Origin of the sequence: Niveibacterium sp. 24ML (assembly GCF_026586805.1) — a bacterium.
Taxonomy (GTDB): domain Bacteria; phylum Pseudomonadota; class Gammaproteobacteria; order Burkholderiales; family Rhodocyclaceae; genus Niveibacterium.
Genome location: NZ_JAPFHA010000015.1, coordinates 57,154 through 112,191, shown reverse-complemented (window position 1 = coordinate 112,191; position 55,038 = coordinate 57,154). Strand labels below are relative to the sequence as shown.

Sequence of the window (55,038 nt, the reverse complement as noted above, 5' to 3'; positions counted from 1 at the left end):
TGACTGACCATGCAATTCACCATACCGAAGTCGATGACCTTCTGATTGACTCTTACACCACGCGGCGGGACGCGATCCCTCCTTGAGTTCCGCTGACTCAATCGTGACGCGCCATACGGTCGGCCGCTGCGCGCCGGACTCCAGGCGCACACGCATCTGCAAAGTCGTCTCCACCAAGTTCTCGGTCCCGGTCTGCCACGCAAGCGCAGCACCGGGCGCAAGCTCAACCTCGAACAAGGACGTATAGCGCGCCGGCTTGCCAAGGAACGTCAGCCGCCGGAACAGAGCGCTCAGAACCTTGCGAACCTGCTCGCACGGCAGCGTGCCATCCAGCAGCCGGTCGATGACGCCGGCCATGTCCACGGTCAGCTGCCGCTGGATGTCGGCGGTGCGCACCGGCGCCTCGGTGCGTTCGGCAACGCTCAGGGCTTGGCGCGCCTGGTCGAGTTGTGCACGCGAGGCGCGATATGCGTCCGCGGCGAGGTCGTCCGACTCGTCACTCTGAACGAGACGTAGCAGGCGCTTCGCCTCGCGCTCTTTGCGTTCGACCGTTTCTCGCAGCCGCGTCAGCTCCTGCCCCGGCCCGGCAGCCAGCCGCGCCTGAAGGCGAGCTCGAATTTCGGAGAGCACCGCATCCCCCAAGGCATGCAGCAGGCAAGCCTTGATGACGCGAAGCAGACCCTCGGTCGCCACCGACGGCACCTGAGCCAACGCGTCGGCCGCGGCCACTGCGTGCGCCTGACGGCATGCGCCACACTCCATCCGACTGCCGCCGTTCTGGCTGCACAGGTGATTGCCACAGGTGCCGCAGCGTATACAACCGGACAGCATCGAGCGCCCGCCGCCGTAGGCAGCACGTTCACGTTCGCTGCGCTTGCCCTGAGCTTCGAACCACACGTCGTCACTCACGATGCGCGCGTCCGGTCGCGGAAATTCCACGCGCGGATCCCCCTCCCCGCGGCGACGGGCCTCGGCGAGCACGTGCGCGCTGCAGTGGAGCGTGAAGACGCCTCGGTAAATCGTATTGGCTACGACCTGCCTCACGGCGGCGCTGCGCCAGTGCGTCCCGCGCCGTCGGGATGGGGTTCCGGTTTCGTTGAGCCAGGCGGCGATTTGCGCGTACGACTGGCCTCGACAGCGCCGTTCGAAGACGTCGCACACCAAAACCGCCTCGGACTCCTCAATGTCCCAGACCGTTCCGCCCGTGCGGGCGCCAGGCTCTACGACTTCTCGCGCCGTGTAGCCCCACGCCGGTGGCGCAATCATATAGCCGCGCTCGAGTTGGCCCCGCAGGCCGCGCTTCACCCGAAAGGCCGTGAGCTTGCTCTCTTCCTGCGCCAGCAGTCCATAAAGCCCAAACAAGAACGCGCCATTTGGCCCAGTACTGTCGAGACCGTTTCCGGTGATCACGCGCACGCCACCTTCCATGAGCTCGAGCACTTCAAGCTGCTGTCGCCGATTTCGGGCGAGTCGGCTGAACTCATCAACGATGAGCACGCAACGCCCGAGTGTGCGCAGGCGTGCAAGGAGTGCGGCAAAACCCGGGCGCTTTGATGCCTCCGCGGCCTTGAATCCGGACATTTCTTCGTCGGTGAAGTGCACGGCGGACTCGGGGTCGAATCCGTGCTGCGCGGCAATGGCTGCGCATCGGCGCAACTGGTCTTCAATCGAAGTGGGCGACTGGCCGTCATCGGAATAGCGACCGTAGAACAGCAGCGCGAGAGATGCATTCGTCTTCATTTTTCTTCTTCTTTTTCTGTCTTGGTTTGCGGTCGCCCCCCAACGCCCGCCCGCAACTCTGCCAGCAGGCCATCGACGCAGAGTTCGATGAAACGGTCGATCTCGACACGATGGCTCGGGGTTTGCCCGGGGGGATTCCCGGCCGACTCGGAACGTATAGCAACCGGCTCCCTTTCGCCCTGACCGCCCCGAGAACCCCGTGTTTTCAGCGTTCGCATGCGCTCTCCCCGCGGATATAAATCTCAGTACCTGTACTTCTTCGCTGACACCATCCCTTTGCCGCGCGCCTTGGTGGCGCCGGTGTCAGTGCGGCAGGACAGGCAGTTGGTGTGACAGAGACGATTCAGAACGTCACGATGGACAGCAAAACGCGGGGCCGTTACGTTTTCCAGATGCGCATCCCTTCGTCGCTGCGCACACACTTCAGCGGGCGCGCGAGCGTGCGCAAGGTGCTTGGCCGCATTTCCGCGAGTGAAGCCCGCGAGCGCGGTGCCGCCCTGGCGACGGAATGGCGCGCACGATTTGCAAAGCTCAAGGCACGCATCGCTCCCCTGGTCGCGAGCGGGCCGCGCGTCGTACTTGAGCTCTCGGACGCCCCTGAGCGTGCACGCCTTGTCGCAACCTGTCGCGCGCTCAAAGTGGAGGTCCTGCATGTGCACCTGGCCGCGCTGCGCGCCTCCCCTGATACGAACTGGACGCAGGAAGAAGAACTGGCGCAATCTGCGCTCGCCGACTGCCGCAAGGCTGCACGCAGCGGCAGTCGCGTGGCAGCGATGCCGCTGCTCGACGAAATCGAGGCGCGCTACTCGGTCATCATCGATGCACAGACGCGTGAGTTGCCGGCACTCATCGATGCCGTGAATGCCGATGCCGTCCTTCTGGCCGAAGCCTGGTTCGACGTGCTGCAGGGTCGGCGTGCGCTCGCGACGCTCGCGGTACATCCGCAAGAGATGCTCGCGCTGACGCGCATCGCCGGTACACGCGCCAGCGCACTGCTGGATCTGCATGAGGCGCGGCTGGCTGCCGTCGGCAAGAGTCTCTTGCGTGACACCCGGCAGAAGTACGTCGCGCTCACGACTGCGCTCGGGACAATCCTCGGCGAGCGGCCGGTCGAACATCTCGCGAAGCGCCATGTGAGTGCGCTGCTCGCGCACTGGCGCGAGTGCGGCAACGGCACCAAGACGATTCTCGACAAGATGGGCGCCCTGGCGATGCTGGTGTCGCTGGTCAGCGAAAGGGCCGCGGCCGTCGTGCGCGCGGCGCGCCCCCAGACCGCGGCGGCAAGCACCCCGCGCGACCCGATGCCGCGCTCCACCCTCAGGGCATTGCGCAACCGGCTCATTGCGCATGGCGGCTACTCGGATGACGTGGCGCTGGTGGACCTGATGTCGCTCACCGGCGCACGTCTGGGTGAAATCCTGCAGTTGCAGGCGCACCAGGTGGTGCTCAACGGTGTGCAAGCGGTCGTGGTCTTCGATGGTCCCCGGATGAAGACGTCGGCGTCTCGCCGGCAGATCCCTGTGCTGCTGGAAGGTCTGCCCGCGTTGCAGGCATGGCTTGCTGAGCGGCTTGCACAAGGCGGCGCGCTCTTCCCCGCTGCACGGCCCGACGCGCGCGGGCGACTCGGAAATGCGGAGAGCAAGCGCATCAACCGCGCGCTGCGCGCACTGTGTCCCGACCGGCACATCGTGCTCGAGAGCACGCGCAACGCGGCCGCCCGCACGCTGCGGCGCGGCGGCGTCGACCCGAGGGTCCGCCGCCGCGCCTTGGGACATCGGGACGTTGACGTCCACGAACAGCATTACGACCCCGCGGCTCGACTCGACGACGAGGACCTCGCCAGTGCCGCACCGGTGCTCAATGCCGCGCTACGGGCGGCGTGCGAATCGAGACACGAAAGCGCAAACCCCGCGGTGCTCACGGCGCCTCCTCCTGACGCTGCACGAGATGCCCCTGCAACCAGTCCAGCGCCGTGTGCAGGGCCCGGTTGAACGGGACCACGCCACCGGGGCAGTCCAGCAAGCCGGCGTCGAGGTGCAGGGTGCGTGTCGCGAGATCCACCCCAGGGCACGCGTCATCCGGTGCATCACGAACCAGCATGAGCCGCCAGCGGATGCGCGGGATCGTGAGCAGCGCAGAGCCGTCCGACTCGTAGCTCAACACCAACGGCACACCGCCCTGCTCCGCCTCGACAGCCAGTAGCGCGGCAGCAACCCTCCGCGGATCATCGAGCGCAGCCGTCGGAGGCAAGTGGCCCCGGCGCTGCAGTTCGAGTGCGAGCAGCAGGCCGTCCGGCCTCAGCTCCTGCACCCCGACACTCGCAAACACGCGCGTCAGCACATCCGCTCGGCGCAGTTCCGCACACAGTTGCGGTACGAGTCGCCAGAGCGATGGCGCGCGGTCGCACCCGAGGCGCAGCAGGGCTTCGACGGCGGCCGCCTCGCCGCCGCGCTGAAACACGGAGCCCGCGAGTTCGGCGTGCCACCCCAGCGCTGCGCAGACTTGCGCACGCAGGCGCGGCCGGGTGGCCAGCGATTTCCAGAGCACCGGATGCCGTGTCGCCATCTCGGTGAAGCTTGCGATCTGGACGAGTTCGATCTGGTCCATCGCCGCCAGCAGCCGGCGGTCCGCACCTGAGAAGACCGCGTCGTAGAGCTCATCCATGACGCACCTCTTCCTGTCCGATGCGCGGCAGCGCGACCGGCAGCTCGATGCGGGCAATGGCATCGACGAGCGGCCCGAGGGGCATCTCGCCGTAGGTGCGACCCACGGTGCCGGACACATGCCCAGTGAGCGCGTCGTGGATCTCTTCTTTCAGCTCGGCCGCGCGGCAGAGCGTCTTGAAGCCATGACGGAACGAATGGAACACGACCTTGGGTTCCTCGATCTGGGCGCCGGACTTCGAGCGGATCGCGCGCATGAACCACTTGCCGAAGTTCGCGCCCCGTCGCCCGTCGTGATCGGGTTCGAGCGCCGGAAACAGCCACTCGTGGCCGGCCTCGCGGACCGCGTCCCAATACTCGAGCAGCCCTGCCGCCACCAGATCCCCATGTAGCGGGATCCGGCGGCGCGAGCCTTCCGTCTTCAGGCGCTGCTCGCCGTGGGTATCCCGGATATGGAGAATCGGTCCGAACGTAGGATCGATTTCGATGTCTTCGACGCGAAGCTGCGCAAGTTCTTCGAGCCGGGCGCCGGTGGCGAGCGCCAGCATCGGAATCCAGATGCAGGCTTCGCCGCCGCCGGCTGCGGGGCGCCGCGCGCCGCGGAACACCGGCATCGAGAAAACGCGCGTGAGTTCAGCGCTGGTGAAGCCCCGACGCATCAGGGTCGGCACTTCGGCTTTCGGAATCCGCAGACCGCGCGCGACGTTAGCGGCGAGCATCCCCGCGTCGACCCCGACCTGAAGCAAGGTGGGCAACATGCCAACGCGCTTGGCGACCGTGCCACGGGCAGCGCCGCGCTTGAGGAGATGATTCCGGTACGCCGAGATCTCGACGCGAGTGAGTTGCTCAAACGGCGTTCGACAGGTGCGGCGAAATTCGCGCACAACGGACTCCATGTCCCGCACGGTGGTGCTCGCCCGATCCGGATCGAGCTGGCGCCAGGCGCGGAGGAGTTCAGCGTCGCCCCACGCGCTGGGTTTCGCACGCTTGCCGCCAGCAACGGTGGCTGGTACGTCCAACGTGGCGCTGGCGAGTTCCCCCGTCGTGACAGGGGGCGGATGCATCACAGACTGATGCGGCGGGGTGAGTGCGGGTGCCGCGAGAGCCGGCGCAGGCACGCCGCTCAGCGCTTCCGCGCGTGCAGCATCAAAGCGGGAGAGCCACTCCGACGCCAGCCGCAGAGCCATCGGCTTGGCAAAGGCGTGGTCGGTCGTTTGGAGATTGACGCGGACAACGGGGCCAAAGCGCCCCTGAAGTGAGACCGGCACGCGGATCGAAAACCAGAACGTGCCGTGGTGCTGAACAAGGTATGCCATGAAGCGTCTCCTGATGTGTCGAAGGAACGCTTCCGGTGCCGTGTAACACCACTTTGTAACACCAAAGCAAAAGAGCCGCTAAGCGGCTCCCTTGTTTGCCAAGCCCGACGAGGGATTGACAGGTATATGGCGGAGAGGGTGGGATTCGAACCCACGGTACGCTTGCACGTACGCCTGATTTCGAGTCAGGTACAATCGACCACTCTGCCACCTCTCCGCGGTCTCGAAATCTAGCCCGCTATTATACAGCCGTTTTTTGTTTTGGCTAGTCTTGGCGCAAATCAGTTTGCCGGCACAAGTCTCTCGACACCGCCCATGTAGGGCTGCAGTGCTTTGGGTATCCTGATGGAGCCGTCGGCTTGCTGGTTGTTTTCGAGAACGGCCACGAGCGTGCGGCCGACCGCCAGGCCGGACCCGTTGAGGGTGTGGACGAGTTCGTTCTTGCCCTGCTCGTTCTTGAAGCGCGCCTGCATGCGGCGGGCCTGGAAGGCTTCACAGTTCGAGCAGCTGGATATTTCCCGATAGGTGTTCTGCGCTGGCAGCCAGACTTCCAGATCGTAGGTCTTGGCAGCCGAGAAACCCATATCTCCCGAGCAAAGCGCGACGACACGGTACGGCAGTTCAAGGCGCTGAAGGATCTTCTCGGCATGGCCAACCATTTCTTCCAGCGCAGCATAGGACTGGTCGGGATGCGCGATCTGCACCATTTCAACCTTGTCGAACTGATGCTGACGGATCATGCCGCGCACATCACGGCCACCCGAGCCCGCCTCGGAGCGAAAGCACGGCGAATGCGCGGTGAGCTTGATCGGCAGCTCTTCAGTTTTGAGCACGGATTCGCGCACGGTGTTGGTCAGAGAAATCTCTGAGGTCGAGATCAGATACTGCGTCACCACGTTGTCAGCGCCGCCCTTCTCGACCCGGAACATGTCTTCGGCGAATTTGGGAAGCTGGCCGGTGCCGTAAAGCACATTGGGATTGACGATGTACGGCGTGTAGCACTCGGTGTAGCCGTGCTCGGTTGTGTGCGTATCGATCATGAACTGAGCGAGCGCGCGGTGCAGGCGGGCGATTTGCCCCTTGAGCAAGGTGAAGCGGGCGCCGGACAGCTTGGCGCCGGTTTCGAAATCAAGCCCGAGCGGAGCACCCAGGTCCACATGGTCGCGCACTTCAAAATCGTAAGTGGCGGGCGCGCCCCAACGGCGCACTTCGACGTTATCCGACTCGTCCTTGCCTGCGGGGACGGACTCGTGCGGCAGATTCGGAATCCGCATCAGGAAGTCGTTCAATCGCTCCTGCAGCGCAGCAAGCGAAGCCTCGTTCGCCTTGAGCTCATCGCCCAGACCCGCAACTTCCGCCATCACCGGCGCGGCGTCTTCCCCTTTGCCTTTGAGGATTCCGATCTGCTTGGAGAGGCTGTTGCGCTTTGCCTGCAGCTCTTGAGTCCGGGTCTGCAGTTGCTTGCGCTCATCTTCCATCGCCTGAAACGTGGCGCTATCGAAGACAACACCACGGGCGGCGAGGCGCTGGGTGACGGTATCAAGCTGCGTGCGCAGGAGTTGAATATCGAGCATGTTTGATCCTGGATTTCTTTTCGTATCAGCGAATTATGCCTCGAAGCTGGCGTTGGCCCGCAGCTTCCGCGCCCAAACGCATGATCGCTATGGGTTATCGGGAAAACGGCAAAGTTTGATGCAACGCACTATTTCATTTTTGCTTTCAATGACTTACACGCACTTGATAGCGAAAGATGAATTGCTTTGGCGCACAGGCCACCTAGCCTTAATCATGGTTCAGGCCGCGCCAAGACGGCCTAACTCACCCACAGAGGAGCAGACATGCTTTCATTGCGCGACTGCCTGGACTACTGCGATCTGACGCAGGACGACATCGATCTGCTTGCCGAACACGAACATCTGCCGCGCGACGTGGCAGCGCACATCGCGTGCGGGCTGGTTCAGACCCCGGCGGGCGTGCTGATGATCGATCATCTGATGGAAGACACGATCGAGCGGGCGCGCAGTTGCGGCCAGCACGACAAGGCAGAACACGTTTCAAACGTGTACGCGCGGTTTCGCGCCGCGCACCCACTCGCTCATTGATCCTCTGCCTCTCGTGCATTGCGGTCTAGCCCCTTCAGGTAAGCGAGTTTCTGGGCGATCTTCGCCTCCAACCCGCGATCAGTCGGCTGATACCAACTGATCGCGGGCATCCCGTCCGGCAGGTAGTCCTCACCCGCCGCGTAGGCTCCGGGCTCGTCATGGGCGTAGCGATACGCCTTGCCGTGGCCCAGTTCCTTCATGAGCTTGGTCGGCGCATTGCGCAAATGCACCGGCACCGGCCGGCTGACATCCTCCTGCACGAATCTACGTGCCGCGTTGTAGGCCATGTAGACCGCGTTGGACTTGGCTGCGCAGGCGAGATAGATCGTGGCCTGAGCGAGCGCCAGCTCGCCTTCCGGCGACCCCAGCCGCTCATACGTCTGGCATGCCTCAAGGCAGAGGGTCAGCGCCCGCGGATCGGCCAGGCCAATATCTTCGGCCGCCATACGTACCAGGCGGCGGCCGAGATAGAGCGCATCCGCGCCACCATCGAGCATGCGCACCAGCCAGTACAAGGCCGCGTCGGGATTGGAGCCCCGCACCGACTTGTGCAGCGCGGATATCTGATCGTAGAACGCATCCCCGCCCTTGTCGAAGCGGCGCAGGTTCTGCGCAAGCGTGTCCTGAACGAATGCCGCATCGAGCCGATCCACGCCAGCCGCATCGGCCGCGGTACGCAGCGTTTCGAGCACGTTGAGAAAGCGCCGGGCGTCCCCATCAGCCCACGCAACCAGGCGCTCGAGCGCGTCGGCATCAACCACCAGCTCGGCAAACGCAAGCCGCTGGGCACGTACGAAGAGCGACTGCAGGTCTTCGGCCGTCAGGCTCTGGAGCACATACACCGCCGCGCGGGAGAGCAACGCAGAGTTGACCTCGAACGAGGGATTTTCGGTGGTGGCGCCGATGAAGGTAAACAGCCCGGATTCCACGAAGGGCAGGAACGCATCCTGTTGTGACTTGTTGAAGCGATGCACTTCATCCACGAAGAGGATGGTGCGCCGCCCTTGCGCGCGATGCATCTCGGCCCGCTGCACCGCCTCACGGATCTCCTTCACGCCCGAGAACACGGCGGAGAGGGCAATGAACTCGGCATCGAAGTGCGTCGCCATCAGTCGCGCCAGGGTTGTCTTTCCAACACCGGGCGGCCCCCACAGAATCATCGAGTGCGGGCGGCGCGATTCAATCGCGAGCCGCAACGGCTTGCCGGCGCCAAGCAGGTGCCGTTGCCCCACCACCTCATCCAGCGTCTTGGGACGCAAACGCTCGGCCAGCGGCACGCTTTCAGGCACCGGGCTTGAAAAGAGGTCGGCGCTCATCGGGTGACTCCGGGGTCGATCAAGTCCTTGACCATGCGGAAGCGCTCAAAACTCAAGCCTTGGTGCAAGGAGGTCTGCACCGCCAGCAGCGACCACCCTGCCCGCTCGAAAAGCGGCCGCGAAACCGGGCTCGCGTCGGTGTCCAGGCGCGTCTGCCCGGCCTCCGATGCAGTCTGTTCAAGGTGTGCAAGCAAACGCGCCGCGAAGCCTCGGCGCATGAAGTCTGGATGCGTGTAAAGCAGGCGAACATGGTCGTTCGGCGATAACTGGGCGAACGCCGCGATGCGCCCTTGCACCTCGATCAACACGCACTCACCGGCCAGCACTTCAGCCGCGAAGGCCGGTGCGTCTGCATAGGCGGCCCAAGCGGCCACATGCGGCGCACTGTACGCCGCACGACCCGCGGCCTGCACGGCAGCGCGGTAGACCTCGGCGAGCGCCGGCGTGTCCGACGGCACCGCTGCGCACAGACGGCCAAGCGACTCAGTCACCGACAACATCCGCGCCCTTGGGCGGCGTGAAACGGAACTCTGCCGGATCAAGCCGAGGATTCGCTTCGAAGGCGGAGAACTGAATCAGCGTAGTCTGGCCAAAGTTGTCGCGCACCTCCATGGCGCGCAATTGGCCCGCGCCAAAGCCAATCCGCACACGATCGAACCCACTTTCTTGCTGCTTGGGGCTCGCCTCGACCCATGCAAGCCCATCGGATTCGCCCGCGTCCTTCAGATCGAAGTTGCGTTCAAGCTGGCCGTCGCCGGTCAGCAAAGCGGCCGGCGTGGCACCCAGTGCCTGGGTCATCGGCTTGACGGTGACCTGGTTGAGATCCTTATCCCAGGTCCAGAGCTTCTGGCCGTCTCCGACAATGACCTGCGCGTAGGGTTGCTCGTACACAAACCGGAACTTGCCCGGCCGCTGGAACGCAAAGGTTCCGCCCGCTTTCTGCGTGAGCTTGCCGTTGCGCCCAAGCACCATCTGGGTGAACTTCGATTTTGCCGACTTGGTCTGAGCAAGAAAGTGCCTCAGATCGTCCATACCCGCCGCGGCAAGCGGCCCGGAAAAGGCAAACGCCGCGACAAGCGCGGCGACTCTGGAGAAACGCATCAATCGTCCTTTGGCAAATCCGGGCCATGCCGTACATGGCCCCGGTCAGATCATTCTTCGCGCTGCTGGTTCGGTGCAATGACTTCGCGACCACCCGAAGGCCCCATGGCCGAGACGAGCCCCGCCTTTTCCATCTGCTCGATCAAGCGGGCCGCGCGGTTGTAGCCAATGCGAAGATGACGCTGAACCAGCGAGATCGACGGCCGCCGCGTCTTGAGCACCACGTCAACCGCCTGGTCGTACATCGGATCCGCTTCGGCATCGCCCTCACCGCCACTGGCATCGCCCACAAGATCGCCACCACTCTCGTCCGCACCAGTGAGAATGCCCTCGATGTAATCCGGCGCGCCGGTCTGCTTGAGGTATTCAACCACCTTGTGCACTTCTTCGTCAGCCACATAGGCGCCGTGCACCCGCGTCGGGAAGCCGGTACCCGGCGCGAGGTAGAGCATGTCACCCATGCCCAGCAGCGCCTCGGCCCCCATCTGATCGAGAATGGTCCGCGAATCGATCTTGCTGGAAACCTGGAAGGCGATCCGGGTCGGGATGTTGGCCTTGATCAGGCCGGTAATCACATCGACCGACGGGCGCTGTGTCGCCAGAATCAAGTGAATCCCCGCCGCACGCGCCTTCTGCGCCAGCCGGGCAATCAGTTCCTCGATCTTCTTGCCGACGACCATCATCAGGTCTGCCAGTTCGTCGATGACGACCACGATGGCGGGCATCGTCGCAAGCGGCTCCGGACTCTCCGGCGTAATCGAGAAGGGATTGGTCAGTGGCGTGCCGGCCTTTTGCGCATCGGCCACCTGCTTGTTAAAGCCCGCGAGGTTGCGCACGCCAAGCGCCGACATCAGCTTGTAGCGCCGCTCCATCTCACCCACACACCAGTTGAGTGCGTGCGCGGCGTGCCGCATGTCGGTCACCACCGGAGCGAGCAGATGCGGAATGCCCTCGTAGATCGAAAGCTCCAGCATCTTCGGGTCGACCATGATCAGCCGGACCTTATCGGGCTCAGACTTGTAGAGCAGCGACAGGATCATCGCATTGACGCCCACCGACTTGCCCGACCCGGTGGTGCCCGCCACCAGTAGATGCGGCATCTTCGCGAGGTCAGCCACCACCGGGTTGCCCCCGATATCCTTGCCAAGGCCAACCGTCAGCGACGAATGCATGTTGTGATAGGCGGCCGAACCAAGAATCTCGGACAAGCGCACGGTTTGCCGCTTCGGATTCGGCAGCTCAAGCCCCATGCAGGTCTTGCCCGGAATCGTCTCCACCACGCGAATGCTCATCACCGACAAGGCCCGCGCAAGATCCTTCACCAGATTCAGAATCTGGCTCCCCTTCACGCCCACAGCCGGTTCGATCTCATACCGCGTGATCACCGGCCCCGGATAGGCCGCAATAATCTTGACCTCGACACCGAAGTCCGCGAGCTTGCGTTCGATCAAGCGCGAGGTGTACTCCAGCGCCTCAACCGAAGGCGGCTCCACGTCGTGCGACGGTTGGTCCAGCAGCGACAAGGCCGGCAAACCGCTGGTTGCCGGATCGGCAAACAGCACCTGCTGGCGCTCCTTCTCCACGCGCTCGGAACGCACCACTTCCACCACAGCGGGTTCGATGCGGATCTGAACCGGCGGCGCTTCTTCACGCTTCTTGCGTTCGCGCTTGACCTTCTCTTCCCGCTTCACCGCAACCTGCTGACCCGCACGGCGGTCTTGCCACGCCTGCAAACGCGCAGAAGCGGTCGCCGCCAGGCTCTCGACCCAGAAACCGAGGCGCTCGAGCGCATCCATCCAGGAGAACCCGAAGAACAGGCTCGCGCCGGTAGCCCACATCGCAATCAGGAACAGCGTGCCACCGGTGAAGCCCAGATAATTGGTGACCACCCGCCCCAACTCGATGCCGATCACGCCGCCGGGCTCGCCTGGCAGCATGGCCGAATGGCCGTAGAAGCGCACGGCCTCAAGCGCCGCGCTGGTCAGCAAAACCACGAGGAAGCCGGCAATCACAAGAAAAGCCGAACGACGGCTACCGGCAAGCTCCTGACGCCAGCGACGCAGGCCCGCGACGATGCCCCACACCATCAGCCCCACCAGCCACCATGCCGACGAACCAAACAGCGACAGCAGCAGATCGGAGCTCCAGGCGCCAAAACGCCCACCCGGATTGAGCACGCGCTCGACACGTACCGCGTGCGACCAGCCCGGATCAGATTTCTGATACCCGAACAGGATCATGGCGAGGTAAAGGCCGATCGCGCCAAAGAAAAGCCAACGCGCCTCACGTACCAAACCCGCCATGCGTTCAGGCAAGGGTTGGGACGGGGCGCGCATCGAACCGGAGAACAGCATCAGAAACCGCTAACTTGGAATGAAGGTGAAACCGGCGGCGATTGCGTCACGCGCCGCGAGACCTCACAGGTCGTCAATACGATCGCACAGCACGATGCCGTCGTCGGTTTCCTGGATGAGCCCCTGCACCTGCAAGTCCTTCATCACCCGACTGACCATCTCGCGCGAGGCGCCAATCATCTTGGCGATGTCCTGCTTCGAGATCTTTCGCTTGACCACGCGATCGCTGCCGTCTTCGGCCGCCATGTCCAGCAGCAGTCGTGCAACGCGTCCGTACACATCCATCAACGCAAGGCTCTCGATCTTGCGATCCGCCACGCGCAAACGGCGCGCCAGGTTGCGCATGAGATGCAGCGACACTTCGAAGTTCTCTTGCAGGATGCGCCGGAAGTCCGTTTTCGAGATCGTCACCAGATCGGCCGGGGTCACCGCGATCACGGTGGCTGACCGCGGCTCTTCGTCCACCATGCCCATTTCGCCGAACAACTCGCCCTGCCCGATCATGGTCAGGATCACTTCGCGACCATCTTCGTCACTGACGAGAACTTTCAGGCTGCCCGTCAGTACAAAGTAGATGTAATCGGTGCGATCGCCCGCGCTCACTACGGTGGAGCCGCGCGGCGCACGGCGCATGATCGCGCATCGAGCAATCGGCTGCAGCTTCTCGTCGGTGAGCCCCTGAAACATCGGAAACGTCTTCAGGGCGGTGACTGAAACGGGTTGAGTAGTGCTCATGACGGTCTCCGGATCGCAACGCTGGGCATGCCGCTCCTCCGCCTTCCGGCAGACTGATGCAGCGCGCGGATTATCGCACAAGGAATATGCCAATCGGACGATGCCGTGGAGGCTTGCCCGCTCGGCTATAATTTTTCGCTATCGGACAGGGAGACACCGCAATGAGCACGACTACTCGCCACACCAGCCTGATCATCCTGGGCTCAGGCCCCGCCGGCTACACCGCCGCAGTGTATGCCGCGCGCGCAAATCTCAAACCGGTGCTGATCACCGGCATGGCACAAGGCGGGCAGCTGATGACCACGACCGATGTGGACAACTGGCCAGCCGATGCCGACGGCGTGATGGGACCCGATCTGATGGCGCGCTTTGAAAAGCATGCCGCACGGTTCAACACCGAAATGATCTTCGACCACATCCACACCGCCAAACTCGATGCAAGGCCCTTCACCTTGATTGGCGACTCGGGCACCTACACCTGCGATGCCCTCATCATTGCAACCGGCGCGACCGCAAAGTACCTCGGCCTCCCGTCAGAAGAAGCCTTCGCCGGCCGTGGCGTCTCGGCGTGCGCCACCTGTGACGGCTTCTTCTACCGCAACCAGGAAGTGGCCGTTGTGGGCGGCGGCAACACAGCGGTTGAAGAGGCACTCTATCTGGCCAACATCGCCAGCAAGGTGACCCTGGTGCACCGTCGCGACAAGTTCCGCGCCGAAGCGATCATGATCGACAAGCTTTACGAGAAGGTTGCTGCCGGCAAGATCGTGCTTGAGACCGACGCAACGCTCGACGAGGTGCTCGGCGACAAGACCGGCGTGACCGGCATGCGGATCAAGAACGTGAAGACCGGCGCCAGCAAGGACATCAGCCTCAAAGGGGTCTTCATTGCGATCGGTCACAAGCCGAACACCGACATTTTCAAGGGCCAGCTGGAAATGGACGAGACGGGCTACCTGATCACCGAAGGCGGTCGCAACGGTAACGCGACCCAGACCTCGGTGAAGGGCGTTTTTGCTGCCGGCGATGTTCAGGACCACGTCTACCGCCAGGCGGTCACCAGCGCCGGTACCGGTTGCATGGCTGCGTTGGACGCCGAGCGCTTCCTCGACAGCCACGGCAAGACCGCCTGAGCCCCGAGGCCCCGGCCACGCGCCGGGGCGCCATGCAATGCCAAACAAGAAAGCCGCTCCGCCGGCCGCGAAGCACTTTGACGCGCTCAAGGCGCTGCGCGGTCAGGTGCCGACTGCGCAGCGCTCTGTCGCTCGCAAACCGCAGCCGACCTCGACGGCGACGCCCGAGCTGAGTCTCTCTGAAGCCATGCGGGGTGTGGCACCCATTGCAGCGCCCAATCGGGCCGAGATCGACGCCCCAAAACCGGCTCCAACGCCCCGCCCCAAGCCCCCCGAAGCGGACGAGCCGCCAAAATCCAAGACCGGCCCCCAGACTGACGGATACAACAGCTTTCACGACGCGGTGCGTGATGTCATTGCCCTGCAGCCAAACGGGCAAATCGACCCGGAAAAGCTGGGCGTAAGGCGGCCGAGCATCGGCGCGCTTCAGGCAGAAGCGGCGGGCACAACGCTATCGGCCTGGCTGGATCAAGCCGCGCATCCGCACGACCCCGCTGCACTGTTCAGACACGCCGTGGGCCCGGCCGCGCCAATCAAGGATGCCGGCCGGCTTCACCTGACGCCGCCGGCGCCGCCACCGCAGCCGCGCCAGCGCGAGGCGGACGAGCAACAGGTGCTTGCCGACAGCATCGTCGCCCCGCTGAGTTTTGAAGACCGACTCGATATCGGCGACGAGGCCGCATTCCAGCGCCCCGGCATTCCTCGCCGGGTGCTGACCGACCTGCGCCGCGGCCGTTGGGTAGTGCAAGCCGAGCTGGATCTGCACGGCCTGGATCGAGAAGAAGCCCGCTCGGCGCTGTCACGCTTTCTTGCCGTCCGCCTCACGCGCGGCGAACGCTGCGTGCGCATCATCCATGGCAAGGGACTCGGCTCCCCGGGGCGCATCGGTGTCCTGAAGCAGCTTTCGCGCAACTGGCTCGCGCAGCGCGAGGAGATCCTCGCGTTCTGTCAGGCGAAACCGCACGACGGAGGTGAAGGCGCGCTCCTGGTCTTGCTGCGCGCGCCCCGCCCGACAGCCTGAGCCCCGCCGAGAGGTGGGCTGCCGCAGACAAACAAAAACGCCACCCGAGGGTGGCGCTTCTGCATGATCGAGACTCGTCAAATGCGGCTCAGATTGCAGCTTCGTCAGTCTCGCCGGTGCGGATCCGGACGATCTGTTCGACCGTCGTCACGAAGATCTTGCCATCGCCGATCTTGCCAGTCCGCGCGGCCTTGATGATGCCTTCGATTGCCTGATCCACCACGCCATCGGCCACCACCACCTCGACCTTGATCTTCGGCAGGAAGTCGACAACGTATTCAGCACCACGGTAGAGCTCGGTGTGGCCCTTCTGGCGGCCAAAACCCTTCACTTCGGTAACGGTCAATCCGGTAATTCCAACCTCTGACAGGGCTTCACGCACCTCGTCGAGCTTGAAAGGCTTGATGATCGCTTCGATTTTTTTCATCTGCTCTCTCCTCCTGAGTTCTGCTCAAAATTCGTCTTGATAACGTGCCGTGATCGGATAGCGCCAATCTTTGCCAAAGCCGCGGCTCGTCACGCGAATGCCCACCGGCGACTGGCGGCGCTTGTACTCGTTCCGCTTGAGCATGCTCACGACGCGCCGCACATCGGCTTCCCCATAACCCGCCGCGATGATCTCACGGGGGCTCTCGTCGCGCTCCATGTAGGCCTCGATGATCGCATCAAGCACCTCGTAGGCCGGCAGAGTGTCCTGATCGGTCTGGTCGGGCTTGAGTTCAGCAGACGGCGCGCGCGTGATGATGTTCTCGGGGATCACCTCGCCATTGCGATTGCGCCACGCGGCCAACCGGTAGACAAAGGTCTTGAAGATGTCTTTGATCACCGCAAAACCGCCGGCCATGTCGCCATACAGCGTAGCGTAACCGACGGCCATTTCCGACTTGTTGCCGGTCGTCAGAACCAGCGAACCCGTCTTGTTCGACAAGGCCATCAAAAGCATGCCGCGGATTCGTGCCTGCAGGTTCTCTTCCGTGGTGTCGGCGGCGGTTCCAGCGAACATAGGCGCCAGCATGGCTTCGAAGGTCCCCATCGCCGGGGCAATCGCAAGTTCGTCATAGCGGACGCCCAGACGCTTCACTAGAAGGCGTGAGTCATCCAGACTCATCTGCGCGGTGTAGGGCGAAGGCATCATCACCGCTCTGACGCGATCCGCCCCCAGGGCATCGACGGCAACACAAAGCGTCAAGGCCGAGTCGATGCCGCCCGACAAGCCGAGCAATACGCCGGGAAAACGGTTCTTGCCGATGTAGTCGCGCACGCCCGTGACCAAGGCATCCCAAACATCCGCTTCGATCTCGCGCGGAGGGGTCATCCGCCCCTCCTGCAGATCGCCGTCGACATAGCTCACGCAGTCGAGCGACTGGGCAAATGATGGGCCTTGGTAGCAGAGGCGGCCTGCGCGACTCAGCGCGAAGGACGCACCATCAAAGACCAGTTCGTCCTGCCCACCAACAAGATTGCAGTAAACCACCGGGATACCGGTGTCACCAACGCGGTCCCGCAAGACCTCGTGGCGCACCTGCAGCTTGTCCATGTGATAGGGCGAGGCATTGATCGCCACGAGGAGTTCAGCGCCTGCCGCGCGCGACGCCTCGGCGGCCCCGGCCTCCCAGACGTCGGCACAGATATTCAGACCGACGCGTACGCCTTCATGCTCAAAGACACACGCGTTCGAGCCGGCGTCGAAGTAGCGCTGCTCATCGAAAACCTCGTAATTGGGCAAGCGCAGCTTCCGGTAGGTCGCCACCACATTGCCGCCACGCAGAACCGAAGCAGCATTGAAGTGGCGTTCCCCTTCCTGCAGGGGATGACCAACAATGATGGCGAGCGAGTCGCTTTCACTGGCCAGCGTCGCGATCGCGCGATCGCAGCTACGGTAAAAGTCTGGCCGGAGCAAAAGGTCTTCGGGCGGATAGCCGCAAAGGCTCAGTTCGGGTGTGACCAGCATGTGCGCGCCCACTTCGCGGGCGCGGCGCACCGCCTGCCGGATCAGATCGAGGTTTCCGTCAATGTCGCCAACAACGCAGTTAAGTTGCGCGACTGCGATTTTCAGGGTGTTCTTTGCCATAGCCCGAACTATACCGCGAGCAGATGTGCGCACCGATCAAACGAAAACGGGAACACCGGCGCGCCCGTGTTCCCGTTTGTGTCACCACCTTCGGCGACCGAGGAGTAACCGCATCCTTGTCACTGGGCGAGGTAGATCACCCACAAACCCGCCAAGGTTGCCGCACCGTCTTTGCCCGAAACGCTCTTCATCGCCTGCGTCGCCTTGGCTTTTTTGCCGGCCAGGTAGTAGGCGTAGCCAAGCCGAAGCTTTTCGTCGTCGGGACGCTTGAGACCGCCCTTTGCAATCCCCGCCTCCATCATCGCAAGGCCCTTGTCTGCCTGGCCATGAAGGACGTAGTTGAAGCCGATGCTGACTTGGGCTGAACCATCTTTGGCTGCCACGGCCTGGGCATCTTGGGAACCGAGGGTCTTCTTGTCTTCAGCCAGTTGCTTGGCGGTCATGTCTGCCAGGCGACGGTGACGATCCGCTTCAGCGCCCTGCCCCAGCACCTTGGCTGCAGTGCCTTCATCGATCACCGTTTTTGCCTCGATCGGGTAACCCTGCTGCAAAGCCAGCGCAATCGCGTCTTCATACTCAGCCGCGCTCTTGATCGTGCCGGTTGCGCGCTGCAGACGTGACAGATCAAGTGCGAGCCTGTCGCCCAAGCCACCCCGTTGCTTGGCGTCATAAATCACCGACTGCCAGTACTCCTTCTTTGGGTAGCTCGTAAGGAGCTTTTCAACGGTCTTCGCGTAGCCAGCCTGGTCGTTCAGCTTCAGGTAGGCCTGCGCCAGCATTTGCAGCGACTCTTCGCTCGGCCTGCCCTTACCCTGCACCTCAGGCGCCAGGGCCTTCACTGTGCCGGCGTAATCCGCCGAGAGATACAGCGACTGCACGTAGATCGTGCGCATGGCCGGGTCGGTGTTGCCATCCTTGATGGCGCGGCTGGCAAGCGCAGAAGCTTTGGAATAATCACGCGCACCGTAGTACTGCCCTGCAGCAGCGGTCATCATGGTGCCGCGCTCAGTCGCCGGCGCACCGGCCATCCCCGCCGCCGCTTCGAACGAGCGCGCAGCGGCCTGCGAATCGCCCGACGCCGCATAAACCTGCCCCTTGACGCGTTCGGTCAGATAGGCCTCATACGGAGTCTTATCCTTCACGGCTTCGGCATCGCGCACCTTTGCGAGCGCCTCCTTGCCCTTCTTCGATTTGATCAGATCAAGCGCCGCCTGAATCGGTTTGCCCACTTCCGCGCGCACGGCGTTGGACTTGCCGCCCTCTTCCGCGTGAGCGGCAGGGGCCAAGCCGGTACAGGCCAGCGCTACGACAACCGCGGTCGTCAGAAATCGATTGAACATTCGCATCCCTACCGAAAACCAAAATAGAAAAGCGCGGCGGGATTACTCCCGCCGCGCCACCAGCCAATTACATGAACTGCTCGGCGCCAACCAGGCCGATTTTCTTAACGCCCAAACGCTGAGCTTCCGCCATCACCATCGCAACCTTGTCATATTTCACAAGCTTGTGCGGGCGCAGATGAACCTCAGGCTGAACCGGCATCTTGGCGATGACATCAAACTTCTGCTCAAGAGCATCGCGATCCGGCACGACCTCACCGTTCAACAGAATGGTACCGTCGAAATCGACATCGATGCGGTAGATCACCGGCGGCTCCGCATTCACCGGCGGTGGTGCATTCACCGGCATGTTGAGCTTCGTTGCGTGCGTCTGGATCGGGATCGTGATGATCAGCATGATCAGAAGCACCAACATCACGTCGATCAGCGGCGTGGTGTTGACGTCTACGATCACCTCAGGATCACCGGATCCGCCACCTGTTCCTACATTCATTCCCATGTCGCGATCCTTTCAATCAGCGCGCGACGGCGCCGGCCGGCGGCTCGGTAATGAAACCGACCTTGACGATGCCAGCGCGCTGACATGCAACCACAACCTTGCCAACGAACTCATAACGAGCGCCGCCATCACCGCGGATGTGAACTTCCGGCTGAGGGTCGAGTACCGAAACGGTCTTCAACTTCTCGACCAGCGCATTGTTATCAGGCACCAGCTGCATGTTCCAGAACGTATCGCCATCCTTGTTGACGGAGATGACAATGTTCTCCGGCTTCGTTTGAGTGGGAAGGTTCTTTTCTTTCGGCAGATCGAGCTGGATCGACTGGGTGACAACCGGAATCGTGATCAGGAAGATGATCAGCAACACCAGCATCACATCGACGAGTGGTGTCGTATTGATTGCCGACACCACTTCATCTTCGTCGCCGCCCGACGAGGGGACGGACATTCCCATTTCTTAGCCCTTCTTGCCGCCGAGCAGCACCATGTGCAGCTCGCCGCTGAAATGGCGCACGTGATCGACAGCAGCCTTGTTGCGACGCACCAGCCAGTTGTAGCCAAGCACCGCCGGAACAGCAACAGCAAGGCCGATAGCCGTCATGATCAGCGCCTCACCCACAGGGCCGGCAACCTTGTCGATCGACGCCTGGCCAGCGATACCGATTGCGGTCAGTGCATGCAGGATGCCCCACACCGTGCCGAAGAGGCCAACGAACGGAGCGGTGGAACCAACTGTCGCCAGGAACGCCAAGCCACCCTGCAGACGGCCGTGAATCGTGTCGGTTGCGCGTTGCAACGACATGCCGATCCAGGAGTTCAGATCAACCGAAGCGGTCATCGTATTGCCGTGGTGATGGGCGGCCTTGTGGCCCTCTTCTGCGATGTAACGGAAGGCACTGTCCTCATTGAGCAGCTTGATGCCCGCCTCAACCGACGGAGCGTTCCAGAACTTCTCTTGCGCTTCCTTGGCCTGCTTGAACAGCTTGCCTTGCTCGATCAGTTTGACAACAGCAATGTACCAAGTGCCCATCGACATGATCACCAGGATCACGAGGGTGCTCTTCGCCACCAGGTCGCCCTGCGCCCACAGCGCCGAGAGGCCGTAGGGGTTTTCGACCGAAACCTTCTCGCCTTGCGCGAGCGCATCGGTAGCCAGGAAGGCCATCGACATAAGTCCGCCAGCAAGTGCAACGGCAGCACGGTGGATTTTGTTCAGAAAAGTCATTTTTTGATTCCAGTCCTAATGATTGTCAATGCTTCAACGACGCGCGGGGCAGCGTCATCAATCAAGTTTCCATTCGTACTCGAGGCGACCCCACGATTGCGCAGGCTGCCCGTTTGCCGTTGCCGGCTTGAAACGACAAAGCATCAATGCCTTGCGCGCTGCTTCATCCAGGCGGCGATAACCACTGGACTTTTCGATCTTGCCCTCCAACGGGCGTCCGTCTACATCGATGAGGAAGAGCAGACCGGTCGTACCCTGCTCCTCGGCGCTCAATGAAGCGCGGGGATACTCAGGCAACGAACAGTTCTTCGAAGCATCGATCACAGCGTTTGTACTCTGCGGCGCGACAACCGGAGCAGGCTTTGCAATCGGCGCCACTTCGGCAGGCTTGTTCTGCGTCACGGTCGTGATTGTCGCTTCTGCAGGTGCGGTAGCCGTGGAGACGCGAACCTCTGGCGGCGGCACAAAAGCCGGTGGAGGCGGCGCAAGCTTCGGCGGTGGAGGCGGCGGCGGCTTGTCCTCAGGCGGCTTGATCTCCTCGATGATCTTGGTCTCAAGCGGCGCCTTCACGACCTCTACAACCTTGCGGGCAAGGCCAGAGACCAGTGCATAGAAAAGCAACGCATGGAACAAAACCACTACGACAAGACCCACCGATCTGCGGCCAGCTGCAGCGGGTTGGGTATAACTCATCAGCGTACCTCAAGAAAAAACGGGCTAGGGCCCACCTTTGGATCTACGAGAAACCAACAATTGGGCGGCGATCATCGGGGCGACCTCCCCTCAAACACCCACGGTAACGTATCACCAAGGAGGGAAGGAGAGCCGCAATGGCCGGTCGGCTAAAGCATCAGTTGGGCACCCGAACGTCGAATGGCGTAATCGTACTCACTCGAGGCTAAGTTTCTGTTGCGGCGGCCAATCGAGCTTACGTTGAGGCGACGGACGCTATCAAAAACACGCCAGTCGAAATGTAACCAAAGGGCCGTTAGGATAAGCGAGGGGGCCTCACGGCCCCCTCACCATTCTAGCTATCAACAGCTGTGCAGCTTAGAACTTCAACTCGCCACTCAGGTAGTAGGTGCGGCCATACGAGTCGGTGTAGCGAGGATCATAGCCCACTTGGTGACCTGCGCCGCTCGTCCGAAGAGACAGGGGAGGTGCATCGTCAAACAAGTTGGTGATACCAAACCGCACGGTAGCCTTCTTGCTATAGGCATAGGCCAACTGCCAATCAGTCGTGCTGTACGACGGGATCGACAACTGCACCTCAGCACAATCACCCAAAGCATCAACAACCGAGACTGCACAATCGTCTGCACTTTGCAGTTGATCGTCGTAGCCTGAACGGTACTTGTAGGTAATCGTGTTAGTGAAGTCACCCGTAGTCAGACCAAACGCCCACGTAAACACGTTCTGGAAAGACACGCTGTCGTTTTCGCCAAACACACCGAGACTGGTTGTCCAGTCATCAGAGGTGCCCGGCCTCGTGTATTTGCTCTCCAGCAAGTACGTACCGTTCAACTGGGTATTGAAACGGCCAAAGGACAAGGGCAGCGAATAACCAAAGGTGTAGTCAAGACCGCGATTGACGGTTTGGCCAACGTTGATGCTCTTTTGCAGGATGGCAAGCTCATCCAGCCCGGTTGCGTTGTTGCGCTTGGGAATGAAAAGATCGTAATACTTGGACGCGTCACCAAAGATCTGCGCTTCGCTCAGCGAAGTGACAGCGTCTTTGATTTTAACTTCCCACATATCCAAGCTGACATTCATGCCGCGCACAGGCTCAAACACAAAGCCGATTGTCCATTGGGTCGAAGTCTCGGGCTTCAACTCCGAATTTCCTTCGAGGTAGACGTTGTACTGGCTCTTGTCAGTCTCAGGATCACCAATACACCACGCACGCTTGGGGTCGAGCGGACCAAACGGGCACGAGTAGTTGTTGCTCGTCACACCAAATTCAGCGCGAGGACGCCCGATGTCGAGCATCGAAGGTGCCTTAAAGCCGGTGCCATAAGAACCACGGATCAGCAGGCTGCTGATCGGGGTATAACGGCCAGAGAGCTTGTACGTCATCGCGCTCTCATCCTTACCCAGCGAAGCACCATTACTCGTCGTTGCACCAATCGTGTCATAGCGCAAGGCACCGCTGACTTCCAAGCCCTTGGTGATCGGCATCAGCATTTCGCCGAACAAGCCATACGAACTGCGGTCAAGTGAGTACGGATCGTCCTTGCTCAGGAAGAGCAATTCCTCATTCGCGTTGGCGTCTGCCACGGTGCGCTTGTAATCATAGGTCCGATAGTCAAAACCAAGACCCAGAAGCGCATCGCCACCACCCATCGAGAAGATTGGCCGAGAAGCGCGCGTTTCAAACGCATTCATCGTGGTCTTCTGATTATCCCAGGGACCATGGTATGTCGCAGAAGCCAGAACAGCCTTGTCGGAATCGGTCAAATCTGACGGCAGCCCAAACACATTCAGACCACCGCTGTAAGCCTTAGTCGCAAAGTCCGCCAGCAACCAACCATCCGGGTAGTCCTGCTGGGTTTCGTTGGTGGAGTATGTGTAGGACGCAGCACCATCCCAACCCCACGCACTACCCTCAAGACCAACAGTCATTTGATTCGCGGTAGTGTCGTACTCAGTGACACGATTTCCGGCCGGCAGGGCCCTCCAGCGGGCCGAAACCGAGGTCAGCCCAGCCAACTGCGCTGGCGTAAGGTAGGGCTTGACGTAGGTCGCCACCAATGCTGAATTCGGATCCAGCGGGAAGAAGCCGGTCGGATACGGCGCAATCCGCGACGTCATTTGGAAATTCGTGTATGCCAGATCAGCAAACGCAGTCAGGTTTTCTGTGATCTTGAAGCGACCCGTTGCAAAAACGCTATCACGTTCAGTGGCCGGCTGAATCTCGATTGTCGACGTATAGTCAAAGAAACAGTTATTGCCGATCTGCGAGTTATTGTCCGCACACTCCCCGTTTGCGAGCAGATACGGATTGAACGTACGCGACCTTGTCTTCGGCTTACCGGTCACCGGATCGATGTCAGCTGGATTCGGAACCCAGGTAACGCTCGCGCCACCAGGTATGGCGTTGCCCGATCCATTGAAGAAGTAAAGCGGGCCGGTATAAGGTGCGCCGTTTACCTGACCGCTTCCATGAAATCCGATCATCCCCGTCTTGGCGAATTTGCGGTCTTTGGCAGCAAGCTGCTGCTGCGAGTCGTGCTGATATGACATCAGCACGCTGTAGCGATCTTCATCGAGATTGCCAAAGCCTGCCGTAAAACCAGCACTCCAGCTATCGCCGCCAGCCTGCTCCGGGGCGCGGTACTGACCATTCAACGCGAAGCCTTGATACTCCTTCTTCATGATGAAGTTAACAACACCGGCAATCGCGTCGGAACCGTAGATTGCAGAGGCACCGTCTGTCAGCACTTCGACGCGCTCGATCGCAGCCATCGGGATCGAGTTCAGGTCGATGACGCTACCAGACCCGCTCGGCGCAACGCGGCGACCGTTCAAGAGCACAAGCGTGTACTGCTCGCCGATGTCATGAATCGAGGCCGTCTGAACACCGCCGCCGCCACCGCCAACTGAATCCGCCGAGGTCGTGAAACCCTGCATGACCGGGAGTTGCTGCAGCAACTCAGATGCGGTCGTCGCACCGGTCTTGGCAATCGCATCCTGCGTCAAAGTCTGGACGGGCAAGGCCCCTTCCTTCGCGATGCGCTTAATCGATGAACCAGTGACCTGGATTTTCTGAACCTTATCGGTTTGCTCTTGCGCCACCGCAGGTTGCAGCAGCATGCCGAACGCGACCGTAGTTCCGAAGGCTTGGAGCAGAGCCCGGTATGCGGGTCTCAGTGCAAGTGCCATAAGTGCCTCTCCTAGTATTTGTATCAAACCCTCACCGGGATCTCCGGCAAGAAAACTCAACGATGTGCGGGCTTATCCCGCAGCACCTGAACAAGTTGTCTGTCCCTCACAAGGCACTATTTGTAACTTTTGTATGCCACCCTCCTTAGAGGGCGTCGCATTGTCACGGGGTGCGATTCTGAGTGTCAATCGACCGACCTCTCACGTTGCAAGACCCGCAAAGCCACACACTGCAGTACCAAGAGGGGAAAAACAATGCCCGCCAGGATCGCTGACTTTTGGTGCATCGCAAGACTTGTGCCATGCAGTTCAGGCTGAAAAGCTTGTGTTAGTGAAGGATTGCAAGGTGTTTCTGCACATTTCTGGTGCGGCGCATCACCAAGCTGACCCACAGGGCCGAAACGGCTGAACTGTTAGTTTTGAGAAATTCGGTGCTTGTAGCGTCGGATCCGTGACGCGTAGACGCCAGAACATGTCGCTGATTCGTAATTTATGAATCAGCAAAACTTGCGCGCAAAACCTGCCTTGGACTAGAATGCGCGGCTTCGCTGCTGTAGCTCAGTCGGTAGAGCAACTGATTCGTAATCAGTAGGTCACCAGTTCGATTCCGGTCAGCAGCACCAATTCAGCGTTCCAAGTCGTACCACGCGAACCCGTCAGCCACTTGAATAGAGGGCTGGCGGGTTTTTTGTTGTTCCGCACCGTACCGCCCCGTCCGTAGCCATCCACACCCAATCCGGGTAGAAGAACCGGTAAAGGGGCCGAAACGGGTAATTCTGCCCGCCGCCCCGAGAAACCTATCCGGAGTGTGAATGCGGCGACAGATTGCACGCCTGCGTGACTTGGACACAAGCAGGCGAAGCCAGACAACACGGCAAGACGGGCACCAAAAACCCAGAGGGGCCCGATACGTCTGGCCCCTCGTTCGTTTCGCCCCCCTGCAAACTCCCGAACCCTCGATCAACTTCAGAAAGGCAGTTTGTGTCGTCGTACTGGTACATGACACAAATCCGACAAACACTGTCCGGGTCGGCCACCTAGAATCAGTTCCCCCCAACCCGTTGTTCTGCCTTTTACGCCATAGCGCGCCCCGGAGTCGGCCAACCATGCTCAAAGTGATCACGGGCACGCCACAAGCGCGTCGAAATTGGGTGATTGGCGGAACGATGCTGCTGCTCGCAACCGGCGGTGCCGTCTATGCGCTGTCGTCAAAAAAGGAAGTCGGCCCGAAGGCAGATACCGCCGTCACGCTGATGGAGCTCGGCAGTGGCGACACGCTGGAGGCAAAGCGGGTCTCGCATCAGCCCACGGTGTTGCTGGCGGGTACCCTCACCCCCTTGACGCAGATCCATTTGATTGCGCCGTTCGAAGGTCGCGTCGCTGAAGTCAGTGCACGACCGGGTGACAAGGTCACTGCGGGCCAGGTGCTCGCGCGGTTTGACGAATCGGATCTGCGTGCGCGGCTGGCAGAGCGTGCTGCCGCCTTGGCTAGTGCCGAAGAGCAGATGCGGGTGGCGGAGCGCAATCGAACGTCAAGCCGCGCCTTGCTCGAACAAAACTACATTTCGAAGAACGCTTTCGACAACACGATGGGCGGATTCGCCGAGCGCCAGGCAGCACTGGACGCCCAGCGTGCACAGCTTGCAATCGTGCAGCGCGCGGTGAAGGACGCCCGCGTGATCGCCCCCTTCTCGGGCACCGTTTCGTACCGGCAAGTGGAACCCGGCCAGTGGGTGGAGCCCAACCGCAAGCTGTTTTCGATCGTCGATCTGCGCAAGCTCGAGGCCGAAGCCTCGATCCCCAGCCAATACATCGCCAAACTCGCGCCCGGCCAGCAGGTACGACTGAAAGCGGAAGGCTTTGGCGATGAAACCTTTGCCGGCACTCTGACGCGGATCAACCCGATCACTCAGGCCGGCACCCGCAATGTGCTGGCTTATGTATCGGTGGATAACCCGGATGAACGGCTGCGCGCCGGTCTGTATGTGAGCGGCGAAATCGCTACCGGCGCCGCCGAGGCGCAGATCCTCCTGCCAATCACTACGATACAGACATCGCCGAAGGGGCGCGGCGTATGGGTTCTCGCCGACGGCAAACTGAAGTGGCAAGCCGTTGAATATGAGCGCCTGAGCGCCGAGCAGGTCCGCGTCACCAAGGGCCTTCTGGGGGGCGAACGCGTGGTCGCGGTCGGCCTTAAGGGCGCGACCGAAAACCTGGCAGTCCGCGTCAAGCCCGCAGCCTGAGTGCATAAGGATCCCCGACCATGTGGCTGACCCGAATCTCGGTGCAGAACCCCGTCTTCGCGACGATGCTGATGCTCTGCCTTGCGGTGCTGGGGCTGTTTGCCTACCAGCGCCTGACGGTTGAGGCGATGCCCGACGTCACCTTCCCTGCCGTAGCGATTGAAACGCCCTACCCCGGCGCAACGCCAGAGGTGGTGGAAGCGGAAGTCTCGCGAAAGATTGAAGAGGCGATGAATACCCTCGCCGGCGTCAAGCGGGTGACCTCGCGTTCATACCAGGACTTCTCGCTGGTTTTCGTCGAGTTCGAACTCTCGGTCGATGCGAACAAAGCCATTGCCGACGCGCGCGACAAACTGGCGCAGGTTCGCCCGACGATCCGTGAGGAGGTCAAACCATCAACGATTTCGAGTTTCGGCGAGAACGATCAACCGATCATGTCGATCAGCCTCACCTCTGATCGCCATACCTCGCGCGAGCTCACGGAGCGCGCCGAGAAGATCATCCTCAAACGGATCCAGACGGTGAAGGGCGTCGGCCGCGCACAGCTCGTGGGTGGCATCAAGCGCGAGATCCAGATCAAGCTCGACCCCTTCCGCATGCGCGCGCTGAACGTGGGCGTGGAACAGATCACCGAATCGCTACGGCGCGAGAACCAGATGCTGCCGGCCGGCGCACTGAAGAACCAGCGCCAGGAAATGCAGGTGCAAGTGCAAGGGCGTCTGAAGGAACCCAAGGCGTTCGAGGACATCGTCATCGTGCAGCGCGGCGATGCGGTCGTGCGGCTGCGCGATGTCGCCACCGTGATTGACGGCGAGGCCGAGCCGAGCTCTCACGCACTCATCAACGGCAAACCAGCGCTATCGATCGAAGTATTCAAGGTATCGAAAGCGAACACGGTCGAGGTGGCCGACGGAGTGCGCGCGACGATCAAGGAACTGAACACGACCCTGCCCGACGGCATGCTGCTGGACGCGGTGTTCGACGGTTCCGACGATATCCGCAACTCGCTCGCCGACGTGAAGAAGACGCTGCTCGAAGGCGCGCTGCTGACGATCCTGATCGTCTTCGTCTTTTTGGGCTCCTGGCGCAGCACGGTGATCACGGGCCTGACATTGCCGCTTGCGTTGCTTGGATCTGTTTTCGTGATCCAGGCCCTGGGCTTCTCGCTCAACATGATGACGCTGCTGGCGCTGTCCCTGTGCATCGGCCTGCTGATCGACGACGCCATTGTCGTGCGCGAGAACATCGTTCGGCACGCCCTGAAGGGGAAGAACCCACACGATGCGGCACTGGACGGCACCAAGGAGATCGGGCTCGCGGTACTCGCCACCACGCTCACCATTGTTGCCGTGTTTCTGCCTGTCGGCTTCATGGGCGGCATCATCGGGCGATACTTCTACCAGTTCGGCCTGACCGTGGCGGCGGCGGTCATGCTGTCAATGTTTGTCAGCTTCACGCTCGACCCGATGCTCTCGTCTGTCTGGCCGGATCCTCACGCACATGGCGGCAATCGCAAGGGCTTGCTCGGCCGTTGGCTGGACGCCTTCGAGCGCTTTCAAGACCTCCTCGCCAACCGATATGGCCGGCTGATCGAATGGTCACTCGGCCACCGCATCTGGGTCATCGTGCTCGCTGCGGTAGCCTTCCTCGGCAGTTTCCCCTTGCTCAAGTTCATCGGGTCCGAGTTCGTCCCGAAGGGCGATTTCGGCCAGTTGGGTGGGCGCATGATGACGCCCACCGGATCGAGCCTGAGCTACTCGCTTGAGAAAGCCAAGCAGATTGATGCCGCTCTGCGTGAGTTCCCCGAAGTCAAACGCAGCTACCTCACCGTCAACTCAGGTTGGCAAGCACAAGGGCCTGAGCAGATCGGGCTCAACATCAAGCTGGTACCGAAGCGCGAACGCACGGAAACCCAGGAGCAAGTGCTGGAGCGGCTGCGCGCGCGGCTCAAGCAAATCGGCGGCGTAGAACTCAAGTCGCTCCGCGTGGGCGAAGGCGGCGGCGGCGACAACCCCATCGCACTGAGCCTGCAGGGTGAAGACCTCGCGGTCCTGACCAAACTCTCGCAAGACCTGGCGGCACGCATCCGCGCGATCCCCAATACTGTGGACGTGCAAACAACCGCCGAAGACACCCGCCCGATGCTTGAAATCGTGGTCGACCGCGCAGTTGCGTCCGATCTGGGGATTTCGGTCGAGCGCATTGGCAGCACGCTGCGCCCGTTCATCGAGGGCCAGGCAGCCACAACCTGGCAGGCACCCGACGGGGAAGCCTACGATGTGAAGGTTCGTTTGCCTGCTGAATTGCGGCGCACCGGCAGCGATCTGGACCTCCTCTGGGTCGCCAGCAACCGCAACGATCCAGCCACTGGCTTGCCCTACATGATCGCGCTCTCGCAGGTTGCAAAGGTGGTGCCCTCAACCGCCCCTACGCGCATCAATCGCAAGAGCCTCATGCGCGATATCTGGGTCTTCTCGGGCGTCTCCGGCCGCTCCGCCGGCGAAGTCGGCAAAGACGTCGAAAAAGTACTCAAGGACTTCAGGCTCCCTGAGGGCTACCGCATCGTCGAAGACGGCGAGAACAAGGAGATGCAAGAATCCTTCGGCTACGCTGTCGCCGCCCTGGCGCTTGCGGTGATCTTCATCTACATGATCCTCGCCTCGCAATTCGGCAGTTTCCTGCATCCGCTGGCGATCATGACCTCATTGCCGCTATCGCTGATTGGCGTCTTCCTCGGCCTCATGATCGGGCAAAGCACGCTGAGCATTTTCTCGATCATCGGCATCATCATGCTGATGGGCCTGGTCACGAAGAATGCGATCCTGCTGGTGGACTTCGTTGAACAAGCGCAGAAGCGCGGCATTCCCCGAAGACAAGCAATCATTGATGCCGGCCGCACACGCCTGCGCCCGATCCTCATGACCACCTTCGCGATGGTCTTCGGCATGCTGCCAGTGGCCCTCGCACTGGGCGAAGGCGCGGAACAGCGTGCGCCAATGGCCCACGCCGTGATCGGCGGCGTCATCGCATCGACCATGCTCACGCTGATCGTGGTGCCCGTCGTGTACACCTACCTCGACGACTTCGGCGCCTGGCTCAAACGCAAGTTCGGCGCAAAGCCCGACACCGCAAACCAGCCCACCTAAACGCTACGCGACCAGACGCGGTGCGCCCCGGCTGGTCACTCCCCGCCGCCAAGGCGTTGAGACCATTGATCAGAGCGGAACTCCGTTCAATGCGCCGCCGCACACACGACAACACGGCATGCATCTCAACAACAAAAAACCCACAAAGCCTTTGGCTGTGCGGGTTTCCGTGGAATTCCTGGCGGAGAGGGCGGGATTCGAACCCGCGTTAGGTTATTCACCTAAACACGCTTTCCAGGCGTGCGACTTAAACCACTCATCCACCTCTCCGGGGTGAGCCAAAAATTATATCAGGGAGTCAGCCGTTTTTCCAAACTTACCGCGTCTTCGGCGGCGACCTGGCTGGCGTTACGCGGCGTTCGGACGAACATCACGACCGAGCGTGCCTCTGCGCTGGGTTTCGGAGTTGCGAGGCTGACCACGACGGTAATCGCGAAGCCGGCCATGACACCGAAGACGCCGCTGGCGATTGGCTGGATACCCCACCAGGCGTGAGCCATCGATCCGCCAAAGAACGGGTGGGTCATGACGGCGTAGGAGAGCGTCATCGCGAGCCCGCCTGCCATGCCGCAGACGGCGCCCCATTTGTTCGCGCGTGCCCAGAAGATCCCGAGGACCAAAGCGGGGAAGAACCCGGCAGCCGCAATCGAGAAGGCGAACCCGACGGTGAAGACGATGCTGTCGGGCCGCTGCGATGCAAGCCATGCCGCAAGGAATGCGACGAGCAGGAGCGATGTCTTTGAGACCACCAAACGGCGCGGCGTCGAGGCCTGTGGATTGACCATGCGGAAATACACGTCGTGCGACAAGGTGCTTGAGATCGTCAGCAGCAAGCCGTCCGCCGTCGAAAGCGCCGCTGCCAGCCCGCCAGCAGCAACGAGCCCGGAGACGATGTAGGGCAAGCCTGCGATCTCTGGCAAGGCAAGCAAGATCACATCGGGATTCAGGGTCAGTTCAGCGAGTTGCAGCACGCCATCGCGGTTGATGTCCTCGATCTTCACCAGGCCGATCCGGCCCCAGGATGACACCCACGCGGGCAGATCTGCGATCGGAGAACCGACGATCTGGGTGTAGATCTCCCACTTGGCGAACACCGCATAGGCCGGCGCCGTGAGGTAGAGCAGCAGGATGAAGAACAGCGACCAGAAGACGGAGCGTCGCGCCGCCGCCACGCCCGGCGTGGTGTAGTAGCGGGTCAGGATGTGCGGCATGCCGGCGGTGCCAACCATCAGCACGAACACCAGCGCGAGGAAGTTGTTGCGGGCATCCTCTGCTTCCTTGCCGGTGGCTCCGGCATGCGGCTTGGCGTGCGGCATCGGGGGCCGCGCCTGGGCCAGTTCTTCACTGCGCGCACGCGACCACTGCGTATGCGCGTCGATGGTGTTGGCCGGCATCTCGCGCAGTTGCCGCTGCACTGCGGCGATTTCTCGCGCCGAGGCGCTGGGCTGCGCGCGCAGTTCATCGAGCCGCGCCTCGTGCGACGCGCGCACCTGTGCCAGCGAACCCGGCAGCGCGGCCGCACGCGCCTCGAACTCCGCCGCACGCTCGACGCGCAACGCGCGCACCTCGATCTCGCGCGCATCCGCGCTCAGCCGCTGTTCAACCTTGGTGAGATCCTGCAGCACCTTGCCGTACATGATTTGCGGCAAAGGCACACCCGTCAGGTGCCACGACAGAATGAAGACCGGCGCCAGATAGGCGACGATCAGCACGATGTATTGCGTGACCTGCGTCCAGGTCACCGCCCGCATGCCGCCCATGAACGAACAGACCAGCACGCCGGCGAGCCCGACAAAAACGCCAATCTCGAACTGGATGCCAGCAAAGCGGCTGGTGATCAGCCCCACGCCGTAGATCTGCGCCACAACATAAACAAAGCTGGCCAGCACCACCGCGGCAACCCCGATGAAGCGTGGCAGGTTGCCTTCGTAACGCGCGCCAAGAAAATCCGGAATCGTGAAGGCGCCAAAGCGCCGCAGGTAAGGCGCCAGCAAGAGGGCAACCAGCACATAGCCGCCCGTCCAGCCCATCACGAACGCCAGTCCGTCAAACCCCGCAAAGTACAAGGTGCCGGCCATGCCGATGAAACTGGCCGCGCTCATCCAGTCTGCGGCGGTGGCCATGCCGTTGAAAACCGCGGGCACGCGGCGGCCCGCTACGTAGTACTCGACGACATCCGAGGTGCGGCTCGCAATACCAATCGCTGCGTACACCACGATCGTCGCGAGCAGGAAGGAGTAGCCGATCCAGCGCGGCGGCATGCCTGCGCGCTCGGCGCCGGCAAGCATCGCGAGGAAACACAGGAAACCGGCGACGTAGTAGAGGTAGAGCTTGGTGAGGCGCCGGCTGTAGGAGTCCATTGACAAGCGCTCAGGGAAGGCGGCGGAAAGTGCAGGAGTATAGGTTGGCCACGCTCACAGCCGGTAGTCAGCGCGCAACCTGTCTTGCAGGCGGTTGGCCTGGCGGAAGGCGTGCTTGAGCACCTGCCGCTCAAGGTAGTTGATGCTGCGCGCCGGGTCGATCCGGTTGGGCGAGCCGAACGCTGCTTCGCCCTGCTGATTCTTCAAACGCAGGAGCTGGATGAAGTGGTAACCATCGATCACCGCGGCGATGTCTTCTCCACCGAACGATGCGTGACGCGAGGCATCGCGCAAACGCTGCGCCGTGTTGGTAGCGCGCAGGCCCTGCGCCAGCGCGAACAGTCGCGCCGCATCGACGTAGGGCCGCACGCCGTGCAATTTCAGATCGAGCGTGCGCGGATGATCGCCCTTCTTGTCGAAAACGAAGTCGCGGATCAGGCCCAGCGGCGGCCGCGACTGCAAGGCATTGGCGGCCATCAGCCGCAGGAACAGGGCGCTGCCCACGGTGTGATCGAGCAGCCAGTCGCGCAGTGCGTCAGATAAGGTGGCGTCCCCGTAAAGCGGACGGAAGTCGAAGAAGATGCTCGCATTGAGCAAGGCCACCGGCTCGGCGTGGCTGATCCAGCCCAGGAAGCGCGCCCGCCACTCGTCGGCCGACAGACACCACTTGGGGTTGCTCGCCATGATCTCGCCCTTGCAGAGCGGGAATCCGCACTCGGCAAGCGCCTGATTCACCGCCAGCGCAAAGGGCAGGAAGGCTTCGCGCAGCGCCGCCGTGTCGGCAGCGCCTTGCGCGGCGAAGATGATGCCGTTGTCCTGATCGGTGGCAAGCGTCTGCTCGAAGCGTCCCTCGGAGCCGAACGCGAGCCAGCACCAGGGAACCTCCGGCAGCGTGTGCTGTGCGCGCACCAGATCGATCGCGTGCAGAGCGATCAAGTCGTTCAGCGAAGAGATCCACTGAATCGTCTGCTCGGCCGCCATGCCTTGCGCCACCAGGCGAACCGAAAAAGCGCGCACGGTTTCGGCCGCCAGAACAAGCTGCGGCAGGTCGCGCGCCGACAACACAGCATTGACCACCTCTTCCGATGCGATGCGCTGCGCGCTGTAAAGGTCGCCGCGCGAAACCACGCCAGCCAAGCGGCCGCTGCGATCCATCACGGTGACGTAGCGCACATTGCGGCGGGCCATCAGCAGCACCGCGTCGTAGGCGGTCGCTTCCACGCCGAGTTGCACCACGCCGGGGGTCATCACCTCGGTGACAGGCCGCCAAAGGTTGCCCTCTTCGGCCAGCACGATTCGCCGCAGCACGTCACCAAAGGTGAGAATGCCCTGCGGCACGCCGTCCTCTGCCGCGATCAGCACGGAACCGATGCGCCCAGCGTCCATCAACTCAAGCGCTTCGCGCACGCTCGCCTCGGGCGATACCGTTACCGGCGCGCGCCGCACCAGCTCGCGCAGCGGCGTGTGCAGCGAAAACGCGGTGTGCGCCGGCGCCGCCTCGAAGCCTGAAGTCACGTCAGTAGCGGATGCGGGCATAGTAGGTTTTCTCGGACGCCTCACGTGCTTGACCCAGCGTCACGATACCCCTTTCGGCAAGTAGCGGAATCATGCGCAGAAAGAGTTGCGCGGTCACCAACGCATCGCCGGCGGCATCGTGGCGATCGAGCAACGGCACACCAAAGCGCTCGGCAATCGCATCGAGCTTGTGGGTATCCTGGTTCGGGTGCAGCACGGCAGACAGCAGCAAGGTATCGAGCACCGGCTGGTCAAATCGCAGGCCGGTAGCCGCCTCTTTCATCTGCAGGAAGCGCATGTCGAACGCGGCATTGTGGCCAACCAGCACGGTACCCTGCGCGAATGCGTAAAAGCGCGGCAGCACGCTTGAGATATCGGGCTCACCCCGCAGACGCTCGCGCGAGATACCGTGGATCGCCTCGGACGCCGTATCGATCTCCCGCCCCGGGTCCACCAACTGCTCGAAACGCTCGCTGCGCAGCAAGCGCCCGTTAACGATACGAATCGCACCGAACTGGATGATCTCATCCCCCCCGGAAGGGTTCAGCCCTGTGGTTTCGGTATCGAAAACGGTGTAAGCCAGTTCGGCCAGGGGCCGCTCAGCCAGCGCACGCCCCCGCTCGCCCCAGGCAAACAGATCGAAGTCGTAGAACTCGGGGCGGGAGCCGTCCTGCCCTGCCGCGCCCGGCGCATCGTCGCCCGATTCGGCGAGCGGCAGGAGCACGCGGAACCAGGAACGCGCGCTTGCCCGCTCGCGCCCGTAGACCAGTTCGCCCTCATGGCGGTGCAGCACCTCGCGGATCGAACGCGGGCTCGCTTCACCGGCAAGCAGCATGGGTTCCATCTCCCAGCCCGCGGCAGACTCTGACGACAGGGCCGTGCCGCCCCAAGAGAGTTCGACATGCGCCATTGCGCCTTCGGCCACCACCGCCAGGCGCACCTCACGCGGCTCAACCGATTCATACACCCGCTGCGCCAGCACGGTGAGCACCTGCACCAGGGCAAAGCTGTCGACCCTGACCCAGACCTCGCCATCGCTCTCTTCAAGCTTGGTCAGCATGCCGGTGCGCGCTTCAATCCGCCGCTGCGCCGCACTGACCAGATCGGCGCCGTTCATCGCTTCAAGCGCCGAACTCGATCGCAGGACATCGGAGAACTCCCGCGCCGTGTCGGTAACACGCTCAGACAACCGCACCGATTCATCGCGGATCACCGTGAGGAATCGCCCACGCTGAATGGCATCCAGATCGTCGAACTCGATCAGGTTCTCGGCCGCGGCGCGGATGCTGGCGAGCCCCCCGCGCTGGGACTGCGTCAGCGTCTCGACCAGGCGATCGCGGCGCGCCGACTGCTCGGCCTCTCGCGTGATGTCTTCGGCCAGAATCAGGTAACCATTAAGCCGCTCGGCGATCGGGCGCGTGAGATCGGGATCGAGCACCGGTGTGATCCGCGCCCGCACCAGGCGCCCCGCCGCAGTGGCCGTAACAAAGCTCACCAGCACCCGCGCCCCGGTTCGCTCCAGCTTGCGCCAGAGCCGCTCGCGCGTGTGGGCAAGCAAACGGCGATCGAACACCGCCTCGATCGGGCGCCCCAAACCGATCAGGCTGGCCTCACCCGCTGCGCGGCCGGCACCGAACAAGACTCTGGCATGACCGTTGTAGAGCAGGATGCGGCCTTCACGGTTGCAGGCCAGCACGCCTTGCGGCATTTCAGTCACCAGCGCCGCGAGCTGGTTGCGTTCGCGCTCAACGCTGGCGCGTGCTTGCTCGGCGCGGGCTTCGGCATCTCGCAGCACCCCCTGGTAAGCCGCGATCAGGCGATTGACCTGCCCGGCAAGCGCAAGCATTTCCGGCGCCCCCAGAGGCTCAACCGCGCGCCCCGCCTGACCGCCCAGAACGAGTTCGACATCGTCGGCCATCCGCAGCGCGGCCGGCGCGTAGCGCCCGCTGAGCTGCCAGGCCAATGCCGCAGCCACGCCACCGAGCGCCAGCCCAACCAGGATCAACAAAGGCAAACGCGCGTCGGCCAGTGAGAGCAGCGTCGCACGCTCAACGGAGTCAAGGTCGCCCCACAGCGCCGCCGCGGCACAGCCAAGCGCCAGCATCGGCATGGCTGCAATGGCGGCACACCAGAGCTGGCGCTGCCGGCGGGCGATCAAACGGCCTCCGTCGCAAGGCGCGCAACACGTTCAAGGAAATCCCGCGTCGGGAATGGCTTGGCAAGAAAATCGGCCGCACCGACCGCGCGCGCCTTGGCTGCATCCGCATCACGCGCCCGTGCGGCCAACATCAGCACCGGAGGGGCTGGCTTGGCCGCGCACACCGCGCGGCACAACTCAAAACCGTCCAGGCCGCCGCGCTGCTCGTCGGCAATGACCACCACATCGGCAGCCTCGCTGACAACGCGGTCGAGCAGATCGGAAGCCTGATCGACCACCACCACCGTGTAGCCCGCGCGGTGCAGCAGGAATTCAAGCGAAACGACGATGGAATCGTCCGGATCGGCGATCAGGACACGTTTGGCCATCTCTCCCCTCCTCGCCCGTCTTGCGTTGAGCCGGGCCTATCGTTCGTCCGCGGGCGCGAACGCCGCGTGTTATTTGACTGCGGTAACCGCCGGCCGCAATTGTGCGCCATCAAGCATGGCAATGCCGAGAAAAGGAACGGTAAGGACGCCCCCCGACGTCCTTACCGTTTTGAAGGCCGCCAGCGCGTGACGCCGGCGATTCCCTGCGAGCCAACCGTTACAAGGCGCCTCTGCAATCAGCCCTTGAGCTGTTCGAGAATGGCCGGGTTTTCAAGCGTTGAGACGTCTTGCGTGATTTCTTCGCCCTTGGCGAGTGCACGCAGCAAGCGCCGCATGATCTTGCCGGATCGCGTCTTGGGCAAGTTCTCGCCGAAGCGGATGTCCTTGGGCTTGGCGATCGGGCCGATTTCCTTGCCAACCCAATCCTGCAACTCCTTGATCATCTTCTTCGCCGCATCGCCGGTGGGGCGCTCGCCCTTGAGCACGACGAAGGCGCAGATTGCCTCGCCGGTCATCTCGTCCGGGCGGCCGACCACCGCGGCTTCGGCCACCAGCGGGTTGGCAACCAGCGCGGATTCGATTTCCATCGTGCCCATGCGGTGGCCCGAGACGTTGAGCACGTCGTCGATGCGGCCGGTGATGGTGAAGTAGCCGTTGTCCTTGTCGCGGATCGCGCCGTCGCCGGCAAGGTAGTACTTACCCTGGAAGTCTTGCGGGTAGTAGCTTTTCTTGAAGCGCTCCGGGTCACCCCAGATGGTGCGGATCATCGAGGGCCACGGCTTCTTCACGACCAAGATGCCGCCCTGCCCCCAGGGCACGTCGTGCCCCAGCTCATCAACGATCGCAGCCTGAATCCCAGGGAAAGGCAGCGTGCAGGAACCCGGAACCAGCGTGGTCACACCCGGCAGCGGCGTGATCATGTGCCCGCCGGTTTCCGTCTGCCAGAAGGTATCGACGATCGGGCAGCGGCCACCGCCGATGTTGTCGTAGTACCACTGCCACGCCGCCGGGTTGATCGGCTCGCCGACCGAACCGAGCAGACGCAGGCTGCTCAGATCGTATTTGCTCGGGTGCGCAGCCGGGTTGAGTTCGGCGGCCTTGATCAGCGAGCGGATCGCGGTCGGCGCGGTGTAGAAGATCGAAACCTTGTGCGCCTCGATCATCTTCCAGAAACGGCCGGCGTCCGGGTAAGTGGGCACGCCTTCGAAAACGATCTCGGTCGCGCCACAGGCCAGCGGGCCGTAGGTGATGTAGGTGTGGCCGGTGACCCAGCCGATGTCTGCGGTACACCAGAACACGTCGTCCGGCTTGATGTCGAAGGTCCACTTCATCGTCAGCACCGCGTGCAGCAGGTAACCACCAGACGAGTGCTGCACGCCCTTGGGTTTGCCGGTGGAACCCGAGGTGTAGAGCAGGAAGAGCGGATGCTCGGCATCGACCCATTCCGGCTCGCAGGTATCGGGCTGATCCTTGATCAGATCATGCAGCCACACGTCGCGCCCCGCCAGCATCGGCACGTTGCCGCCGGTGCGCTGGTAAACGATGACGTTCTTGATCGACTCGCAGCCGCCCATCGCGAAGGCCTCATCGATGATCGGCTTGAGCGGGATGTTCTTGCCGCCGCGGCACTGCTCATCGGCGGTGATCACTGCAACCGCGCCGGCATCCTGCACCCGCTCTTGCACGCTCTTGGCCGAGAAGCCGCCGAACACCACCGAGTGCGTCGCGCCGATCCGCGCGCAGGCCTGCATGGCCGCTACGCCTTCCACCGACATCGGCAGGTAGATCAGAACCCGGTCGCCCTTCTGGATGCCCGCCGCCTTCAAACCGTTGGCGAACTTGCACACCAGCGCGAGCAGCTGCTTGTAGGTGACCTTGGTGACCTTGCCGTCATCTGCCTCGAAAATGATCGCCACTTTGTCGCCCAGGCCGGCTTCGACGTTACGATCAAGGCAGTTGTACGAAACGTTGAGCTTGCCGTCTTCGAACCACTTGAAGAAGGGGGCGTTCTCACTGCCGAGCGTCTTGGTGAAGGGCTGCTTCCAGGTGACATGCTCACGTGCGAGTCGCGCCCAGTAGCCTTCGTAGTCGGTTTCGGCCTCTTTGCAAAGGGCCTCGTAGGCCGCAAGGCCCGATACGGCGGCGGCCTTGACGACCGCGTCTGACGGCGGAAAGACCCGGTGCTCATGCGTTGCGGTTTCGACGTTTGACATCGCCACTAGCCTCCTTGAATTCGGACTGGATCGGGTGCCGTCTGTTCGTCGCCGGCGCACGTGGCGCCAACAACCGACGCGGCTGTTGTAGGGCACGATTACATCGGGAGCGGCTTACGCAGCTCTTACATAAGACTTGGGGCTTACCCGCACCAAGCGCACAAGAAGGCCCTGCTAGAATCGCTTGCTGCACTGCGGCGACTGCCGCGCTTCACGCCAACCCCATGCGAGTGACCCAAAACATGTCAAATCCGACCATCAATGCGCTCGAGAAATTCATATTCGGCAGCCGCTGGCTGCAAGCCCCACTCTACGTCGGGCTGATCTTTGCGCAAGGTGTTTACGTTTACAAGTTCCTTAGCGAACTCGTCCACCTCGTGTCGCACGCGACCACGCTGACTGAAGTGGACATCATGCTGATCGTGCTGGGCCTCATCGATGTGGTGATGGTCGCAAACCTGCTCATCATGGTCATCGTTGGTGGCTATCAAACCTTCGTTTCGCGCCTGGATCTGGAAGGTCACCCCGACCAGCCTGAATGGCTTAGTCATGTAAACGCCGGTGTGCTGAAGATCAAGCTTGCCACCGCGTTGATCGGTATCTCGTCGATCCACCTGCTCAAGGTATTCATCGATGTTGGTAACCAGATGAGCAAGGCAGGCAACGAATTCCAGCTGATGGTTGTTGAGCATCAGGTGATGTACCAGATTGCGATTCACGTCACCTTCGTCGTCTCGGCGCTGGTGATGGCCTACACCGACAAGCTCATGAACAGCACCTTGCTGATGAGCAAAAACCACTGATCGATCCGGGGGGAGAGACCACATGAGCACCATCAATCAAAGCGACCTGATCGACAGCGTCGCCGCGGCCTTGCAGTACATCAGCTACTACCACCCGGTGGACTACATCACCAACCTGGCGCGCGCCTACGAGCTTGAAGAAAGCCCGGCAGCCAAAGACGCGATGGCGCAGATCCTGATCAACTCGCGCATGTGCGCCGAGGGCCACCGCCCGATCTGCCAGGACACCGGCATCGTCACCGTTTTCGTCAAAGTCGGCATGGATGTGCGCTGGGAAGGCTTCACCGGATCGATCGACGACGCTATCAACGAAGGCGTGCGCAGGGCGTACAACGACCCGGACAACAAGCTGCGCGCCTCGATCCTGCTCGACCCGGCCGGTGCCCGCAAGAACAGCAAGGACAACACGCCGGCGGTGATCCACTACACCATGGTTCCTGGCGACAAACTCGACATCACCGTTGCCGCAAAGGGCGGTGGCTCCGAAAACAAGTCCAAGATGGTGATGCTCAACCCGTCGGATTCGATCGTCGACTGGGTGCTGAAGACCGTGCCGACCATGGGCGCCGGCTGGTGCCCGCCGGGCATGCTGGGCATCGGCATCGGCGGCACCGCCGAGAAGGCGGTGCTGCTCGCCAAGGAAGCGCTGATGGACCCGATCGACATGCAGGAGCTGCTCAAACGCGGCCCCCAGAACCGCATCGAGGAACTGCGCATCGAACTGTACGAAAAGGTCAACGCGCTGGGCATCGGCGCGCAGGGCCTCGGCGGCCTCACAACCGTGCTGGATGTGAAGATCCTCGACTACCCGACGCACGCCGCTTCGCTACCGGTGGCGATGATTCCCAACTGCGCGGCCACCCGCCATGCGCACTTCGTGCTCGATGGCTCGGGCCCGGTCTACCTCGACCCGCCCTCTCTCGCCGACTGGCCCAGCCTCACCTATGACGCTTCCAAGGGCAAGCGCGTCAATCTGGATGCGGTCACCCGCGAGGAAGTCGCCTCCTGGAAGCCGGGCGACGTATTGCTGCTCAACGGCAAGATGCTGACCGGCCGCGACGCCGCCCACAAGCGCATGGTGGACATGCTCAACAAGGGCGAGGCGCTACCGGTTGAGATGGCCGGCCGCTTCATCTACTACGTAGGCCCGGTCGACCCGGTGCGTGACGAAGCCGTCGGCCCGGCAGGCCCCACCACCGCCACGCGCATGGACAAGTTCACCGAACAGGTGCTGGCGCAAACCGGCCTCCTCGGCATGATCGGCAAGGCCGAGCGCGGCCCCGCGGCGATCGAAGCGATCAAGAAACACAAGTCGGTGTACCTGATGGCGGTGGGCGGCGCGGCTTACCTCGTCTCCAAAGCCATCAAGTCGGCCAAGGTGGTCGGCTTCGCGGATCTGGGCATGGAAGCGATCTACGAATTCGATGTGGTGGACATGCCCGTGACCGTCGCGGTCGACTCGCTGGGCACATCGGTCCACCAGACCGGGCCGAAGGAATGGCAAAGCCGGATCGGCAAGATCCCGGTCACCAGCGCCTGAAGCCTGCGCCACGGCCAGCCGCCGCCAAGAAAAGAGCCCGGACTTGTCCGGGCTTTTTTCTTGGCGCTGCCAGCGCGCATAATCACCAACACCCGATCAAGAAAGGAGTTGCCTCATGTCGACGCGCTACCTCGTCATCGAATTCATCGACGGCAAAAAGGAAACCTTCACCTTTCCGGAACAGTCGCCAACCGACGCGGCAAAGAAAATCAGCATCGAACGATTCCTGCAAAGCCCATGGATCGTGGTCGAAACCGAATCAACGATCCTTGCCTACCCGGTCGCGAACATCAAGTGCTTGCAGTTCTCGGGCATGATCGATGATCGCCACACCCTGCCGCTCCCTGCCCTTGCAATCCGTGGCGCGGAACAGCGCTAGAACGCCGCAGCGGCGACCGTGCCAGCGGCGCGGACGCCCTGCAGGAGTATTGTTCAGCCGAAATGGCAAACGTAGTGCAGCGTCTCGACGGTCTCGATCTTGAAGCTGCTGTTGCCCGGCACGTCAAAAGACTGGCCGGCGGCATACTCGGTCACCGTATCGCTACCCGCCAGTTGAACGCGGCATCGACCATCAATCACTTCCATGACCTCCGGCGCTCCGGTATTGAAGGTCAGGCTTGACGGCAGGATCACGCCGACCGACTTGCGCGTGCCATCGGCAAACTGAACAGTGTGGCTGACACACTTGCCATCGAAGTAAACGTTGGCCTTCTTGACGACCGACACCCCATCGAACTGATCCGCTGCAGACATCGAAATCTCCGAATTGATCTGAAAAATGAAAAAGGCCACGGATTATAGCCGTGGCCCTTCGTTGCCCCGCAGAGAAGCGCTTCACTCGATACCGAGCATCTTCGCGATGACCGACTTGGCCATAAAGCCGAACATGCCCGTGCCAAGCGCAAAAAACAGCGCAGCAGTCCCCATCTTGCCCGCCTTCGACTCGCGGGCAAGGTTCCAGATGATGAAGAACATGTAGGCGATGAGCGCGGTCAGAAAGAGCTTGAGGGAGATATCCTCAAACTCCGCGACGCTCAAACCAAAGACAGTGACGGTTTCCATGGCAACTCTCAGACTTGGATTTGTCCGAATCCTCGCTCCTGGAACGCGATTGGGACAAAGCTCTGGGACGGCGCGATTCTACTGCCGCCCCCTGCACTGCACAATCAGAAAAACGCCTACATTTCAGCAACTTGCCCTGACGGCTTGCTGACAAGCGCCAATGAAAAAGGCCGCCAGACGGCGGCCTCTGGATTCGAATCCGCGCCGGATCAGAAGAGCTTGGCGCTGAGGTCGAACAATTCCTGGTTGAACGGGCGCTTCATGTTCTCGATGCAATCGATGATGTCGTGATGAACCATCTGGTTGTGCTGCAAGCCGATGCAACGCCCACCGTGGCCGGCCAGCAACAACTCGACCGCAAACGCGCCCATCCGGCTTGCGAGCAAGCGGTCGCGCGCAGTCGGCGAGCCGCCGCGCTGGATGTGCCCAAGAATCGTTGCGCGGGTCTCCAGTTCGGTGCGACTTTCGATTTCCTTCGCCAGCGCATTCACGTCGGTCACATGTTCGCAGATCACGACCAGCGCATGGCGCTTGCCACGCGCAATGCCGGCATCAATCTGAGCCAGCAGGGAAGCCTTCTCGAAGGGCTGCTCGGGCACCACGACGAACTCTGCGCCGCCGGCCACCGCTGCCGACATTGCCAGATCGCCACAATGCCGCCCCATCACCTCAACCACCGAGATCCGCTTGTGTGAGCTGGAGGTATCACGCAAACGGTCAATCGCTTCGAGAATGACATTCAAGGCGGTATCGAAGCCGATGGTGAAATCCGTGCCGGCGATGTCGTTATCGATCGTGCCGGGCAAGCCGATGCACGGATAACCCATTTCGGTCAGCTTCTTGGCGCCCATGTACGAGCCATCACCGCCGATGACAACCAGCGCCTCGATGCCATGCTTCTTGAGATTCTGGATCGCCTCGCGCCGCACCGCTTCCTCCTTGAATGCAGGGAAACGCGCAGACCCAAGGAAGGTGCCACCACGGTTGATCACGTCCGACACGCTGTAACGCTCAAGCTTCTCGATACGGTCCTGATGCAAGCCCAGATAGCCGTCATGGATGCCGTAAACCTCGAGCCCGCTGGACAGCCCGGCGCGGACCACCGCGCGGATCGCCGCGTTCATGCCCGGGGAATCGCCACCGCTGGTCAGGACACCAATTTTCTTGATCATTCTGCGCCTCATTCTTTTATGGACTTAGGGGGTACTCCGCATGGTGAAGCCCAGCTTGAGCAACACGCACCCATGCAGGTGCGATCGCTGGAAACACAAGGGCCGCCCGAAGGCGGCCCATACTACTCAATAAGCTCAGCCACCGCGCTTGAGCCGGGCATTTTCCGCGATCCGCATACGCAAAGCATTGAGCTTGATGAAACCTCCTGCATCTGCCTGGTTGTATGCGCCGCCATCGTCGTCGAAGGTCGCAATCGTCTGGTCAAACAAAGTGTCCTTCGAATCGCGCGCCACCACCGACACCGAACCCTTGTAAAGCTTGACCCGCACCCAACCGTTCACATTGGCCTGCGTGTGGTCGATCAGCACTTGCAGCGCGCGCCGCTCGGGGCTCCACCAGTAACCGTTGTAGATGAGGCTGGCGTAGCGCGGCATCAAATCGTCTTTCAGGTGCGTCACTTCGCGGTCGAGCGTGATTGACTCAATGCCGCGATGCGCCTTGAGCAGAATCGTGCCTCCCGGCGTTTCGTAACAACCACGCGACTTCATGCCGACATAACGGTTCTCGACCAGATCAAGGCGACCAACACCATGCTTGCCTCCCAGCTCATTGAGCTTGGCCAGCACTTCATGCGCTGCCAGCCGGGTGCCGTTGATCGCCACAACGTCGCCACGCTCGAACTCCAGATCCACATACTCCGGCGCATCCGGCGCCGCCTCGGGCGAGACCGTCCAGCGCCACATCGATTCTTCCGCTTCGTTCTTCGGGTCCTCGAGGTGGCGGCCTTCGAACGAGATGTGCAGCAGGTTCGCGTCCATCGAATACGGCGCGCCACCATTCTTGTGTTTCATGTCGACAGGAATGCCGTGTTGCTCGGCATAGGCAAGCAACTTTTCACGCGAAAGCAGATCCCACTCGCGCCAGGGTGCAATGACCTTCACACCCGGCATCAATGCGTAAGCGCCCAGTTCGAAACGAACCTGGTCATTGCCCTTGCCGGTGGCACCGTGCGAAATCGTGTCAGCGCCCGTTTGGCGCGCGATGTCGATCAAACGCTTCGCGATCAGCGGGCGGGCGATCGAGGTGCCGAGCAGGTACTCCCCCTCATACACCGTGTTGCAGCGAAACATCGGGAAGACGAAGTCACGCACGAATTCTTCGCGCAGGTCGTCGATGAAAATGTTCTCGGGCTTGATCCCGAACTTCAGCGCCTTGGCACGCGCCGGCTCAAGCTCTTCGCCCTGCCCCAGGTCGGCGGTGAACGTCACCACCTCACAGGCATAGGTATCCTGCAGCCACTTCAGGATCACTGAGGTATCCAGGCCTCCGGAGTACGCCAGGACGACTTTCTTCACTTCGCTCATTTCGAATCCTCGATGTTTCCGACGCAACACCCAACGGCAGGCTCAAGGTGCTACATACAAGCCGGGAAGGTCACCATCCGCGCTGAGCATGCCGATGCGCGAACAGGATCCAACACAGCCCCCGCCCGGCATTCGGGGGCCAGCAAATCTCAAACCGGGGCGTGACAGACCGCCTCGACGTTGTTGCCGTCGGGATCAATCACAAACGCCCCGTAGTAGTCCGGATGGTAGTGCGGTCGAAGTCCCGGCGCGCCATTATCCACGGCACCTGCAGCCATCGCGGCCGCGTGAAACGCATCAACACTTGCCCGGTCTTTCGCCAGCCACGCGAGATGGCAGCGTGTCGACGCCTCGGGCGCGCTGACGAACCAGGTATCCATCTTGCTCTCGCATTGGAATCCCACTACCCGGACTCCGTCATGCACGGCATCGTAAGCGGCAACATAGCCAAGCGGCGCAAGGCACGCAGCATAGAAGGCCTTGCTGCGATCGATGTCAGTCACGCGAAACGTCATATGATCAATCATGGTGCAAGCCTCCTTGGTCGATCACTTGCCGTCGACACGCCCCATCACCAGATACTCCAGAAGCGCCTTCTGCGCATGCAGGCGGTTCTCGGCCTCATCCCAAACCACGCTTTGCGGACCGTCAATCACCTCGGCCGAGACTTCTTCCCCACGATGCGCGGGAAGACAATGCATGAACAAGGCGTCCGGATTGGCGACGCGCATCATATCGCCGTCGACCTGCCAATCTGCAAAGGCCTTTATCCGCGCCGCGTTCTCCGCCTCAAAACCCATCGAGGTCCACACGTCCGTGGTGATCAGGTCGGCACCCCGTGCCGCCTCCATCGGATCGGCAAACTGCTCGAAGTGCCCGGTACCGTAAAGGTTCGCCCGCTCGGCCTCGACTTCGTAGCCGGGCGGCGTGGAAACGTGGACATTGAAGTCAAGCACTTCTGCCGCCTGCAACCAGGTGTTGCACACGTTGTTCGAGTCACCGATCCAGGCCACCGTCTTGCCCTGAATCGGGCCGCGGTGTTCGATCCAGGTGTAGATGTCCGCCATGATCTGGCAGGGGTGATATTCGTTGGTGAGGCCATTGATGACCGGCACGCGGGAATGAGCGGAAAAGCGTTCGATGATCGCCTGCTCGAAGGTGCGAATCATCACCACATCGGACATCCGCGACATGACCTGCGCGGCGTCTTCAACCGGCTCGCCACGTCCAAGCTGCGAGTCACGGGTATTCAAATAGATCGCAGAGCCCCCCAGCTGGAACATCCCCGCCTCGAAGGACAAGCGCGTCCGCGTGCTGGCCTTCTCGAAAATCATCACCAAGGTGCGGTCAAACAAGGGGTGGTAGGGCTGGTAGCGCTTGAACTTGTCCTTGATCCAGCGGGTACGCTCAAAGAGGTAATCAAACTCTTCGCGCGAAAAATCGTTGAACTGCAGGAAGTGCTTCGGCGCCATCTTTGTCTCGCTTGGCCGCATCTGGATCATCAGGCGGCCGGTATCGTGCAATGCGTGATTGAAGCCATGCACCATCGTCAGGCTGACGTCAGGCGCATAGAGGAACCTTTAATTTTACGGCAGCCAAGAAATCACGTCGACCCAATGCAACTTCCTGGCGCAGCATCGATTGCACACCATACGCCTCCGTTCGCCTTTGGAGCCCACTCCCGCTCTGCTAGAATCGCTGTCACAACAAGAATCGGACCGGTCGTGCGGCGAGGCCAGAATCCCTCGTCAGCCCGCGGAGCAAGCCATGTCGTTTGAGAGCTTTGTCATCATTGGCCGCACCCGGGAAGGGCGCACGTTTCGCCCCAGCGACTGGGCGGATCGCCTTTGCGGCATCATGTCGGCCTTCGGCGCAGAAAAGCGGATGCGCTATTCACCGTACGTGCGCCCTGGCTGCACGCTTACCGGCGAAAAGTGTGTCGTCGTCGACAAGCGCCTGCACGAACTTGAGCCGCTCGCCTACAACTTTCTGGCCAATTTCGCCAAAGACAACGACTTGCAGGTCGACGCCCTCGCTGAAGAATGAGCCACCGGCATCGGGCGCTCGACGCGCGTCGCACAAACAAAAATGGCTTCCCGAGGGAAGCCATTTTCAGTTCGTGCGCAAGGGCTCAGGCGGCAGCACCCATCGCCTTGATCGCGGCGGAAAGACGCGACTTGTGGCGAGCAGCCTTGTTCTTGTGAACGATTTTCTTGTCAGCGACCGAGTCGATAGTGCTCATCGACTGTTCGAAGACTTGCTTTGCAGCAGCCTGATCGCCCGCATCGATGGCCTTACGAACCGCCTTGATCGCGGTGCGCAGGCGTGAACGGAGGCTGGCGTTGTGAGCTCGCGCCTTGAGCGCCTGGCGCGCGCGTTTGCGGGCTTGTACCGAGTTGGCCATGTTGGAACGTCCAGTTAGTATTCGTACAGAAAGCCGGCGATTTTATCGACATTCCGGCAGTATGGCAAGCCTTTAGTTGGCATAGACTTGCGGGGGTCGCTATTATCGCTTGCTTGGCTCTCTTGCGGCGTTTTCAGTGAACCTTCTCAAAGCTCTCGCCACCGTCAGCGGCATGACGCTGCTGTCACGGACTCTCGGTTTCGTCAGGGATTTCGTCATCGCCCGCGCCTTTGGCGCCGGCGTCTATACCGATGCATTCGTGGTGGCCTTCCGGCTTCCGAACCTGCTGCGACGCCTGTTTGCCGAAGGCGCGTTCTCGCAGGCCTTCGTGCCGATTCTGTCAGAGTACAAGAACAAGCGCTCTGAAGCGGAAACCAAGGCGCTGGTGGACCACGTCGCAAGCCTGCTCGGCTTGGCGGTCGCGTTCGTAGCCCTGCTCGGCGTGATCTTCGCCCCGGTGGTGATCCTGGTCACAGCCCCTGGCTTTGCCAAAGATGCGGACAAGTTCGCGCTGACGGTTGAGCTGACGCGAATCACCTTTCCGTACATTCTGTTCATGGCGTTGGTCGCGCTGGCCGGGGGCATCCTCAATGCGTGGAGCCGCTTCTCGGTGCCCGCATTTACGCCAGTCCTGCTGAATATTTCATTCATTGGCATGGCATTGTTTGCCGCGCCCTACTTCGATCCGCCCGTGCTGGTGCTGGGCTGGGCGGTGTTTCTTGGCGGGCTGTTGCAGCTCGCGTTCCAGGTGCCCGCGCTCAAGCAGATCGGCATGTTGCCAAGGTTCCGACCAGACTGGTCCGACCCCGGCGTGCGACGCGTGCTCAAGCTGATGGCGCCTGCAACGGTGGGCGTATCGGTTGCGCAGATCAGCCTGCTGATCAACACGGTGTTTGCATCCTTCCTGCCCACCGGCAGCGTCTCGTGGCTTTACTACGCTGACCGTCTGATGGAGTTCCCTTCGGGCATGCTCGGGGTAGCACTGGGGACGATCCTGCTGCCAAGCCTTTCCAAGCTGCATGCGCAAGACAAGCCGGAGGAGTTCTCGGCGCTGCTTGACTGGGGCCTGCGCCTGGCGCTGATCCTGACGCTTCCGGCCGTACTCGGCATTGCGATCCTTGCAATTCCCCTGATCACAACACTGTTTCACTACGGTGCGTTCAACAGCGTCGACGTCGAACAAACCCGCGCTGCGCTGCTGGCCTACACGGTCGGGCTGACCGGCATCATCCTGGTGAAGATCCTTGCGCCGGCGTTCTATTCCCGCCAGGACGTGCGCACGCCGGTGAAGATCGCGATCCTGACACTGGTGGTGACGCAGGCGCTGAACCTCGTCTTTATCTCCACGCTCACACACGCGCACGCGGGCCTCGCGCTATCAATCGGACTTGCCGCCAGCCTCAATGCATTCCTGCTTTACCGAGGACTGCGCCAACGCAAGGTGTTCATGCCGCAACCGGGCTGGGGACGCTTCGCGCTGCGCCTGGCAGGCGCCTTGGGCGTGATGGCGATCGTGCTCTGGTTTGGCATGGGCAGCGAAGCGCAATGGCTGGAAATGCACGGACTGGTTCGCGTCGGCATGCTGGGCACAGTTGTGTTCGCTGGCGCAGCGAGCTATTTTGCTGTGCTGTTTGCGCTTGGGCTTCGCATATCGGATCTGAAGCGGCGCAGCTGAAGCAGGCATTCGACGTTCAGACCGCCGGCACTGAGTAAACGCTGGCCCCCGCACCCAGGGAGACACCGCATGAAACTCTGGAGTAGCAGCATCGGCAATGGCGCGCCAATCGACGGCGCCTTCGCGTTCGCCATTCAATCGCCGCAAGGGCACATTGCCCTCTCACACAACCGCAATCCGCATCTGGCATGGTCTGAAGCGCCAGCGGGCACACGCTCCTTCGTGCTCTTGTGCCACGACCCGGACGTACCCAGCCACGGTGACGATGTGAACAAGGAAGATCGCACGGTACCCGCCGACCTGCCGCGGGTGGATTTCTTTCACTGGGTCCTGATCGATATTCCCCCTGATGTGAACGAAATCGCCGAGGGGAGCATGAGCGATTGCATCACCCCGCGCGGCAAGCCCGGCGGTAGCAATGAGTTCATGCGGCAAGGCATCAACGATTACACCGGCTGGTTTGCGGGCGATCCGCAGATGGCGGGCGACTACCACGGTTATGACGGCCCCTGCCCGCCCTGGAACGATGAGCGCCCGCACCGCTACATCTTTACGCTTTACGCGCTATCCATCGCCCACTTGCCATTGAGCGGGCGATTCGACGGCCATCAGGTGCGCCAGGCAATTGCCGCGCACACCATTTCAGAAGCGTCGATCTTCGGCCGTTACACACTGAATCCATCCGTTGCACTTTGACCACACGGCCCCTCCACCTGCGGAGTCCAGATGTCTCATGAAAGCGGCGGCGAACTCGGTGTCATCGAAATCCTCAAGGCAAGTCGGCTCTTCTGCCAACTCGACGACACATCGATGGCGCAGCTGGTCGACAACCTTCGCCCACTGCGAGTCGCCGCCGGTGAGTTGTTGTTCCGCGAAGGGGAACCCGCCGACAGCCTGATCATCGTGCTCTCGGGCCGCTTGCGGGTATCGCGCCGCGACCGCGATGGCGGCCTTCTGCTCTACAACGAACTGTGCCCGGGTGAATGCATCGGCGAAGCCGGCATGATCCTGCGCCAGAAACGCACCAATGACGTGATCGCCCTGCGCGATTCCACCGTCGCGGCGCTCACGCGCAGCGGTTACGAGGCCTTGCTCAACGCCAGCCCGCTGGTCTTCAGCGAGGTCTTCTCGCAGGCCATCTATCACTATTTGCGGCACATCCCGCAGCTGAGCGAGCATCGCCGGGCCCAGTCCTTCGCCATCGTGCCGCTGCAGCCCGGCAATGAAGCCACATTGCTTGCACGCGGATTGGCGAAGGCACTCTCGCATGAGCGGGTGCGCCACCTAAGTCCACTCGCCACCATTGCAGATGGCGAAGGCGACAGCGAAATCGCCCGTCGGCTCGGCCCGATCGACCAGCTGGAAATCAACGCCGACTACCTGATCTACGAAGCCGAAGCGAGCCTGACAGCCTGGACGCGATTTGCGGTGCGGCAGGCGGATCAAGTGATCTTCGTAGCGCCCGCTGACAGCGCGCCCGCTGCTGGCGCGCTGGAACTGCGCATTCGTGAAGACGCCGGCTTCTCGTTCAAACGCCACCACATCGTGGTGGTTCATGGCGCCACGGCCTCGCAACCCACCGCCCCCGGGCCTTGGCGTGCAGATCGAGAGGTCGAGCGGGTCTACCTGACCCGGCGCGGCAGTGAAGAGGACTACGCCAGCCTGGCGCGCTTCCTCACCGGGCGCGCAGTCGGCGTAGTGCTGGGTGGGGGCGGCGCCCGCGGGTTTGCCCACCTTGGCGTGCTGCGTGCACTGCGCGAGGCCCGCATCCCGATCGACCTGGTCGGCGGCAACAGCATGGGGGCATTGATCGGCGCCCAGTTCGCATGCGGCGAAAGCCTCGAAGCGATCCAGGCAAACACGGTGGCCTTTGCAACCGGCGGCGAGCGCCCGGCTGTCCCCCTGATATCCATTCTCTCCGGCCGCCGGATCGAACGCGACCTGCGCAAGATGTTTGGCGACATCAGCATTGATACGCTCTGGCGGCCATTCTTTGCAGCGGCCTGCAACCTGAGCCGCGCCTGCACCACCGTGCAGGAAAGCGGCCCGCTCTGGCGCGCCGTGCTCGCCAGCAACTCGCCCGCCGGACTGCTGCCACCCGTGCTGCATGAGGGGGATCTGCTGGTCGACGGCGCAATACTCGACAACGTACCGGTCGAAGCCATGCGCACGCGCCTCGGGACCAGGCTGGAGAAGCGGCGCGGCAATGGCACCGTGATCGCGATCGACGTCGACGTGCGGGAAGCCCTGCAAGTCTCGGCGGAGATGCGACGCCTCTCGCCCTGGCGCAAGATCAAGGGCCACTTGTCGAGCGACGCTGCACCCACGCCGGGCATCGGCGACATCCTCTATCGCGCCAGTCACATGGGCGGCCTGACGCAACGCGGGCGCACCATCTCGATGGCCGATCACTACCTTGAACCACCGGTGGCCGAATTCGCGCTGATGGCCTACCGGCGCGCAAACGAGATTGTCGAAGCGGGCTATCGCTACGCGTGCACAGAAATCGAGAAATGGGATCGCCAGACGCTGCCACGGTGACGGATTCCCAGCTCCCGTTATCGCTGAGCCAGCACGAAGTCTGGCTCGATCAACGTGCCTGGCCCGCCAGTCCGCATTTGATCATCGGCGGCGCGATGCACCTGCGCGGCCGCTTCAGCCGCGAATTGATGCAGTCCGCACTCGACCGCATGGTCGACGAGTGCGACGTATTCCGGCTGGTGCCGCACGCGGGCGGCGGCCAGACCCTGCTCAGCACCTACCGCCAGGCCTTGATATGGCTGACGCTGCAAGACAGCACAGAAGACATGCGGCAGGCCTCGCAGTCGTGGTGGGAGTCTTCGCTGCAACAGCCCTTCGTCATGGACGCCACGCCGCCGTGGCGGATTGCGGTGCTGCGCAAGAGCGACACCGAGCACTGCGTGATCATCCAGTTCCATCATCTGGTGATGGATGGCTGGGGCACCACCCAGGTATTCCGCCGCTGGAGCGAGCACTATGCCGCCCTCGCCGCCGGTGAAACCACCGCGCCGCCGGCCGACGGTGACTATGTCCGCTACATCGACGAGTGCCAGCACTATCGGGCTTCGCCCGAGTTCGGGCGCGACCGCGAATTCTGGGCAGAGCAACTGCCACAGCTTCCTGCCCCCCTGTTCGACCGCCATGCGCTGAGCCTCCGCAGCGACAGCCAGGCCGCGCACGCAACGCTGCCGCACGCCAGCGTCGCGGCCATTCCGCTCGCGCGGCGAGACTATGCGCGGATCGTCGAAACCACCAGCGCACCGGGCCTCTCGGCGTTTTGCTTGTTTCTGGCAGCGCTTGCACTGTATTTCTGCCGCGCGCGCGGGGTCGGCGAAGTCGTGATCGGTGTGCCCAGCCTCAATCGCAACGGCAAGCGCCACAAAGCCACGCCGGGCATGTTCGTCGGCGTGATCCCGTTACGGATCGCGCTTGACCTGAACGCGCCAGTCGCCGATTTGCTCGCAAGCGTCGCGCGCAGCTTGCGCAGCGCGCTGCGCCATGCGCGTTTTCCGCTCAGTGAAATCGCCCGCCAGCTGCAGGCCATCCGCAGCCACCGCGACAGCATTTTTGACGTGATGCTGTCCTACGAACGCCAGGATTACTCGGTCACGTTCGGCGACGCCGGGCCGATTGACTCCTGGCAGCTCTTCCCCGGACTCGCCCGCTACCCGCTGGGGATCACCGTGTGCGAGTTCGATGCCGAAGGCGACCTGGCGCTGGTGCTCGAAGGCAGCAACGCCTGCTTTGCCACCGGCGAAGTTCAGCTGCTGGCCGAGCGCCTGCGGCATGTGATGTGCGCCATGGCCACCCAGCCCGAGGCGCGGGCTGACGAGATTGACATCCTGCCTGCGAGCGAACGCGTTGCCGTGATCGAGGGCGTGCATCGCGCGCTGCGGGTCACGGCATCCCCGGAACCCTTCATCCAGCAATTTGAAGCCCAGGCCCGCGCCCACCCGGACGCGATGGCTTTGGTCTGGGACGGCGGCCGCATGGACTACGCCGAGCTCGATCGCCAGGCCCTGGCGACCGCGCATCGCCTGCGGCAATCGGGCGTGGCGCGCGGCAGCATCGTGGCGCTTTGCATGCGGCGATCGGCCGATGTGGTCATCGCCATCCTCGGCATTGCGAAGGCCGGCGCCGCCTTTCTGCCCCTGGATGCCGACGCGCCGGATGCGCGGATCGCCGTCGTGCTGGCCGAGAGCCAGGCCGCCGCCGTGATTGCCGACGCCAGAGAGCACGACCGTCTGGCGCCCCTGCATCCGGTGGTGCTGCGGCCAGCCTCGATGCCCTCAAGCACGCCGATCGCGCCGCACTGGCCGGCGGCCACCGCGAGCGACCCCGCCTACGTGCTGTTCACCTCGGGGTCAACCGGGCGCCCGAAGGGCGTACTGGTCGAACACGGCGCCCTCTCACGGCGCCTTGGCTGGATTGCGCGCACCTACGCCATCACGCCACAAGACTGCGCCGCCCAGGCCACGCAACTGACCTTTGACCCTGCGCTGATCGAGCTCCTGCTGCCGCTCAGCCATGGCGCCAGCGTTGCCTTGCCGCCGCCGGGGCGCCTGGCCTCTGAAACCATTGCCCAGTTTGCCGCGCGGCACGGGGTCACCATCATGGCCTTCGTGCCCTCGACGCTGCAGCGCTTCATTGATGCGGCGGCCGAAATCAAGGGGCTCAAACTGCGCGTTGCCTGTTGCGGCGGCGACGTGCTGCCACCGGCCACCGCGCAGCGCTTTCTGAACGAGACCAAGGCGCGACTGTTCAATGTGTACGGGCCGACCGAAGCATGCATTTTCGCCACTGCATGGCCATGCAGCGCAGACGATGGCGCGAGCAGCCTGCCGGTCGGCATGCCGATTGACGACACGCGAATCTACGTGCTCGACGCACAGCGGCGGCCGGTGCCGTTTGGCTGTGCGGGCGACATCTACATTGGCGGCGGCACGCTGGCGCGCGGCTACCTCAACCGCCCGGACCTGGACCGCGACGCCTTCCTGCCCGACCCCTTCCTCGCGGGCGAGCGCATCTACCGCAGCGGAGACCGCGGCTGGATCGGGCAGAACGGGGCGCTGCACTTCCTTGGCCGGGTCGATCGGCAGATCAAGCTCAGGGGCTATCGTGTCGAACCGGCGGAAATCGAAGCCACCCTGCTATCCGCCAACGGGGTGAACCAGGCCGCCGTGCGCGTGCTCGACCAGGACGGCCCAGCGCGCCTGCACGCCTGGGTTGCGGCCAGCACGCAAGACAGCGCCAGCCTGCATCGTCACCTGCGCAGCCGTTTGCCCGATTACATGCTGCCCGGTGGCATCACGATCATGCCGGCCCTGCCGCTGAACAACACGGGCAAGGTCGATTACAGCGCACTGCCGATTCCGCCCGCCAATGCCGGCGACGCGCCGCCCCGCGCGCCACGCACCGAACTGGAACGCGAGCTGCAATCGATCTGGGAAGCGGCGCTCAAGCGCGAGCACATCGGCATCGACCACGACTTCTTCGAACTGGGGGGCGACTCGCTGGCCGCCGTCGACATCCTCGCGGGCGTTCAGCGCGCAACCGGCAAACAGCTCTCGCTGCTGACGCTGACCGAGAACCCCAGTGTTGCCCAACTGGCCAGCGCCCTCGAAGAAGCATCCGGTCCGGCGCGGCTGCTACTGCCGCTAGGCCTTCAGCTTGGCGACCGCACGGTCTTCCTTGCCGCCTCGGGCCATGGCGACCTGCTGCGCTTCCAGGCCCTGGCCCGCGCACTGGGCCCGCGGGTGAACCTGCTGATGCTGCAACCGCCTAACGACGGCAAGTTCGAAAGCATGAGCGCACTTGCCGCGCTGTACGCCGACAAAATTGCGCCACGCGCACACACTGCGGTGACCATCGCCGGGTTTTCGGTGGGCGGCATTGCGGCGCTCGAAACTGCACGCACCCTCCAGGCGCGCGGCATCGAAGTGCGTGAACTGGTCCTGATCGATACCGTTTTCCCCGGCCCCCTGCTGCGCCGCCCGCGATTCTGGCGCCTGCTCGCATGGCTGACGCGAAACCTCTATGTGCAGGAACTGAGCATGAACGGGCGCCGGCTTGGCGCCATGTTCAGCGATTCCGGGCTCGTATCGCAGGTCATGGCGCTGCACGACTATCGCCCGCAAGCCTTTGCCGGCCGCACCTGCCTCATCAAGTCATCGGGCCTGGCAAACTGGGATCGCTGGCTCTTCCGCCCCTGGCAAAAGCTGCCCCACGGCGAGCTGCGGATTCGCGAGATCACCGGCCTGCACGGCTCGGTCTTCGAGGCCGGCCATGTCGATGCACTGGCGGCCGTGTTGCGCAGCGAGTTTGACACCCCTGACTAGGCCACGATGCCCCAGCAACCGATTGCCCATACCGACGCCCGACAGCTTCATCGCAAGCGTCGCGCATTCACCCTGGCCTTGGTGGCACTGATTGCCCTGACGCTGGCGTGGCAGTTCTCGCCACTTCGGCAGGTGATCGATCTTGAACGCATGGTCACCG

Annotated in this window: 45 protein-coding genes and 3 tRNA genes (1 of these 48 only partly in view); 16 read left to right on the top strand and 32 right to left on the bottom strand. The window is 62.4% G+C overall.

What is annotated here, in order from left to right:
- Positions 1–1,740: recombinase family protein (locus OPU71_RS13785; RefSeq protein ID WP_267728586.1), on the bottom strand; the 1,740-nt coding region annotated here is incomplete at its 3' end.
- Positions 1,737–1,958 (bottom strand): hypothetical protein, encoded by a 222-nt coding sequence (locus OPU71_RS13780; protein WP_267728585.1) that lies wholly within the window; start codon positions 1,956–1,958, stop codon positions 1,737–1,739. The genes OPU71_RS13780 and OPU71_RS13785, both read right to left, overlap by 4 nt.
- A gap of 111 nt (positions 1,959–2,069) precedes the next feature.
- Here OPU71_RS13780 and OPU71_RS13775 point away from each other — a divergent pair, with 111 nt between their 5' ends.
- Entirely contained in the window at positions 2,070–3,731 is a 1,662-nt protein-coding gene (locus OPU71_RS13775; RefSeq protein WP_267728584.1) for a tyrosine-type recombinase/integrase, read from the top strand.
- Here OPU71_RS13775 and OPU71_RS13770 read toward each other — a convergent pair.
- The 4 genes from OPU71_RS13770 to serS all read right to left on the bottom strand — a co-directional run bounded on the left by OPU71_RS13770 (position 3,658) and on the right by serS (position 7,293).
- Positions 3,658–4,404, bottom strand: coding sequence for a hypothetical protein (locus OPU71_RS13770; protein ID WP_267728583.1), 747 nt, complete (start codon positions 4,402–4,404; stop codon positions 3,658–3,660). The genes OPU71_RS13775 and OPU71_RS13770 overlap by 74 nt on opposite strands.
- Positions 4,397–5,719: a site-specific integrase gene (locus tag OPU71_RS13765; protein WP_267728582.1), complete on the bottom strand. Its 1,323-nt coding sequence runs from the start codon at positions 5,717–5,719 to the stop codon at positions 4,397–4,399. Before OPU71_RS13765 ends, OPU71_RS13770 begins: the two co-directional genes overlap by 8 nt.
- Before the next feature lie 127 nt (positions 5,720–5,846).
- Positions 5,847–5,936, bottom strand: a tRNA-Ser gene (locus OPU71_RS13760).
- A 64-nt stretch (positions 5,937–6,000) separates the two neighbouring features.
- Positions 6,001–7,293, bottom strand: a complete 1,293-nt coding sequence (gene serS / locus OPU71_RS13755; RefSeq protein ID WP_267728581.1) for a serine--tRNA ligase — start codon at positions 7,291–7,293, stop codon at positions 6,001–6,003.
- Between the two features lie 264 nt (positions 7,294–7,557).
- Between serS and OPU71_RS13750 the strand changes: the two genes are divergently transcribed.
- Entirely contained in the window at positions 7,558–7,821 is a 264-nt protein-coding gene (locus OPU71_RS13750) for a hypothetical protein (protein ID WP_267728580.1), read from the top strand.
- On the opposite strand, the gene OPU71_RS13745 is transcribed toward OPU71_RS13750, so the two are convergent.
- From OPU71_RS13745 to OPU71_RS13725, 5 genes are all read right to left on the bottom strand, one after another.
- Positions 7,815–9,137 (bottom strand): replication-associated recombination protein A, encoded by a 1,323-nt coding sequence (locus tag OPU71_RS13745; RefSeq protein WP_267728579.1) that lies wholly within the window; start codon positions 9,135–9,137, stop codon positions 7,815–7,817. The genes OPU71_RS13750 and OPU71_RS13745 overlap by 7 nt on opposite strands.
- Positions 9,134–9,628 carry a GNAT family N-acetyltransferase gene (locus OPU71_RS13740; RefSeq protein WP_267728578.1) on the bottom strand — a complete coding sequence of 165 codons (495 nt, stop codon included), beginning with the start codon at positions 9,626–9,628 and terminating at the stop codon, positions 9,134–9,136. The genes OPU71_RS13745 and OPU71_RS13740 overlap by 4 nt, the downstream gene beginning before the upstream one ends.
- On the bottom strand, positions 9,621–10,238 hold the full coding sequence (gene lolA / locus OPU71_RS13735) for an outer membrane lipoprotein chaperone LolA (RefSeq protein WP_267728577.1): 618 nt from the start codon (positions 10,236–10,238) through the stop codon (positions 9,621–9,623). The genes OPU71_RS13740 and lolA overlap by 8 nt, the downstream gene beginning before the upstream one ends.
- A 50-nt stretch (positions 10,239–10,288) precedes the next feature.
- Positions 10,289–12,592, bottom strand: a complete 2,304-nt coding sequence (locus OPU71_RS13730) for a DNA translocase FtsK (RefSeq protein WP_267728576.1) — start codon at positions 12,590–12,592, stop codon at positions 10,289–10,291.
- Between the two features lie 63 nt (positions 12,593–12,655).
- Positions 12,656–13,327, bottom strand: a complete 672-nt coding sequence (locus tag OPU71_RS13725) for a Crp/Fnr family transcriptional regulator (RefSeq protein ID WP_267728575.1) — start codon at positions 13,325–13,327, stop codon at positions 12,656–12,658.
- A gap of 161 nt (positions 13,328–13,488) precedes the next feature.
- On the opposite strand from OPU71_RS13725, the gene trxB reads away from it, so the two are divergent.
- Both trxB and OPU71_RS13715 read left to right on the top strand, forming a co-directional pair.
- Positions 13,489–14,457, top strand: a complete 969-nt coding sequence (gene trxB, locus OPU71_RS13720; protein ID WP_267728574.1) for a thioredoxin-disulfide reductase — start codon at positions 13,489–13,491, stop codon at positions 14,455–14,457.
- 37 nt (positions 14,458–14,494) lie between these two features.
- Entirely contained in the window at positions 14,495–15,478 is a 984-nt protein-coding gene (locus OPU71_RS13715; RefSeq protein ID WP_267728573.1) for a Smr/MutS family protein, read from the top strand.
- An 88-nt stretch (positions 15,479–15,566) separates the two neighbouring features.
- Here the strand turns inward: OPU71_RS13715 and OPU71_RS13710 are convergent, their stop codons facing one another.
- The 8 genes from OPU71_RS13710 to OPU71_RS13675 all read right to left on the bottom strand — a co-directional run bounded on the left by OPU71_RS13710 (position 15,567) and on the right by OPU71_RS13675 (position 24,495).
- Positions 15,567–15,905 (bottom strand): P-II family nitrogen regulator, encoded by a 339-nt coding sequence (locus OPU71_RS13710; protein WP_267728572.1) that lies wholly within the window; start codon positions 15,903–15,905, stop codon positions 15,567–15,569.
- Positions 15,906–15,929: 24 nt separating this feature from the next.
- On the bottom strand, positions 15,930–17,549 hold the full coding sequence (locus OPU71_RS13705; protein ID WP_267728571.1) for an NAD+ synthase: 1,620 nt from the start codon (positions 17,547–17,549) through the stop codon (positions 15,930–15,932).
- A 119-nt stretch (positions 17,550–17,668) separates the two neighbouring features.
- Positions 17,669–18,889, bottom strand: coding sequence for a hypothetical protein (locus OPU71_RS13700; RefSeq protein ID WP_267728570.1), 1,221 nt, complete (start codon positions 18,887–18,889; stop codon positions 17,669–17,671).
- Between the two features lie 67 nt (positions 18,890–18,956).
- Positions 18,957–19,388: an ExbD/TolR family protein gene (locus OPU71_RS13695; protein WP_267728569.1), complete on the bottom strand. Its 432-nt coding sequence runs from the start codon at positions 19,386–19,388 to the stop codon at positions 18,957–18,959.
- A gap of 16 nt (positions 19,389–19,404) precedes the next feature.
- The gene (locus OPU71_RS13690) at positions 19,405–19,842 is read right to left on the bottom strand and encodes an ExbD/TolR family protein (RefSeq protein ID WP_267728568.1); all 438 of its coding nucleotides are present in this window, start codon (positions 19,840–19,842) and stop codon (positions 19,405–19,407) included.
- A gap of 3 nt (positions 19,843–19,845) precedes the next feature.
- Entirely contained in the window at positions 19,846–20,613 is a 768-nt protein-coding gene (locus OPU71_RS13685) for a MotA/TolQ/ExbB proton channel family protein (RefSeq protein WP_267728567.1), read from the bottom strand.
- Between the two features lie 57 nt (positions 20,614–20,670).
- Positions 20,671–21,306, bottom strand: a complete 636-nt coding sequence (locus OPU71_RS13680; protein ID WP_267728566.1) for an energy transducer TonB — start codon at positions 21,304–21,306, stop codon at positions 20,671–20,673.
- Positions 21,307–21,663: 357 nt separating this feature from the next.
- Complete coding sequence (locus OPU71_RS13675) at positions 21,664–24,495, bottom strand: TonB-dependent receptor (protein ID WP_267728565.1); 2,832 nt, start codon at positions 24,493–24,495, stop codon at positions 21,664–21,666.
- Positions 24,496–25,042: 547 nt separating this feature from the next.
- Here OPU71_RS13675 and OPU71_RS13670 point away from each other — a divergent pair.
- From OPU71_RS13670 to OPU71_RS13660, 3 genes are all read left to right on the top strand, one after another.
- Positions 25,043–25,118 (top strand) — tRNA-Thr (locus tag OPU71_RS13670).
- A 483-nt stretch (positions 25,119–25,601) separates the two neighbouring features.
- Positions 25,602–26,738: an efflux RND transporter periplasmic adaptor subunit gene (locus tag OPU71_RS13665; RefSeq protein WP_267728564.1), complete on the top strand. Its 1,137-nt coding sequence runs from the start codon at positions 25,602–25,604 to the stop codon at positions 26,736–26,738.
- 20 nt (positions 26,739–26,758) lie between these two features.
- Complete coding sequence (locus tag OPU71_RS13660; protein WP_267728563.1) at positions 26,759–29,884, top strand: efflux RND transporter permease subunit; 3,126 nt, start codon at positions 26,759–26,761, stop codon at positions 29,882–29,884.
- Between the two features lie 179 nt (positions 29,885–30,063).
- Here OPU71_RS13660 and OPU71_RS13655 read toward each other — a convergent pair.
- The 6 genes from OPU71_RS13655 to acs form a co-directional block, all read right to left on the bottom strand.
- A tRNA-Ser gene (locus OPU71_RS13655) sits at positions 30,064–30,154 on the bottom strand.
- Positions 30,155–30,174: 20 nt separating this feature from the next.
- On the bottom strand, positions 30,175–32,244 hold the full coding sequence (locus OPU71_RS13650) for a sodium:solute symporter family protein (RefSeq protein ID WP_267728562.1): 2,070 nt from the start codon (positions 32,242–32,244) through the stop codon (positions 30,175–30,177).
- Positions 32,245–32,298: 54 nt separating this feature from the next.
- Positions 32,299–33,780, bottom strand: a complete 1,482-nt coding sequence (locus OPU71_RS13645) for a DUF294 nucleotidyltransferase-like domain-containing protein (protein WP_267728561.1) — start codon at positions 33,778–33,780, stop codon at positions 32,299–32,301.
- Positions 33,761–35,917, bottom strand: a complete 2,157-nt coding sequence (locus OPU71_RS13640; RefSeq protein ID WP_267728560.1) for a 3'-5' exonuclease — start codon at positions 35,915–35,917, stop codon at positions 33,761–33,763. Before OPU71_RS13640 ends, OPU71_RS13645 begins: the two co-directional genes overlap by 20 nt.
- A complete protein-coding gene (locus OPU71_RS13635) occupies positions 35,914–36,285 on the bottom strand; it encodes a response regulator (protein ID WP_267728559.1) in 372 nt (123 codons plus the stop codon). Before OPU71_RS13635 ends, OPU71_RS13640 begins: the two co-directional genes overlap by 4 nt.
- 236 nt (positions 36,286–36,521) lie before the next feature.
- The gene (gene acs, locus OPU71_RS13630) at positions 36,522–38,498 is read right to left on the bottom strand and encodes an acetate--CoA ligase (protein WP_267728558.1); all 1,977 of its coding nucleotides are present in this window, start codon (positions 38,496–38,498) and stop codon (positions 36,522–36,524) included.
- Positions 38,499–38,740: 242 nt separating this feature from the next.
- Between acs and OPU71_RS13625 the strand changes: the two genes are divergently transcribed.
- From OPU71_RS13625 to OPU71_RS13615, 3 genes are all read left to right on the top strand, one after another.
- On the top strand, positions 38,741–39,301 hold the full coding sequence (locus OPU71_RS13625; RefSeq protein WP_267728557.1) for a TIGR00645 family protein: 561 nt from the start codon (positions 38,741–38,743) through the stop codon (positions 39,299–39,301).
- A gap of 22 nt (positions 39,302–39,323) precedes the next feature.
- A complete protein-coding gene (locus tag OPU71_RS13620; RefSeq protein WP_267728556.1) occupies positions 39,324–40,841 on the top strand; it encodes a fumarate hydratase in 1,518 nt (505 codons plus the stop codon).
- Between the two features lie 115 nt (positions 40,842–40,956).
- Positions 40,957–41,220 carry a hypothetical protein gene (locus OPU71_RS13615; RefSeq protein ID WP_267728555.1) on the top strand — a complete coding sequence of 88 codons (264 nt, stop codon included), beginning with the start codon at positions 40,957–40,959 and terminating at the stop codon, positions 41,218–41,220.
- A 53-nt stretch (positions 41,221–41,273) separates the two neighbouring features.
- Here OPU71_RS13615 and OPU71_RS13610 read toward each other — a convergent pair whose 3' ends face one another.
- The 6 genes from OPU71_RS13610 to argF form a co-directional block, all read right to left on the bottom strand.
- Positions 41,274–41,594 (bottom strand): pyrimidine/purine nucleoside phosphorylase, encoded by a 321-nt coding sequence (locus OPU71_RS13610; RefSeq protein ID WP_267728554.1) that lies wholly within the window; start codon positions 41,592–41,594, stop codon positions 41,274–41,276.
- 81 nt (positions 41,595–41,675) lie between these two features.
- Positions 41,676–41,903 (bottom strand): DUF2788 domain-containing protein, encoded by a 228-nt coding sequence (locus OPU71_RS13605; RefSeq protein ID WP_267728553.1) that lies wholly within the window; start codon positions 41,901–41,903, stop codon positions 41,676–41,678.
- A gap of 209 nt (positions 41,904–42,112) precedes the next feature.
- Positions 42,113–43,075: a 6-phosphofructokinase gene (pfkA, locus tag OPU71_RS13600; RefSeq protein ID WP_267728552.1), complete on the bottom strand. Its 963-nt coding sequence runs from the start codon at positions 43,073–43,075 to the stop codon at positions 42,113–42,115.
- Between the two features lie 135 nt (positions 43,076–43,210).
- Positions 43,211–44,440, bottom strand: coding sequence for an argininosuccinate synthase (locus tag OPU71_RS13595; RefSeq protein WP_267728551.1), 1,230 nt, complete (start codon positions 44,438–44,440; stop codon positions 43,211–43,213).
- Positions 44,441–44,589: 149 nt separating this feature from the next.
- A complete protein-coding gene (locus OPU71_RS13590; RefSeq protein WP_267728550.1) occupies positions 44,590–44,967 on the bottom strand; it encodes a VOC family protein in 378 nt (125 codons plus the stop codon).
- A gap of 21 nt (positions 44,968–44,988) precedes the next feature.
- Positions 44,989–45,912 carry an ornithine carbamoyltransferase gene (gene argF, locus OPU71_RS13585; RefSeq protein ID WP_267728549.1) on the bottom strand — a complete coding sequence of 308 codons (924 nt, stop codon included), beginning with the start codon at positions 45,910–45,912 and terminating at the stop codon, positions 44,989–44,991.
- A 295-nt stretch (positions 45,913–46,207) separates the two neighbouring features.
- Between argF and OPU71_RS13580 the strand changes: the two genes are divergently transcribed.
- Positions 46,208–46,486, top strand: coding sequence for a DUF3579 domain-containing protein (locus OPU71_RS13580; RefSeq protein ID WP_267728548.1), 279 nt, complete (start codon positions 46,208–46,210; stop codon positions 46,484–46,486).
- 85 nt (positions 46,487–46,571) lie between these two features.
- On the opposite strand, the gene rpsT is transcribed toward OPU71_RS13580, so the two are convergent.
- On the bottom strand, positions 46,572–46,844 hold the full coding sequence (gene rpsT, locus OPU71_RS13575; protein ID WP_267728547.1) for a 30S ribosomal protein S20: 273 nt from the start codon (positions 46,842–46,844) through the stop codon (positions 46,572–46,574).
- 136 nt (positions 46,845–46,980) lie between these two features.
- Between rpsT and murJ the strand changes: the two genes are divergently transcribed.
- The 5 genes from murJ to OPU71_RS13550 all read left to right on the top strand — a co-directional run.
- A complete protein-coding gene (gene murJ / locus OPU71_RS13570) occupies positions 46,981–48,519 on the top strand; it encodes a murein biosynthesis integral membrane protein MurJ (protein ID WP_267728546.1) in 1,539 nt (512 codons plus the stop codon).
- 69 nt (positions 48,520–48,588) lie between these two features.
- Complete coding sequence (locus OPU71_RS13565; RefSeq protein ID WP_267728545.1) at positions 48,589–49,215, top strand: YbhB/YbcL family Raf kinase inhibitor-like protein; 627 nt, start codon at positions 48,589–48,591, stop codon at positions 49,213–49,215.
- Between the two features lie 30 nt (positions 49,216–49,245).
- Positions 49,246–51,060 carry a patatin-like phospholipase family protein gene (locus OPU71_RS13560; RefSeq protein ID WP_267728544.1) on the top strand — a complete coding sequence of 605 codons (1,815 nt, stop codon included), beginning with the start codon at positions 49,246–49,248 and terminating at the stop codon, positions 51,058–51,060.
- A complete protein-coding gene (locus OPU71_RS13555) occupies positions 51,033–54,878 on the top strand; it encodes a non-ribosomal peptide synthetase (RefSeq protein ID WP_267728543.1) in 3,846 nt (1,281 codons plus the stop codon). The genes OPU71_RS13560 and OPU71_RS13555 overlap by 28 nt, the downstream gene beginning before the upstream one ends.
- A gap of 6 nt (positions 54,879–54,884) precedes the next feature.
- Positions 54,885–55,038, top strand: partial view of a TVP38/TMEM64 family protein gene (locus OPU71_RS13550; RefSeq protein ID WP_267728542.1) — the 5' portion only. Its footprint extends 545 nt past the window's final position; only the first 154 of its 699 coding nucleotides appear in the window; it begins with the start codon at positions 54,885–54,887; its stop codon lies beyond the right edge, outside the window.

Excerpts from the sequence above, each read along its gene's own strand:
- OPU71_RS13780 (WP_267728585.1), bottom strand. The coding sequence starts at position 1,958 with ATGCGAACGCTGAAAACACGGGGTTCTCGGGGCGGTCAGGGCGAAAGG.
- OPU71_RS13770 (WP_267728583.1), bottom strand. The coding sequence starts at position 4,404 with ATGGATGAGCTCTACGACGCGGTCTTCTCAGGTGCGGACCGCCGGCTG.
- OPU71_RS13765 (WP_267728582.1), bottom strand. The coding sequence starts at position 5,719 with ATGGCATACCTTGTTCAGCACCACGGCACGTTCTGGTTTTCGATCCGC.
- serS (WP_267728581.1), bottom strand. The coding sequence starts at position 7,293 with ATGCTCGATATTCAACTCCTGCGCACGCAGCTTGATACCGTCACCCAG.
- OPU71_RS13750 (WP_267728580.1), top strand. The coding sequence starts at position 7,558 with ATGCTTTCATTGCGCGACTGCCTGGACTACTGCGATCTGACGCAGGAC.
- OPU71_RS13745 (WP_267728579.1), bottom strand. The coding sequence starts at position 9,137 with ATGAGCGCCGACCTCTTTTCAAGCCCGGTGCCTGAAAGCGTGCCGCTG.
- lolA (WP_267728577.1), bottom strand. The coding sequence starts at position 10,238 with ATGCGTTTCTCCAGAGTCGCCGCGCTTGTCGCGGCGTTTGCCTTTTCC.
- OPU71_RS13730 (WP_267728576.1), bottom strand. The coding sequence starts at position 12,592 with ATGCTGTTCTCCGGTTCGATGCGCGCCCCGTCCCAACCCTTGCCTGAA.
- OPU71_RS13725 (WP_267728575.1), bottom strand. The coding sequence starts at position 13,327 with ATGAGCACTACTCAACCCGTTTCAGTCACCGCCCTGAAGACGTTTCCG.
- trxB (WP_267728574.1), top strand. The coding sequence starts at position 13,489 with ATGAGCACGACTACTCGCCACACCAGCCTGATCATCCTGGGCTCAGGC.
- OPU71_RS13715 (WP_267728573.1), top strand. The coding sequence starts at position 14,495 with ATGCCAAACAAGAAAGCCGCTCCGCCGGCCGCGAAGCACTTTGACGCG.
- OPU71_RS13710 (WP_267728572.1), bottom strand. The coding sequence starts at position 15,905 with ATGAAAAAAATCGAAGCGATCATCAAGCCTTTCAAGCTCGACGAGGTG.
- OPU71_RS13705 (WP_267728571.1), bottom strand. The coding sequence starts at position 17,549 with ATGGCAAAGAACACCCTGAAAATCGCAGTCGCGCAACTTAACTGCGTT.
- OPU71_RS13700 (WP_267728570.1), bottom strand. The coding sequence starts at position 18,889 with ATGTTCAATCGATTTCTGACGACCGCGGTTGTCGTAGCGCTGGCCTGT.
- OPU71_RS13695 (WP_267728569.1), bottom strand. The coding sequence starts at position 19,388 with ATGGGAATGAATGTAGGAACAGGTGGCGGATCCGGTGATCCTGAGGTG.
- OPU71_RS13690 (WP_267728568.1), bottom strand. The coding sequence starts at position 19,842 with ATGGGAATGTCCGTCCCCTCGTCGGGCGGCGACGAAGATGAAGTGGTG.
- OPU71_RS13685 (WP_267728567.1), bottom strand. The coding sequence starts at position 20,613 with ATGACTTTTCTGAACAAAATCCACCGTGCTGCCGTTGCACTTGCTGGC.
- OPU71_RS13680 (WP_267728566.1), bottom strand. The coding sequence starts at position 21,306 with ATGAGTTATACCCAACCCGCTGCAGCTGGCCGCAGATCGGTGGGTCTT.
- OPU71_RS13675 (WP_267728565.1), bottom strand. The coding sequence starts at position 24,495 with ATGGCACTTGCACTGAGACCCGCATACCGGGCTCTGCTCCAAGCCTTC.
- OPU71_RS13665 (WP_267728564.1), top strand. The coding sequence starts at position 25,602 with ATGCTCAAAGTGATCACGGGCACGCCACAAGCGCGTCGAAATTGGGTG.
- OPU71_RS13660 (WP_267728563.1), top strand. The coding sequence starts at position 26,759 with ATGTGGCTGACCCGAATCTCGGTGCAGAACCCCGTCTTCGCGACGATG.
- OPU71_RS13650 (WP_267728562.1), bottom strand. The coding sequence starts at position 32,244 with ATGGACTCCTACAGCCGGCGCCTCACCAAGCTCTACCTCTACTACGTC.
- OPU71_RS13645 (WP_267728561.1), bottom strand. The coding sequence starts at position 33,780 with ATGCCCGCATCCGCTACTGACGTGACTTCAGGCTTCGAGGCGGCGCCG.
- OPU71_RS13635 (WP_267728559.1), bottom strand. The coding sequence starts at position 36,285 with ATGGCCAAACGTGTCCTGATCGCCGATCCGGACGATTCCATCGTCGTT.
- acs (WP_267728558.1), bottom strand. The coding sequence starts at position 38,498 with ATGTCAAACGTCGAAACCGCAACGCATGAGCACCGGGTCTTTCCGCCG.
- OPU71_RS13625 (WP_267728557.1), top strand. The coding sequence starts at position 38,741 with ATGTCAAATCCGACCATCAATGCGCTCGAGAAATTCATATTCGGCAGC.
- OPU71_RS13620 (WP_267728556.1), top strand. The coding sequence starts at position 39,324 with ATGAGCACCATCAATCAAAGCGACCTGATCGACAGCGTCGCCGCGGCC.
- OPU71_RS13615 (WP_267728555.1), top strand. The coding sequence starts at position 40,957 with ATGTCGACGCGCTACCTCGTCATCGAATTCATCGACGGCAAAAAGGAA.
- OPU71_RS13610 (WP_267728554.1), bottom strand. The coding sequence starts at position 41,594 with ATGTCTGCAGCGGATCAGTTCGATGGGGTGTCGGTCGTCAAGAAGGCC.
- OPU71_RS13605 (WP_267728553.1), bottom strand. The coding sequence starts at position 41,903 with ATGGAAACCGTCACTGTCTTTGGTTTGAGCGTCGCGGAGTTTGAGGAT.
- pfkA (WP_267728552.1), bottom strand. The coding sequence starts at position 43,075 with ATGATCAAGAAAATTGGTGTCCTGACCAGCGGTGGCGATTCCCCGGGC.
- OPU71_RS13595 (WP_267728551.1), bottom strand. The coding sequence starts at position 44,440 with ATGAGCGAAGTGAAGAAAGTCGTCCTGGCGTACTCCGGAGGCCTGGAT.
- OPU71_RS13590 (WP_267728550.1), bottom strand. The coding sequence starts at position 44,967 with ATGATTGATCATATGACGTTTCGCGTGACTGACATCGATCGCAGCAAG.
- argF (WP_267728549.1), bottom strand. The coding sequence starts at position 45,912 with ATGGCGCCGAAGCACTTCCTGCAGTTCAACGATTTTTCGCGCGAAGAG.
- OPU71_RS13580 (WP_267728548.1), top strand. The coding sequence starts at position 46,208 with ATGTCGTTTGAGAGCTTTGTCATCATTGGCCGCACCCGGGAAGGGCGC.
- rpsT (WP_267728547.1), bottom strand. The coding sequence starts at position 46,844 with ATGGCCAACTCGGTACAAGCCCGCAAACGCGCGCGCCAGGCGCTCAAG.
- OPU71_RS13565 (WP_267728545.1), top strand. The coding sequence starts at position 48,589 with ATGAAACTCTGGAGTAGCAGCATCGGCAATGGCGCGCCAATCGACGGC.
- OPU71_RS13560 (WP_267728544.1), top strand. The coding sequence starts at position 49,246 with ATGTCTCATGAAAGCGGCGGCGAACTCGGTGTCATCGAAATCCTCAAG.
- OPU71_RS13555 (WP_267728543.1), top strand. The coding sequence starts at position 51,033 with ATGGGATCGCCAGACGCTGCCACGGTGACGGATTCCCAGCTCCCGTTA.